Annotated in this window: 50 protein-coding genes; 28 read left to right on the top strand and 22 right to left on the bottom strand. The window is 35.3% G+C overall.

Going from position 1 to position 53,034, the window contains the following annotated elements; translation table 11 throughout:
- Window positions 1–2,129: T9SS type B sorting domain-containing protein (locus ASD98_RS19090; protein WP_199866311.1), on the top strand; the 2,129-nt coding region annotated here is incomplete at its 5' end.
- Window positions 2,130–2,165: 36 nt separating this feature from the next.
- Window positions 2,166–3,143, top strand: coding sequence for a type IX secretion system membrane protein PorP/SprF (locus tag ASD98_RS19085; protein WP_056207411.1), 978 nt, complete (start codon window positions 2,166–2,168; stop codon window positions 3,141–3,143).
- Window positions 3,144–3,213: 70 nt separating this feature from the next.
- Here the strand turns inward: ASD98_RS19085 and ASD98_RS19080 are convergent, their stop codons facing one another.
- The 4 genes from ASD98_RS19080 to ASD98_RS19065 form a co-directional block, all read right to left on the bottom strand.
- Window positions 3,214–3,444, bottom strand: coding sequence for a ferredoxin (locus ASD98_RS19080; protein ID WP_056207409.1), 231 nt, complete (start codon window positions 3,442–3,444; stop codon window positions 3,214–3,216).
- Window positions 3,444–4,682 carry a peptidase U32 family protein gene (locus ASD98_RS19075; protein WP_056207407.1) on the bottom strand — a complete coding sequence of 413 codons (1,239 nt, stop codon included), beginning with the start codon at window positions 4,680–4,682 and terminating at the stop codon, window positions 3,444–3,446. The genes ASD98_RS19080 and ASD98_RS19075 overlap by 1 nt, the downstream gene beginning before the upstream one ends.
- Window positions 4,683–5,688: 1,006 nt before the next feature.
- Complete coding sequence (gene tnpA / locus ASD98_RS19070) at window positions 5,689–6,120, bottom strand: IS200/IS605 family transposase (RefSeq protein ID WP_056207404.1); 432 nt, start codon at window positions 6,118–6,120, stop codon at window positions 5,689–5,691.
- A gap of 24 nt (window positions 6,121–6,144) precedes the next feature.
- Window positions 6,145–7,503 carry a rhodanese-related sulfurtransferase gene (locus ASD98_RS19065; protein ID WP_056207402.1) on the bottom strand — a complete coding sequence of 453 codons (1,359 nt, stop codon included), beginning with the start codon at window positions 7,501–7,503 and terminating at the stop codon, window positions 6,145–6,147.
- A 280-nt stretch (window positions 7,504–7,783) separates the two neighbouring features.
- Here ASD98_RS19065 and ASD98_RS19060 point away from each other — a divergent pair, with 280 nt between their 5' ends.
- From ASD98_RS19060 to ASD98_RS19050, 3 genes are read left to right on the top strand one after another with little or no spacing between them, the layout of a single operon-like run.
- Window positions 7,784–8,938 (top strand): efflux RND transporter periplasmic adaptor subunit, encoded by a 1,155-nt coding sequence (locus tag ASD98_RS19060; RefSeq protein WP_157849160.1) that lies wholly within the window; start codon window positions 7,784–7,786, stop codon window positions 8,936–8,938.
- Between the two features lie 3 nt (window positions 8,939–8,941).
- Complete coding sequence (locus ASD98_RS19055; RefSeq protein ID WP_056207400.1) at window positions 8,942–12,088, top strand: efflux RND transporter permease subunit; 3,147 nt, start codon at window positions 8,942–8,944, stop codon at window positions 12,086–12,088.
- Entirely contained in the window at window positions 12,085–13,452 is a 1,368-nt protein-coding gene (locus ASD98_RS19050) for an efflux transporter outer membrane subunit (protein WP_056207399.1), read from the top strand. The genes ASD98_RS19055 and ASD98_RS19050 overlap by 4 nt, the downstream gene beginning before the upstream one ends.
- A gap of 93 nt (window positions 13,453–13,545) precedes the next feature.
- On the opposite strand, the gene ASD98_RS19045 is transcribed toward ASD98_RS19050, so the two are convergent.
- The 7 genes from ASD98_RS19045 to ASD98_RS19015 all read right to left on the bottom strand — a co-directional run bounded on the left by ASD98_RS19045 (window position 13,546) and on the right by ASD98_RS19015 (window position 20,476).
- Window positions 13,546–13,956: a BrxA/BrxB family bacilliredoxin gene (locus ASD98_RS19045; RefSeq protein ID WP_056207398.1), complete on the bottom strand. Its 411-nt coding sequence runs from the start codon at window positions 13,954–13,956 to the stop codon at window positions 13,546–13,548.
- Window positions 13,957–14,101: 145 nt separating this feature from the next.
- The gene (locus ASD98_RS19040; RefSeq protein WP_056207397.1) at window positions 14,102–14,533 is read right to left on the bottom strand and encodes a helix-turn-helix transcriptional regulator; all 432 of its coding nucleotides are present in this window, start codon (window positions 14,531–14,533) and stop codon (window positions 14,102–14,104) included.
- 257 nt (window positions 14,534–14,790) lie between these two features.
- Complete coding sequence (locus tag ASD98_RS19035; RefSeq protein ID WP_056207394.1) at window positions 14,791–15,960, bottom strand: lycopene cyclase family protein; 1,170 nt, start codon at window positions 15,958–15,960, stop codon at window positions 14,791–14,793.
- A gap of 18 nt (window positions 15,961–15,978) precedes the next feature.
- Entirely contained in the window at window positions 15,979–16,443 is a 465-nt protein-coding gene (locus ASD98_RS19030) for a thioredoxin family protein (protein WP_056207392.1), read from the bottom strand.
- A 222-nt stretch (window positions 16,444–16,665) separates the two neighbouring features.
- Complete coding sequence (locus ASD98_RS19025) at window positions 16,666–18,927, bottom strand: TonB-dependent receptor (RefSeq protein WP_056207389.1); 2,262 nt, start codon at window positions 18,925–18,927, stop codon at window positions 16,666–16,668.
- Window positions 18,928–19,205: 278 nt separating this feature from the next.
- Window positions 19,206–20,111 (bottom strand): NAD(P)/FAD-dependent oxidoreductase, encoded by a 906-nt coding sequence (locus tag ASD98_RS19020; RefSeq protein ID WP_056207387.1) that lies wholly within the window; start codon window positions 20,109–20,111, stop codon window positions 19,206–19,208.
- A gap of 11 nt (window positions 20,112–20,122) precedes the next feature.
- The gene (locus ASD98_RS19015; RefSeq protein ID WP_056207385.1) at window positions 20,123–20,476 is read right to left on the bottom strand and encodes a MerC domain-containing protein; all 354 of its coding nucleotides are present in this window, start codon (window positions 20,474–20,476) and stop codon (window positions 20,123–20,125) included.
- Between the two features lie 95 nt (window positions 20,477–20,571).
- On the opposite strand from ASD98_RS19015, the gene ASD98_RS19010 reads away from it, so the two are divergent.
- The 3 genes from ASD98_RS19010 (at window position 20,572) to ASD98_RS19000 (ending at window position 23,665) form a co-directional block, all read left to right on the top strand.
- Window positions 20,572–20,964: a Fur family transcriptional regulator gene (locus ASD98_RS19010; RefSeq protein ID WP_053473133.1), complete on the top strand. Its 393-nt coding sequence runs from the start codon at window positions 20,572–20,574 to the stop codon at window positions 20,962–20,964.
- Between the two features lie 74 nt (window positions 20,965–21,038).
- Window positions 21,039–22,907, top strand: coding sequence for an Nramp family divalent metal transporter (locus tag ASD98_RS19005; RefSeq protein ID WP_056207383.1), 1,869 nt, complete (start codon window positions 21,039–21,041; stop codon window positions 22,905–22,907).
- Window positions 22,908–23,011: 104 nt separating this feature from the next.
- Complete coding sequence (locus ASD98_RS19000; RefSeq protein ID WP_056207381.1) at window positions 23,012–23,665, top strand: metal-dependent transcriptional regulator; 654 nt, start codon at window positions 23,012–23,014, stop codon at window positions 23,663–23,665.
- 145 nt (window positions 23,666–23,810) lie between these two features.
- On the opposite strand, the gene ASD98_RS18995 is transcribed toward ASD98_RS19000, so the two are convergent.
- From ASD98_RS18995 to ASD98_RS18965, 7 genes are all read right to left on the bottom strand, one after another.
- Window positions 23,811–24,209: a hypothetical protein gene (locus ASD98_RS18995; protein ID WP_056207379.1), complete on the bottom strand. Its 399-nt coding sequence runs from the start codon at window positions 24,207–24,209 to the stop codon at window positions 23,811–23,813.
- Window positions 24,210–24,379: 170 nt separating this feature from the next.
- Complete coding sequence (locus tag ASD98_RS18990; RefSeq protein ID WP_056207377.1) at window positions 24,380–25,162, bottom strand: enoyl-CoA hydratase/isomerase family protein; 783 nt, start codon at window positions 25,160–25,162, stop codon at window positions 24,380–24,382.
- 10 nt (window positions 25,163–25,172) lie between these two features.
- Entirely contained in the window at window positions 25,173–26,588 is a 1,416-nt protein-coding gene (locus ASD98_RS18985; RefSeq protein WP_053473138.1) for a HAMP domain-containing sensor histidine kinase, read from the bottom strand.
- Between the two features lie 141 nt (window positions 26,589–26,729).
- Window positions 26,730–27,278 (bottom strand): CopD family protein, encoded by a 549-nt coding sequence (locus tag ASD98_RS18980; RefSeq protein ID WP_056207375.1) that lies wholly within the window; start codon window positions 27,276–27,278, stop codon window positions 26,730–26,732.
- Window positions 27,279–27,368: 90 nt separating this feature from the next.
- Window positions 27,369–28,382: a ferrochelatase gene (gene hemH / locus ASD98_RS18975; RefSeq protein WP_056207373.1), complete on the bottom strand. Its 1,014-nt coding sequence runs from the start codon at window positions 28,380–28,382 to the stop codon at window positions 27,369–27,371.
- 106 nt (window positions 28,383–28,488) lie between these two features.
- Window positions 28,489–28,893, bottom strand: coding sequence for a hypothetical protein (locus tag ASD98_RS18970; RefSeq protein ID WP_056207370.1), 405 nt, complete (start codon window positions 28,891–28,893; stop codon window positions 28,489–28,491).
- A gap of 3 nt (window positions 28,894–28,896) precedes the next feature.
- Window positions 28,897–29,769, bottom strand: a complete 873-nt coding sequence (locus ASD98_RS18965) for an AraC family transcriptional regulator (protein ID WP_056207368.1) — start codon at window positions 29,767–29,769, stop codon at window positions 28,897–28,899.
- Window positions 29,770–29,995: 226 nt separating this feature from the next.
- On the opposite strand from ASD98_RS18965, the gene hemA reads away from it, so the two are divergent.
- The 11 genes from hemA to ASD98_RS18910 all read left to right on the top strand — a co-directional run bounded on the left by hemA (window position 29,996) and on the right by ASD98_RS18910 (window position 39,362).
- Window positions 29,996–31,246, top strand: coding sequence for a glutamyl-tRNA reductase (gene hemA, locus ASD98_RS18960; RefSeq protein WP_056207366.1), 1,251 nt, complete (start codon window positions 29,996–29,998; stop codon window positions 31,244–31,246).
- Between the two features lie 117 nt (window positions 31,247–31,363).
- Window positions 31,364–32,287, top strand: a complete 924-nt coding sequence (hemC, locus tag ASD98_RS18955) for a hydroxymethylbilane synthase (RefSeq protein ID WP_056207459.1) — start codon at window positions 31,364–31,366, stop codon at window positions 32,285–32,287.
- Window positions 32,287–32,952 (top strand): uroporphyrinogen-III synthase, encoded by a 666-nt coding sequence (locus tag ASD98_RS18950; protein WP_056207364.1) that lies wholly within the window; start codon window positions 32,287–32,289, stop codon window positions 32,950–32,952. Before hemC ends, ASD98_RS18950 begins: the two co-directional genes overlap by 1 nt.
- Before the next feature lie 96 nt (window positions 32,953–33,048).
- Entirely contained in the window at window positions 33,049–34,074 is a 1,026-nt protein-coding gene (gene hemE / locus ASD98_RS18945) for a uroporphyrinogen decarboxylase (RefSeq protein WP_056207362.1), read from the top strand.
- Window positions 34,075–34,197: 123 nt separating this feature from the next.
- Window positions 34,198–34,575 carry a hypothetical protein gene (locus ASD98_RS18940; protein ID WP_056207455.1) on the top strand — a complete coding sequence of 126 codons (378 nt, stop codon included), beginning with the start codon at window positions 34,198–34,200 and terminating at the stop codon, window positions 34,573–34,575.
- Between the two features lie 2 nt (window positions 34,576–34,577).
- Complete coding sequence (locus ASD98_RS18935) at window positions 34,578–35,129, top strand: GNAT family N-acetyltransferase (RefSeq protein ID WP_056207359.1); 552 nt, start codon at window positions 34,578–34,580, stop codon at window positions 35,127–35,129.
- The gene (gene hemF / locus ASD98_RS18930; RefSeq protein ID WP_056207357.1) at window positions 35,119–36,021 is read left to right on the top strand and encodes an oxygen-dependent coproporphyrinogen oxidase; all 903 of its coding nucleotides are present in this window, start codon (window positions 35,119–35,121) and stop codon (window positions 36,019–36,021) included. Before ASD98_RS18935 ends, hemF begins: the two co-directional genes overlap by 11 nt.
- A 2-nt stretch (window positions 36,022–36,023) precedes the next feature.
- Entirely contained in the window at window positions 36,024–36,950 is a 927-nt protein-coding gene (locus tag ASD98_RS18925; protein ID WP_242412141.1) for a DUF4421 family protein, read from the top strand.
- Between the two features lie 32 nt (window positions 36,951–36,982).
- Window positions 36,983–37,870: a fructose bisphosphate aldolase gene (locus ASD98_RS18920; RefSeq protein ID WP_056207453.1), complete on the top strand. Its 888-nt coding sequence runs from the start codon at window positions 36,983–36,985 to the stop codon at window positions 37,868–37,870.
- Between the two features lie 99 nt (window positions 37,871–37,969).
- The gene (gene hemB, locus ASD98_RS18915; protein ID WP_056207354.1) at window positions 37,970–38,962 is read left to right on the top strand and encodes a porphobilinogen synthase; all 993 of its coding nucleotides are present in this window, start codon (window positions 37,970–37,972) and stop codon (window positions 38,960–38,962) included.
- Window position 38,963: 1 nt separating this feature from the next.
- A complete protein-coding gene (locus ASD98_RS18910; RefSeq protein ID WP_056207352.1) occupies window positions 38,964–39,362 on the top strand; it encodes a c-type cytochrome in 399 nt (132 codons plus the stop codon).
- A gap of 59 nt (window positions 39,363–39,421) precedes the next feature.
- Here the strand turns inward: ASD98_RS18910 and ASD98_RS18905 are convergent, their stop codons facing one another.
- Window positions 39,422–41,482, bottom strand: a complete 2,061-nt coding sequence (locus ASD98_RS18905) for a M13 family metallopeptidase (RefSeq protein WP_056207350.1) — start codon at window positions 41,480–41,482, stop codon at window positions 39,422–39,424.
- Between the two features lie 202 nt (window positions 41,483–41,684).
- On the opposite strand from ASD98_RS18905, the gene ASD98_RS18900 reads away from it, so the two are divergent.
- The 5 genes from ASD98_RS18900 (at window position 41,685) to ASD98_RS23765 (ending at window position 46,050) form a co-directional block, all read left to right on the top strand.
- Window positions 41,685–42,608 (top strand): DMT family transporter, encoded by a 924-nt coding sequence (locus tag ASD98_RS18900; RefSeq protein ID WP_056207348.1) that lies wholly within the window; start codon window positions 41,685–41,687, stop codon window positions 42,606–42,608.
- Between the two features lie 205 nt (window positions 42,609–42,813).
- Window positions 42,814–43,479, top strand: coding sequence for an SCO family protein (locus ASD98_RS18895; protein ID WP_056207346.1), 666 nt, complete (start codon window positions 42,814–42,816; stop codon window positions 43,477–43,479).
- Window positions 43,480–43,582: 103 nt separating this feature from the next.
- On the top strand, window positions 43,583–43,822 hold the full coding sequence (locus tag ASD98_RS18890; protein WP_056207345.1) for a FeoA family protein: 240 nt from the start codon (window positions 43,583–43,585) through the stop codon (window positions 43,820–43,822).
- Entirely contained in the window at window positions 43,822–45,921 is a 2,100-nt protein-coding gene (gene feoB, locus ASD98_RS18885) for a ferrous iron transport protein B (RefSeq protein WP_056207343.1), read from the top strand. The genes ASD98_RS18890 and feoB overlap by 1 nt, the downstream gene beginning before the upstream one ends.
- A gap of 6 nt (window positions 45,922–45,927) precedes the next feature.
- Complete coding sequence (locus tag ASD98_RS23765; protein ID WP_073486019.1) at window positions 45,928–46,050, top strand: FeoB-associated Cys-rich membrane protein; 123 nt, start codon at window positions 45,928–45,930, stop codon at window positions 46,048–46,050.
- A 410-nt stretch (window positions 46,051–46,460) separates the two neighbouring features.
- Here the strand turns inward: ASD98_RS23765 and ASD98_RS18880 are convergent, their stop codons facing one another.
- From ASD98_RS18880 to ASD98_RS18870, 3 genes are all read right to left on the bottom strand, one after another.
- The gene (locus ASD98_RS18880) at window positions 46,461–47,114 is read right to left on the bottom strand and encodes an HD domain-containing protein (protein WP_056207340.1); all 654 of its coding nucleotides are present in this window, start codon (window positions 47,112–47,114) and stop codon (window positions 46,461–46,463) included.
- A gap of 185 nt (window positions 47,115–47,299) precedes the next feature.
- Window positions 47,300–48,292, bottom strand: coding sequence for an acyl-ACP desaturase (locus tag ASD98_RS18875; protein ID WP_056207338.1), 993 nt, complete (start codon window positions 48,290–48,292; stop codon window positions 47,300–47,302).
- 45 nt (window positions 48,293–48,337) lie between these two features.
- Window positions 48,338–49,084, bottom strand: a complete 747-nt coding sequence (locus ASD98_RS18870; RefSeq protein WP_056207337.1) for a 1-acyl-sn-glycerol-3-phosphate acyltransferase — start codon at window positions 49,082–49,084, stop codon at window positions 48,338–48,340.
- A 126-nt stretch (window positions 49,085–49,210) separates the two neighbouring features.
- On the opposite strand from ASD98_RS18870, the gene rnpA reads away from it, so the two are divergent.
- From rnpA to ASD98_RS18850, 4 genes are all read left to right on the top strand, one after another.
- Window positions 49,211–49,615 carry a ribonuclease P protein component gene (gene rnpA / locus ASD98_RS18865; protein ID WP_056207335.1) on the top strand — a complete coding sequence of 135 codons (405 nt, stop codon included), beginning with the start codon at window positions 49,211–49,213 and terminating at the stop codon, window positions 49,613–49,615.
- Between the two features lie 80 nt (window positions 49,616–49,695).
- Complete coding sequence (locus ASD98_RS18860) at window positions 49,696–50,520, top strand: DUF4349 domain-containing protein (protein ID WP_056207334.1); 825 nt, start codon at window positions 49,696–49,698, stop codon at window positions 50,518–50,520.
- Window positions 50,521–50,522: 2 nt separating this feature from the next.
- Window positions 50,523–52,160, top strand: coding sequence for a S41 family peptidase (locus tag ASD98_RS18855; protein ID WP_056207332.1), 1,638 nt, complete (start codon window positions 50,523–50,525; stop codon window positions 52,158–52,160).
- A 4-nt stretch (window positions 52,161–52,164) separates the two neighbouring features.
- On the top strand, window positions 52,165–52,968 hold the full coding sequence (locus tag ASD98_RS18850; protein WP_056207330.1) for an OmpA family protein: 804 nt from the start codon (window positions 52,165–52,167) through the stop codon (window positions 52,966–52,968).
- The last annotated feature ends 66 nt before the right edge of the window (window positions 52,969–53,034 follow it).

The following is a 53,034-nucleotide window of genomic DNA, read 5'->3' as shown; positions in this document are numbered from 1 at the left end:
TTGTAGATGGAAATACTTACAGCGCATCAGGAACTTACAAAGTAGAAAATAACGGATGTACGGCGGATCAGGTATTGAATCTGACGGTTACTYCTAAACCTGACGATATGGTAACAACGGAATCAATCTGTTCGGGGCAAACTTTCACGTGGCTTGCAGATGGAAATACTTACAGCGCATCAGGAACTTACAAAGTAACTAATGACGGATGTACGGCGGATCAGGTCTTGAATCTGACGGTTACTCCTAAACCTGACGATATGGTAACAACGGAATCAATCTGTTCGGGGCAAACTTTCACRTGGCTTGTAGATGGAAATACTTACGGAACTTACAAAGTAGAAAATAACGGATGTACGGCGGATCAGGTATTGAATCTGACGGTTACTCCTAAACCTGACGATATGGTAACAACGGAATCAATCTGTTCGGGGCAAACTTTCACATGGCTTGTAGATGGAAATACTTACAGCGCATCWGGAACTTACAAAGTAGAAAATAACGGATGTACGGCGGATCAGGTCTTGAATTTGGCTGTAGGATCTAAACCTGACGATATGGTAACAACGGAATCAATCTGTTCGGGGCAAACTTTCACATGGCTTGTAGATGGAAATACTTACAATGCATCTGGAACTTACAAAGTAACTAATGACGGATGTACGGCGGATCAGATCTTGAATCTGACGGTTACTCCTAAACCTGACGATATGGTAACAACGGAATCAATCTGTTCGGGGCAAACTTTCACGTGGCTTGTAGATGGAAATACTTACAGCGCATCAGGAACTTACAAAGTAGAAAATAACGGATGTACGGCGGATCAGGTCTTGAATCTTACAGTTACTCCTAAACCGACAGCTATTGTAACTAATGAAACCATTTGCTTTGGAGCTGTCTTTAATTGGAATGTTACCGGAATGACTTACAATACATCTGGAACATATATTAAAAACAACAATGGATGTACGGCAGACCAAATTTTAAACCTGACTATTAAAGATAAACCAACAGATATTGTTACCTCTAAAACAATATGTTATGGCGAAACTTATTACTGGCCTGTTAACGGTATTAGCTATACTGATTCAGCAAATATAAAAGTAGAGAATGATGGTTGTACGGCTGACGAGGTTCTTAACCTGATTGTTAGCTCACCTTTAACTTCTGAATTAATACCAAATACATTGTTAGGAGAAACCTGTCATGGTGAACAAGACGGAACATTTGGTATTCAAATTACAGGAGGAATGCCTCCTTATACAATAACTCTGAATAATATAAATGGCGTTTACCAATCGGTAATTGACTCTGATTACATCTTTAGTAATCTTGCAGGCGGAAAATATATTGTTTATATCAAAGACGCATTAGACTGCATTATAGAACAAGAGGTAACTGTAGAAGATGGAGTTTCATTAAAACCTGTTGCACATATAAATTATGCTTGTGAAAATAACAGTCCTGCAAATTCTGTTACAATAACGATTGATCAAAGCAATAATCTTAATGAAATAGATTACGCTTTGGATGGAGGTGCCTTTCAACCTGATCCTATTTTCAAGAATTTATCTGCCGGATCGCACACCATTACAGCCAGACATTTAAATGGCTGTGTTGAGAATACGGAATCTTTTGTTATTGATTTTATTCAGCCACTAAGTCTGTCACTCACTAACGCAGAATTAAACGAAATTACTGCGACTGGTGAAAACGGCAGTGGAAACTATCAATATTCTTTTGAAGGCAGTCCTTTTAGCACAAACAATAAATTTATTATTTACAAATCCGGAACCTATAACGTCACAGTTAGAGATCAAAGCGGATGCACTTTTACTACATCAAAATATTTTGATTATATCGATCTGTGTATTCCAAATTACTTTACTCCAAACGGTGATGGAATTAGTGATTATTGGGGACCAGATTGTGAATCAATTTACAAAAAACTCACCTACACCATTTTTGACCGACACGGCCGTGAATTGGCAAATTATCATTATGGTCAAAAATGGGATGGAAAATATAAAGGGCAAGAACTAACATCTGGAGATTACTGGTATGTTATAAAACTCAATGATCCTAACGATAACAGAGAATTTGTTGGACATTTTACACTATACAGATAAAAAACAAATAGTATTCGTTATCTCAACCTAAACAAAATGAAAAAATTTATCTTCATATATTTTTTAATGGCTGTAACATCAGGTTACAGCCAAGAATTAAATCTGCCAGTATTTACCCAATATTTAGCAGACAACCCATTTTCTATTTCGCCAACATATGCCGGTATTGGAGATAATCTCAGAATAAGAGTCAACGGATTAACACAGTGGGTAGGAATTAAAGATGCGCCGGACAATCAATCACTTTATGCCGATATGAGAATTCTGGATCGTTCGGGAGTCGGAATTTCATTATACAACGATAAAAACGGAAACACCAGACAAACAGGAGCAAAAATCTCATTTGCGCACCATTTAACGCTGGATTATTATTCTAAACAATATCTGTCATTTGGTATTTCCTATAATATCAATACTTTTAAAATTGATATCGATAAATTCAATTCGGGAACCGGAATTCCAGCGGGGTTAGATCCTGCAATAACTGACAATCGCCAACTTTCAAATATGAATTTTGATATAGGAGCTTTGTATAGAAACAAAGATTTTTACTTTAGTTTAAATGCTGGCAACATTTTGGACAAAAATATTGATAAATTCTATCGTGAAGAACCGGCTTTACTACGAAATTACCAGATTTATACAGGTTATATCATTAGAGGAAACGGTAAAGAAAGGTTTGAGTTTGAACCTTCGGTTTACTATCAATTATTTGAAAGTGATAAACGTTCCAGTACTGATATAAACTTAAAGTATAGGCAATTTAATAATTATGATGATTATTTCTGGGTGGGTGCTTCTTATCGTTTTCTGAATGACCAGCTTTTAAAACCGTTAATGATTGGCCCAATGGCTGGATTCAAAAAATCAAATTTCTATTTTGGATATTCTTATCAGGCCTCTTTAACCAAAATTGGAGCTTACAATTCAGGAACACACGTAGTCACTATTGGTCTGGATTTCTTTCAGGGAATTAGTAACTGCCCTTGTACCCAAAGTCCTGTTCATTATTAAAAACATATCACTAAAAAACCCTATTCTGCAACAGACAGAATAGGGTTTTTATTATTTTAGATTGAAAATTTCAAGTTTCCTTAACGGTAATAATCTTTACCGGACAAGCCTTAGCTGCCAATTCACAACTTTCAACAATAGTATGATTGGCAGACTTCAAAGTATAAAAACCTTTTGCATTTACAGAATGAATCAAAACCGATTTTCCGTCTTTTTTAGACATTTGAAAATGAACCGGATCCATTTCGACGCAGTAATTACAGCCAATGCATTTATCTCTTTGTAAAGTTATAATCACCATTACGCCTCAACAACTTTATATAATTTATCAGAATTTCTAATTCGGAAAGGCAATTTAAAAGTACAATCATCACCTTTCGATGCTTTTTCAGCCGAAATATCTCCAACAAACATTTCATCGATAATCATTTCCTGAGCGCCGGTGCTTGGTCCAGTAACCAGAATTTTATCTCCAATTTTAATATCATAAGCTTCAATTTTGAATTGGCCCACTCCTGCTTTCGGAAAGTAATGCGTTCCTTTCCCCACATACACTTTCTTTTGAGTTGCTGCAGAACCCGGAATATCACTCCACTCGCCCAATTCCTGACCTAGATAATAGCCTGACCAAAAGCCACGATTGTAAACGGTATTCAAAGCTTCCATCCAAACTTCAATTTTTTCTTTAGAAAAAGTATCTTCGTAATAAGCATCAATGGCTTCACGATAGATTTTGATAACCGTTGCTACATATTCCGGAGCACGTCCGCGTCCTTCGATTTTTAAAACCTTAATTCCGGAATCAATTACCTGATCCAGAAAATCTAGCGTACATAAATCTTTTGGCGACATCATATATTCGTTATCCAATTCGATTTCAAAACCAGTTTCCTGATCGATAACGGTATATTTTTTTCGGCAGTTTTGTTTGCATGCTCCACGATTTGCAGAAGAATTATGAGAATGCAAACTCAAATAACATTTCCCAGAAACCGCCATACACAAAGCACCATGCCCAAAAATTTCGATTTCGACTAAATTCCCGTTTGGGCCTTTAATCTGTTCTTTCTCAATTTGATCTGTGATTTTCTTTACTTGGCGCAAGCTTAATTCCCTGCTTAAAACCATTGTATCGGCAAATAAACTATAGAATTTTATAGTTTCAATATTGGTCACATTCAATTGAGTTGAAATATGAACTTCCATCGAAATGCTTCTTGCCATTGCAATTACCGCTTGGTCTGAAGCAATAACTGCAGTAATGTTAGCCTCTTTTGCTTTGTTCAAAAGTGTTTTTACGACTGATAAATCGTGGTCGTAAATAATAGTGTTTAAAGTCAGATAACTTCGAACGTTTTTTGCTTCACAGCGATTCGCAATTTCTTTTAAATCTTCAACTGTGAAATTTACCGTTGAACGCGCACGCATGTTGAGTTGTTCTACCCCAAAGTAAATAGAATCTGCACCATTATCCAGGGCAGCCTGAAGTGAATCAAAGCTCCCGGCGGGAGCCATGAGTTCAATTTTGTTAAGTTTCATTTTATGTGTGTGTTTTTGCTAATGGTTGAAACCATCCGCAATGATTATGGCGTGGTATTTTTTATCGTTTTCTAAATAGCCTAAGATTTAACTTTATGGCGTATTATCTTGTGAATTTCCGTTGCGTTCCTGCGGTTGAAGCCGCAGGCTATGTTTTTCTTTCGAAATATTTGAAATATAGCCCGTGGTTTCAACCACGGGGAACGTATCTATGTCAAATCAACATTCCAAGATAGATATCATTGTCGATATCCGTTGCGTCCCTGCGGTTGAAACCGCAGGCTATGTTTTTTTCTGTCGCAATGCTTGAAATATAGCCCGTGGTTTCAATCACGTGGAACGTATCTATGTCAAATCAGCATTTCCAAGATAGATATCATTATCGATATCCGTTGCGTTCCTGCGGTTGAAACCGCAGGCTATGTTTTTCTTTCGAAATATTTGAAATATAGCCCGTGGTTTCAACCACGGGGAACGTATATATGTCAAAGCTTTCCAAGATAGATATCATTGTCGATATCCGTTGCTGCCCTGCGGTTGAAACCGCAGGCTATGTTTTCCTATCCCAATATTTGAAATATAGCCCGTGGTTTCAACCACGGGGAACGTATTTATGTCAAAGCTTTCCAAGATAGATATCATTGTCGATATCCGTTGCATCCCTGCGGTTGAAACCGCAGGCTATGTTTTCCTTTCGAAATATTTGAAATATAGCCCGTGGTTTCAACCACGGGGAACGTATTTATGTCAAAGCTTTCCAAGATAAATATCGTTGTCGATATCCATTGCGTCCCTGCGGTTGAAACCGCAGGCTTTGTTTTCCTTTCGCAATGTTTGAAAATATAGCCCGTGGTTTCAACCACGGGGAACGTATTTATGTAAAATCAGTTTCCAGATATGTTATCGTTGTCGATATCCATTGCCTCCCTGCGGTTGAAACCGCAGGCTATCTTTTCCTATCACAATATTTGAAATATAGCCAGTGCTTTCAACCACGGGAGACGATTTATTTCCCTAACCCATGCAATTTTACAAACTCATCAAATTCATCTTGTCCGTTTTTCTTAAGGTGATGTTGCTTTTGATTTTTAATGTAATTATAGGCAGCATCTAGCTGAGATTCACTGACAGAGAATGCCGCAAAGCCAGTTTGCCAGGCAAATTTTTCAAGGATTAGTTCTTCTCTATTTATAAAATGAGAAGAACTTCCTTTTATTTGCTTGATAATGTCTGAGATTGTTTTTTGTGGATTTTGTAAAAATAAAACATGCACATGATCAGGCATTCCATTTATGATTCTAGTAGGACAACCGAGATGAATTAACTCTTCATGAATGAAATCATACAGTCTTTTCTCAATTGAAAAATCAAATAATTCCTGACGATTTTTGGTTGACCAAATTGCATGAATCCATAATTTAGTAAAGGATTGTGACATAAATAAATTAGCTCAAATTTTCGGCTAATTTACAATTTTATACAATTTATCTGACAATCTAATTCTGAATGGAACCTTAAAAGTAACTTTATCGCCAATTTTAGCAGATTGAGTTTCTGCACCATCAACAACCATTTTGTCTAAAATCATTTCCTGATTACCAGTAGTTGGCCCAGAAATTAAAATTCTATCGCCGATGTTTAATTCTTGGTTTTCAATAGTAAATTGTCCTACTTGAGCTTTCACATAATAATGTTCTGCTTTCCCAAGAAGTACTTTTTTTACTTTTATTTTCTGACGAATATCAGCTGTTTTTTGTGCTGTAGCCAAAGCCGTTTCTGGTAGTTCTCCTGAATGTTTGAATTTTAGATTTTCGGATTTTCCTTTTCTAAAAACTTTATTTCCAACTTGTTTTCCCGTTCTTAAACGAACTTGATCCACTAAAGGCATGTGAATAATCTCTAAACATTCTGTAGAACAGCAATTTTCCATCGCTGCTTTACATTCGTCACATTGAATAAACAGCAAATGGCATCCGTCATTTTCACAGTTGGTGTGATTGTCGCAAGGTTTTCCGCATTGGTGGCATTGCGAAATAATATCTTCTGTAATTCTTTCGCCTAGACGATTATCGAATACAAAGTTTTTTCCGATGAATTTACTTTCTAAACCCTCTTCTTTAAGTTGTTTGGCGTAATTGATAATGCCGCCCTCTAATTGAAAAACATTTTTAAAGCCCTGGTGTTTAAAATAAGCACTCGCTTTTTCACAACGAATTCCACCAGTACAATACATTACCAGGTTTTTATCTTCTTTATGGTTTTGAAGCTGCTCATTGATGATTGGCAAACTCTCTCTGAAAGTTTCAACATCTGGAGTAATAGCGTTTTTAAAATGTCCGACTTCACTTTCGTAGTGATTTCTAAAATCAACTACAATCGTATTTGGATCATCTAAAATCTCGTTAAATTCCTTGGCTTTCAAGTGAACACCAATATCGGTTACATCAAAAGTTTCATCGTTCAAACCGTCGGCAACGATTTTATCACGAACTTTTATTGTCAATTTTAAAAAGGAATGATCGTCATGTTCTACAGCTTCATTCAATCGTATGCCTTTCATGAAATCATAAACTTCAAGTGTTTGTCTAAAAGCTTCCAAATTTTCTTCGGGAATACTCATTTGAGCATTTATTCCTTCAGTGGCAACATAAATTCGGCCTAAAGCATCAAGCTTATTCCAGGCTAAAAATAAATCATCGCGAAATTTTTTGGGATCTTGAATTTTGGCATACGCATAGAAAGACAACGTAAGACGTTGTTTACCTGCATCATCGATCATGATAGCTCTTTCTTCTGCGCTCAAAGTGTTGTACAGTTGCATGCTATAAACAGTTTTAAGTTAAGAATATATAATTGAATTCTATTTTTCTGAATGAATTCGGGCGCAAAGGTAGGTTTTTCTTTTGAATATCAAAACAATTAACGAACCCTGTTTTGAGCCAAAAAAGTGTTATTAGTTCATTTTATTTTTTGTTTCCGTACGTAATCTTAGGGTGTTTTGTTTTGCAACTTTATTGCATTTACAAAAAACATACACTGTTTATCAATGCGTTATGAAATTTTCATTAAATTTATAAGGTACAATTTTAACATTTATGATTATGAATGCTTTAAAACTACCCAAACCACTCTTCCCAATTCTTTTACTTTTAACAATTTTCATCTCTTGTAAAAAAGAAAAACCGAAAGCCCCTCCTCCCATGCAGGCTCCTTTTGTAACCGTCAAGAGTGAAGATGTCCCCATTTATAAAGATTTTGCCGGACAGACTTTTGGAGATTTAGACATTGAGTTAATCGCCAGAGTTGACGGAATTTTGACTGGAATTCATTTTAAAGAAGGTCAACGAGTTAAAAAAGGACAATTACTTTATACAATCGATCCGCTTGAATATGATACCAAAGTAGAACAAGCCCGCGGACAAGTTGCAGTTGCACAGAGTGGTCTGGTCAATGCAGAAGAAGAATTAAAACGAATTCGTCCGCTGGCAAATATGAACGCTGTTAGTAAAAGGGAATTAGATGCGGCTGTCGCCAGAGAAAAAGCAGCACGATCAAATTACACCAGTGTTCAGGCAAGTTTAAAAAATCAGCAAATAGAAAGAAGTTATGCGAATATAAAATCACCCATCGACGGTGTTATTGGTCTTTCGAATGCCCGACTAGGAGATTATATTACCAAAATTGGAAACGACTCTAAATTAAACACCGTTTCAAAACTAGAAAAAGTCAGAGTTCAATTTACTGTCAGCGAATCTAATTATCTGCAATATCAAAAACAAGTCAAAGATGGAGAACGAATTACGGATCTTCAACTTATACTTTCAGACGGAAGCACACATCCATACAAAGGAAGTCTCAATTTCTCCGACACCAAAATAGATCCAACAACCGGAACTGTAACTATAGAAGCACAATTTCCAAATCCAGACGGAACTTTACGATCCGGACAATTTGCTAAAGTTCGCGTTTTACTCCGAACTCAAAAGGATGCCATTGTAGTTCCTCAAAAAGCCGTAACCGAAATTCAGGGATTATTCCAAGTTTCTATTATTGATGATAAAAATACTATTCAAACCCGAATGGTTGAAGTTGGGCAGAAAATTGGTGTCGATTGGATTATTACCAAAGGTTTAAAACCCAACGAAAAAGTCGCCATTATTGGCAATCAATTTATCCAGCCTGGATCAACAGTCGTTCCAGTTCCCTACGTAGCCGAGAAAGATAAAAAGCAAATTGCATCATCCCTAAACAACTAGACTATGGATAATTTCTTTGTAAGACGACCAATCGTTGCAATCGTACTTTCCATTTTCATTGTTCTTATTGGAGGGCTTTCGATCCTGTCAACGCCCATTGCGCAATATCCTGAAATTGCACCGCCTCTTGTTCAGGTTTCTACAAGTTACCGCGGAGCCAACGCCTTAAATGTAGAACAAGCTGTTGCCACACCAATAGAACAAAAAGTAAATGGTGTAGAAAATATGCTTTACATGCAGTCGACTAATACTGGTGACGGAAGTATGACGCTTTCGATCACTTTTGATATGGGAACAGATTTGGACAACGCTACAATGTTAACTCAAAACAGAGTTGCCGAAGCTACCAACAAACTTCCAAACGATGTAAAAACAACCGGAGTTACAACCAAAAAATCATTATCAATGCCGATGTTGATTTTGTCTTTGTATTCTCCAAACAAAACTTTCGACAACAACTTTTTAACCAATTATGCGAGTATCAACATTGTAGATGCACTCGCCCGTATTAAAGGTGTTGGAGAAGTTACCCTTTACGGAGGAAGTAATTATGCCATGCGAATTTGGGTCAAGCCCGATATAATGGCCAAATACAACTTAACAGTTCCAGATATTATACGATCCATTCAGGAACAAAACGCTATTGCCCCAGGAGGAAAATTTGGCGCTCCACCAGCAACAGAAAATAATGAATTCACGTATAATGTAATGCTGAAAGATCGTTTGGTAAATCCAGAGGATTTCGAAAACATCATTTTAAAATCAAACATAAGCAATCAGCAGGTTCGGTTGAAAGATGTTGGAAGAGTAACACTCGGAACAGAAAGTTATGCATCAGTTGCTAAACTCAACGGAAATCCCGCAGGAACTATCGGAATCAAACAAATGCCGGGTTCCAATGCTCTGGAAGTTGCCGAAAATGTAAAAAACACCATTGAACAACTTAGCAAAAGATTTCCTCAGGATTTAAAATATGCGGTTTCTCTGGACACGACTTTAGCCATTTCTGAAGGAATCAACGAAATCATGCACACTTTGGTCGAAGCCATTATCTTGGTAATTCTGGTAGTTTTCATATTTCTTCAAAACTGGCGCGCGACCTTAATCCCGCTTTTAACCGTTCCCGTTTCGTTAATTGGTGTATTTATGCTGTTTCCGTTACTCGGATTTTCGATAAATGTACTTTCACTTTTAGGATTAGTACTCGCTATTGGGATTGTCGTCGACGATGCCATTGTAGTAGTTGAAGCCGTAATGCATCACATAGAACAGGGAATGTCTCCACGAGAAGCTACAAACCAAGCCATGCGTGAAGTTTCGGGACCAGTAATCGCCATTGCCATTGTTTTAACTGCCGTATTTATTCCGGTTGCTTTGACCCCGGGAATTACGGGAAGACTTTATCAGCAATTTGCAATTACAATTGCTATTTCTGTGATTTTCTCCGCTTTAAGTGCTTTAACTTTAAGTCCGGCTTTATGTTCACTTTTACTAAAACCCAATCAGGAAGCAAAAGGCTGGCTCGGAAAATTCTTTAAATGGTTTAATATTAAGTTTGGAGCTTTCACCAATAAATACACTGGCTTTTCAGGATTTCTAATTAAGAAAACAGCGCGAAGTTTAATTTTTATCGGAATTGTAGTTGGAGCCATTATTCTTTTGGGGGGAAAAATTCCAGGTGGATTTGTTCCCGAAGAAGATCAGGGTTATATGTTTGTTAATATTGAACTTCCCGGCGCTTCTTCTTTAGAAAGAACCGGTAAAGTCATTCAAAAAGTAGAACATATTTTATCTAAAAACCAAGGAGTTGAATATTATACTTCTGTTGCCGGCTTCAGTTTGATCAAAAACTCGGTGGCAACCAATAACGGATTTTTCTTTGTGGCCCTAAAAGAATGGAAAGAACGCGAACAGGATGTTTTTCAGATTTTAAAAGAAGTTAACGGAAAAGTTGTTTTCGGAATACCCGAAGCAACAGTTTTTGCTTTTGGCCCCCCACCGATTACCGGAATTGGAAACGCCGCCGGATTCTCGATGATGCTTCAGGATAAAGAAGGAAATACGCCGCAGTATCTTTTCCAAAACGCACAAAGGTTTATGGCTGAAGCTAAAAAAAGGCCTGAAATTGGAACGATTCGAACGACCTTTAATCCAAACGTACCGCAGATTAGTCTTGATATTGATCGGGAAAAAGTATCAGAACTTAATCTTTCGTTATCCGATGTCAATCTTGCCATTGGCGCCAGTTTGGGAGGGCAATACATAAACGAGTTCAATAAATTCGGACGACAGTATATCGTTTTGCTTCAGGCAGATCCAAGTTATACAGTAAATCCCGAAGACATCAATAAAATATTTGTTCGAAGTCGGGATAATAAAATGATTCCCATTACAAGTATTGCAACTATTCGAAAAGAAAGCGGTCCCGAATTTACAACCCGTTTTAACTTGTATCGTGCAGCCGAAATTGGAGGAACACCCGCACCCGGATTTACTTCGGCGGAAGCCATGACTGCATTACAAGAAACCGCTGCAAAAGTTCTTCCGGCAGCAATGGGTTACGAATGGGCAAATATGAGTTATCAGGAAAAACAAGCCGAAGGAAAAGGAAATACGGTTTTTATCATGGCCTTGCTTTTCGTGTTTTTAATTCTGGCCGCACAATATGAAAGCTGGAAATTGCCTTTCAGCGTTTTACTCGGAACACCTTTTGCCGTTTTTGGCGCTTTTCTAGGTTTATATATTTGCCGATTATTAAGTCCCGATTATGTCAATAACGTTTTTGCCCAAATTGGTCTCGTAATGCTGATTGGTCTGGCTGCCAAAAATGCGATTTTGATTGTAGAATTTGCCAAAGAAGAATATGAAAAAGGAAAGCCGGTAAAAGAAGCCGCATTGTACGCTGCCAAATTACGTTTCCGGCCAATTCTAATGACGGCCTTTGCGTTTATCTTGGGAGTTGTTCCGCTATTAACTGCAAGCGGAGCTGGAGCTCAGGCCAGAAAAGTAATGGGAATGACAGTTTTTAGCGGAATGCTTGTCGCCACTATTTTGGGTGTTTGTCTGATTCCGGTGTTATTTGTATTTATTGAAACATTCGGAAAGAAAAAGTCTGAGGAAATCGATGAACCTAAAGAGGAAGAAAAATGAAAAATCTAAAAATACTTTCAGTGTTATTTTTGATGGCTGTTTTTCCTTATGGATGCATGGTTGGACCAAAATATGTCAAACCCGAACAACCTCAGGCAGATACTTTCCGTTTTGGCGATCAATCCAGAGATACAACAAAATCAGTTACAGCCATAAAATGGTCAACGATATTTAACGATGATGTCCTGATTGGTTTGATTGAAAAGGGTATTCAAAACAATTATGATCTCAAAATTGCTTTAGCACGTTTAGAACAGGCAAGAGCCAATCTCGGAATTGCAAAAGCCGATTTATATCCTTCGTTTCAATATTCCGGACAAGTAAATAGTGCCGAAACGATTATGCAGCCTTCGTCAGCATTGGCTAATATGTCTTGGGAATTGGACTTCTGGGGAAAATACCGTCATCAAAATAAAGCATTACAAAATGAACTTTTAGCGACCGATGAAGCCCGAAAAGTGATTCTGTCGAATATTGTAAGCACTATTGCCATTTCTTATTTTGAATTGCGGGATTTTGATAATCAATTAGAAATTACGATTCATACTTTAGAAACCAGACAAAAAGCATATAACATTATTAATGAACGTTTTATAAGCGGTTACGTTGCCGAATTAGATAAAGTACAAATCGAACAGCAGGTTGCTATTGCCGAAGCGAATATTCCATTAATCAAAAGACAGATTACAGCTCTGGAGAATTCAATTTCTATTTTAGTTGGACAAATTCCGCAGCCTATTCAACGCGGAAAAACCAATAGCGAATTATTGATTTTAACGGATTTTCCAACTTCAGTTCCATCAGCTTTATTAGAAAACAGACCCGATGTCAAACGTCAGGAATATTTATACAAAGCGGCTTACGAGAGAATTGGTGTTGCGCAAGCATTGCGTTATCCGTCATTTAATATTGCTGCTGTTGCAGGTTTCACCAGTGTTATGGTAGGTGATTTATTTAATGATGGTTCTTATATGCAGAATGTTGGCGCAGGAGTTACCGGCCCAATTTTTAACTTCGGAAAAAACAAACGCCGTGTTGATGTTAACCGACAAATTGCGGAAGAAATAAAATTCAATTTCCAGAAAACGTATTTAACCGCCATTTCTGAGGTAGAAAATTCTCTTCAAAATGTGGCCATGTTCAAAGAAGAATGGGCCGCCAGAAACAGACAGGTTGTTGCCGCACAAAAAAACTATGATCTTTCAAATGCAAGATATTATAACGGTTATGTTTCGTATCTGGAAGTTCTCGACGCGCAAAGATCCTTGTTTGAAGCACAATTAAGTCTTTCCCAATTAACTCAAAAACAATTAACCTCTATGGTTCAGCTGTATAAAGCGCTGGGCGGAGGATGGAACTTTTGAGGTTCAAAGGTTTCTTCGCATATTTAAATTAAATAAAAAAGCACTATATTTCTATAGTGCTTTTTATTTTAAACCTTTTTTCTTTGAACCTAATTAACAGAATTCATTGAACGCATCTTGCAGGTTCTCAGCGATTAATTCAGCTGGACGACCTTCGATGTGGTGACGCTCTAACATGTGAACCAATTCTCCGTTTTTGAACAAAGCCATAGATGGCGATGATGGAGGAAAAGGAAACATATGTTGTCTTGCAGCATCGACAGCTTCTTTGTCAACACCAGCAAAAACTGTAATAAGGTGATCAGGTTTTTTAGCTCCTTCTAAACTCATTTTTGCTCCCGGACGTGCATTTCTTGCAGCACAACCACAAACAGAGTTTACAACAACTAAAGTGGTACCTTCTGCTTTGATCGCATTTTCAACAGCTTCGGCACTATGTAAATCTTGAAACCCAGCAGCTGTAAGTTCAGCCTGCATTGGTTTTACCATTTCTTCTGGATACATATTTTTATTCTTTTAAATTTTACTTTTGAACTGCAAAGTTACAAAGTTTACTCGCAACTACTTAATTTGAAGTATAAAGTTTTGTTATAGTTCGATATTAAAAATTAAAGTGAACAAAACGTTAGAATTTCAGCCGTAATAAAGATTAAACGGCTATCTGTTTTATTTTTTTATCAGGAAATTGATAATTGTATTGTTTTAAATGTCTATTTCTACCTTTCATTTTATGTTTTGTTGTTAAAACAGTTGTCTTATCTAATTCAGAAATTTCAATAGTCGAAAGATAACTGCTAACATATTTCTTAAGAATTTCTATACTATCAACTTGTATAGAATATATTGTTTTTTTTCCTTCATTTTTTATACTTACCAGATTAGCTTTTTTTAATTCCAGCAAATGTTTTGATATTGTTGATTGTGCCAGCGGAATTAAATCAACAATTTCACCGCAAGTTCTATTGTCTTTTCTCCATAGAAGTGTCATAATTTGAATTCTTGCAGGATGTCCAAGTGCCTTACAGATCTTCCCTATTGCCTCTGTTTCTATATCAAATTTTAAACGTTTCGTAATTCCCATACATCTACTCTCCCTTCTTTTTATATCATAAAACGATTATATCAATGTTGTTTTATTTTCAAAATGCAAAATTAATTGTCGGGCTATCTTTTGAATCGCTTCAAAAGTCATTAAAATAAAAAAATAAGGTATTTTTATGTAATCAAATCGTAATTCATATTACGACTTTCAAAGTATCCGCGATTTTTTACGATAAAAAATTTAATAAGAAATAGCACACTGATTTTACAGATTTAGACAGATCTGCGTCAAACATTTTATCTGAATAAAACTCGAAACAATGCTTTTATAAAAGGTACTTTTGGGCATTTTAAAATCACTTGAAAATCTTCAACTAAATTCGTTTCTTCATCTAAAAATTTGAAAATCAAGCTTGGGGTTCCCTTTTTAAATAATGAAGAAAAAATAGAGCTGCCTAATTCATTATCGCGATAAAGAATATCTAAAAGCAGTAAGTCATAAAACCAAAAACGATTCTTTTTATGAAACATTTTCATACTGAGGGAAGTTGAAATGTTATCACCAAGAAATTTTACTAATTCTGAAGATTTTTTATCCGAATTTTTAAAAGTATAGCCCGTACTCGCTTTTGTCCAGCCGCCGGCAGTTCCAATATTTAAAACTCGTTTGGTGTTTTTCTTCCAAAAAGGATAAGAAGTCATTGGGATGCTTCCCTGCTCCTTTTCTATAATTTCATAGCTTTGAATTCCGAGTTTTTGCAGATAGATTTGGATTTCATTTTCGTATTCTTCTTTCGGAAGCATTTTTTCTGAAAACAAAGTATATTCAACCAATGCTTCGGTTTTAGAAGCTGGCAAAACATACATAAACCTTGTATTCCCTTTTTGTTCTACTGAGAAATCCATGAAAGTAACTTCTTCAGGATTGAACACTTCTTCTTCTGATTTCACAAACCAGCCCACAAAGTGCTGCTGTAAAACGGGATATTTCGTTTGACTCTCGGCGAAAGTCTTAGTATAAATACTGTTAAACAAATAATTACAAGTATATCTGTTTTCTTCTGTACCAACAAAAACATGAGTTTCGAGTTCGTTGATGTCGGTTACTTTTTCATTTAGAAAAGTAATATTCTGCTGATTTGAAATAGTATCAAAAACGAAATTATAAAAATCTAATCCGTTGATTTTATTATATGTGTAGGGTTTTAATTCAAGATCTCGTTTAAAGTTTTCATTGGCAAACAACGCCATATCCCATTTTTTAGAGATAATTGGATTCCAAATTGAATCTTCTTTTTCCCAAAAACACCAGGTTCTGTCATTTGTTTTCTTCGAATCCTGATCTAAGAGCAAAATTGATTTATCAGAGAAATTCTTAGATAAAATCATTTTATAAACTGTCATTAAAGATGCCAGTCCGGTTCCAGTAAAAATGTAATCAAAGTGTTTAATTTGCGAAGAATTCATTCTCAAAAATAAGAAAATTTATTCTTTCAGTTTTTCTAAAAGAAGGTTAAAATCCTTTGGACTCAAATAATTGCTGTACTGGAGTATAATCTCATTTTTCTCATTTAAGACGCATAAAACCGGATATATAATTTGATTACTAATTGTTCCGAGCTGTAAAGCCAGTTCATGAACGCCGACATTATTTCCCAAAGGTTTATATTTAAATATCTGATTATTAAATGTAATATCTCGTTTTTCTTCAGTATTGAAATCAATGAAATAGAAATTGGTGTTTAGTTTTTCGATAGTTTCCTGATTTTTAAAAGTTGTAGTTTTCATCCGCTGGCAGAACTGACACCAATTGGTATGGATGAAAACGATGATTTTTCGCTTCTCAATTTGCTGCAAGCTATCTACTTCCTCAAAAGTTCTGCTTTTTAACTGGCAGAATCCTGTTGAAGTTATTCCGAAGAAGACGATTAAGAGAAATAGCTTTTTCATGTTGATGTTTTTTTATCCCACAGATGACTCGGATTAAAATGATTATATATCTTTTCTTATTATTAAACTGGACTGAAGTCCAGCTCTACAAAATAGTTCGTTCTGATGGAACTTAAAGAGCCATAGGCTCGATTCATATTGTAGAGCTGGACTTCAGTCCAGTTTAATTATGAATTGGCATTATTTCAATTTGTATTGTTATGAAATCTGTAGCCCATAAATTTACCTCAAAGTATATCGCAACCCAAAAAAACCACGAATAGTCTGGTTTTGTCCATAAACATAAGTCGTGTCAAAAGTCAGTCCATATGGATTATCTGGAGTTCTCAGTACTTTTCCTGCCGCATCGTATTGCACATTTTTATCAAAAGGATCATTCGTTCTCGAAATCAAAAACGGATTATTCTGCTTTGGAGTAAAGTTCAGCAAATTTTTGATACCGCCGTAAAGTTCGAAATTCTTCCAGCCCGTATATGTAAACTGAATATTCTGAATACTGTACCAAGGCGAATTTGGATTTCTCGGATCATATTCATTAAGCAAAGGCAGTTTCATCGGACTGTAAACATTTCCGGTATAATCCAGCAATAAATTCCAAGGCTCAATTTTATAAGATACACTCCATGTTCCTGTAAATTTTTCGGTTAGAAAAGGTCTTTCTGAAATTCCATCCTGAACATTTTTATTGTCTAAAACCGTTGCTCCCAGAATAAACTTTAAACCATTGGTGAAATTAACATCAACATTTGTGCTGATTCCCTGACTGATAGCATAACCATCAATGTTATCGTAAATTATTTTGTTGGGATCTGTCTCATAATCTGAAATGATTTTATTACTGAAACGGGTATAAAAAGCCGTCGTTTCAATTCCGATAAAAGTTCCGTTATTAAGGTTTATTTTCTGAATATAGTTCAAATTTACATTTACAGATTGTTCAGGTTTCAAATCATTTTTAATTACAACTTCTCGTGAACCAGTAAGCGCGGCGTGATCTTCGGTAAATAAATTCACAACCCGAAATCCGGTTCCGGCGTTTAATCTAAAAATCGTATTATCATTTGCCTTGAAACGATACGCAAATCTTGGTGTAAAAATAGAACCGTGAATCGAGTTATAATCGTAGCGCGCTCCCAATAAAAACTGGCTTTTTGGTGAAAACGTAATTTCATCCTGAACAAAAATTCCCGGCAGCCAAGTACTTTCTGCATCTTTTGTAGCTGGAGTATTGTCGTCATAATACGAATATCGATTCGCAATTCCGGCAAGTAAATCATTACGGCCAATCTTTTTATCCCAGGTCAATTGCAAAAACCCAATTTTTTGATTGGCGATATACGAAGTCGTTCCATATCGACTGTCCTGATAATGCACATTTCCGGAAAACGAAAGCATCAGTTTTTCTTCAAACGGCAATTGATAACTTCCAATTAATTCGGCTCTTTTGGTATAAATACTTTCGCCGTAGATTTCGTCTCCTCCTCGGTATTTTTTCTCCCAACGAACATCACCGCCCCAGCGATCTTCATACATTCCGCGTGCCGCAATCGTAAAAAGACGGTTATTATTTCGCTGAAAGTTCCATTTATTAAAAACAGAAATACGGTCAGAAAGCGTTACATCAGTAAAATTATCATGGTCTTTATCAATAACCTGATTATAACTGAAATAATTAACGCCTAAAAGAGAAGTCGTTTTTTTTCCGACATTAAACTTCATTCCCAAATCGAGATTGTTTTCAAAATAAGTCGTTGTAAAATAATCCGCAGAAAACATTGGGGCATTTGTTGGGTTTTTGGTAATAATATTGATTAAACCTCCAACAGCCTCACTTCCGTAAAGAGACGAAGCAGGGCCTTTTACTATTTCTATTCGTTCCACCAAAGAATTGGGAATTCCGGATAAACCATAAACTGTCGAAAGGCTGCTTACAATGGGCATTCCATCAATCAAAACCAAAGTATAGGGCCCTTCTAAACCATTTATATGAATATCGCCTGTGTTACAAACTCCGCAATTAAGCTGCGGCCGAACGCCGTTTACGTTTTGCAAAGCATCATAAATACTAGGTGTTGGATTTTTTTTGAAGAAAACCGGAGAATAAACCTCAACTGGAACGGCACTTTCTAAACGTTTCACTGGTTTTAAAGTTCCTGAAACTACCACTTCATTAAGCTGGTTTTCGTTGTCTTCTAAGTCAATATCAAGATTGAGATTTTGTCCTTTTACAATTGAAAATCTTTGGGTCACTGGTTTGAATCCAGTCGAAGTCGCTTGAATTTTTCCATCTTCGATACCAACATTTTCAAAAACATAATAGCCTAAACTATCTGAAACTGTTTTTTGTTTTGTTCCTAATAACTGAACATTCGCGGCTTGTATTTTTTGTCCGTTGCCGGTTATAAAGCCAGAGATTGTTGTGGTTTCCTGGGCAAAAGAAAAGTGTAAGTTAAATAATATCAATATCCAAATTGAATTTTTCATCGTGGTAAAATTAATTTTAGACAAAACTAAAAATTAAATTTGATAAATAATGATTTTAAATTTAGAAATTTATAACTTTAATTATGTCAATATGTTATATTTCTATTTTTTTATGTCATAAACAAAAAAACTGAATAGCGTCCTGCTTTAGCTGGATGAGGATATAAACGAAAATAAAAAGGGCTTTAGCCAAATTTAATAGATTTGGCTAAAGCCCTTTTTCCGATTCAAATTTTATTCCCCTAGCTGAAGCTAGGGGCTATTAAACTTTATAGACTTCAAAAATCCTCATCAATAAGTTCTTTATTGATTACGGCCCCGGCGAAAGATCCTGTAGAAACCGCAATTGCCACAGATCGCATTTGAGTGGTACAATCTCCACTCGCATAAATTCCGGTGATATTTGTTTTCTGCATAAAATCAACCTTTAGCAAACCTTGTTCGTTTATATCACAGCCCAAATCCACCGGCAACGCACAATGCTGCTCAAATGGCGGTCTTGCATAAATGGCTTTTACGGCAACTTTTTCCTGATTTTTGAAGATAATGTTTTTAATGTATCCCTCTTTGTGCTCAAAGGAATCTATTTCCTCTTCGAAAATTTGAACACCGTGTTTCTTAAGCGTTTCTGTTTGTTCCAAAGTCAAAGTTGATTTTCCATTTGTGCATAATCTCAAATCTTTTGTCCAGTTCGAAATTAGTTTGGCAAAATCAAACCCTATTTCGCCGTTAGCAATGATGGCTGTTTTTTCATTTTTAACTTCATAACCGTGACAATACGGGCAATGCAAAACCGAAATTCCCCAGCAGTCTGCAAAACCTTTTATCTCCGGAAGCAGGTCTTTAACCCCCGTTGCAAACAGAATTTTTCTTGAGCTGAAAACGTCGCCAGATTCTGTTGAAACTTCAAACCCTTTTTCTTTCTTGATCGCTTTTACGGCAAGTCCGTTATAAAAATGGACAGTAGTATAAAGATCGACTTGTAATTTGGCTTTCGCCGAAATAACAGCAGGCTTTTCACCGTCCTGTGTAATAAAATTATGAGAATGCGGGGTTTGTCTGTTGCAAGGCAAACCACTATCGATAACCAAAACCTGACGCAGAGAACGTCCTAAACTCATGGCGGCAGATAATCCACTGTAGCTACCGCCAATGATAATCACATCAAAATTCTTTTGTTCCATAACTAATACTTTTAATGATTTTGTTTTCTGTGTAATTTGTAATTAATCAAATGCCCGGTAATCATCCCGATTCCGCCAAAATAAATCAAATCCAAATGAATATCTAAGAAGATTTCAGTCAAAATACTGATCCAGATTAAACTCAATGAAACAATCAGAATTGACGAAACCAAGAGACTTGATTTTTTCGTAATTTTGAGAATTGCAAATAAGCCTATCGAAGCAAATAGTAAATCGATAATTGGATTGTGACTTATGCCCAAAGGAAGGATCGTTAAAAGTGGAAAAATCAAACAATGAACCAGGCAGATCGTTGCGCTTGAAATTCCTAAAATATCGTAAAAGGATGAGGTTGTTTTCTTCATTTCTTGTACATTTACTTAATGCAATTTTGTTGCAAATATACACATTAAAATCAATTGCAACATTGTTGCGTTAAATTTTTTAATTTAAAAATAAAATGAAAGCTACACGTAACACTACAGCAAAGACAGCCGTTTTAGAGGTTTTTGAGAAATCGAAAACAGCGTTGTCTCACACCGAAATTCAAAAACAATTGAACGATGTCTGCGATCGCGTTACTATTTATAGAATTTTAGATCGTTTGGTTAACGACGATATCATTCATAAAATTTCGAATCTTGATGGTACAGTTAAATATGCAAAATGCAATCATTCACATCAACGTGTTCACATTCATAATCATGCTCATTTTAGCTGTGAGAACTGTCATGAAATTACTTGTCTCGAAACTGTAAAGCCAAGTTATATTATGCCTCATAATTATAAAGTAAACGAAATAAACTTTACTCTTTCGGGATTATGTCCAAAATGTTTGAATTCTAACATTTAAGTTTTAGACAAGTCTAAAAATATTGTTGAGCGAATATAATTTTTCTATATATTTGGTAAATCAATATATTAGAAATGACCAAATCATTAGAAGAAGTTAACCAATCGGTTGCTACAGAACATAAAAAAACAGGTTTCAGGAAAATATTAGCCTTTTTAGGCCCAGCATATTTAGTTAGCGTTGGTTATATGGATCCCGGAAACTGGGCCACAGATATTGCCGGCGGAAGCCAGTTTGGCTACACTTTAGTCTGGGTTTTATTAATGAGTAATTTGATGGCTTTGCTTTTGCAGAGCTTAAGTGCAAGACTTGGAATTGTAACGCAGCGCGATTTAGCACAGGCTTCGAGAGAAACCTATTCAAAATACATCAACTACATTTTATACTTTCTCGCCGAAATTGCGATTGCGGCCTGTGATTTAGCAGAAGTTCTTGGAATGGCAATTGGAATTAATCTTTTATTCGGAATTCCACTTTTTGAAGGCGTTTTGATTACCGTTTTAGATACTTTCCTTTTACTATTCTTAATTAATAAAGGAATCCGTAAAATGGAAGCTTTTATTATTGTTTTAGTGGCTATTATTGGATTTTCTTTCATTTTCGAAATGATCTTTGCAGAACCTGAAGTTCCAAAAATCCTTGCGGGACTTATTCCTTCTATTCCAAATTCGGCTGCTTTATATATTGCGATAGGAATTATTGGGGCAACTGTAATGCCTCACAACCTTTACTTACACTCTTCTTTGGTGCAAACCAGAAAATTCGATAGAAGTCCAGCAGGAATCAAACAAGCTTTAAAATACAATTTTATAGATTCGACCATTGCTTTAAATTTGGCTTTCTTCGTAAATGCTGCCATTTTAATTTTGGCCGCTGCAACTTTTCACAAAAACGGAATGTTTGAAGTAGCCGAGATTCAGGACGCGCATAAATTTCTGGAACCTTTGCTAGGAACCAAATGGGCACCCATTTTATTTGCTGTTGCCCTGATCGCTGCGGGACAAAGCTCTACCGTAACAGGAACACTTGCAGGGCAAATTGTTATGGAAGGTTACTTACACTTGCGTATTCAGCCTTGGGTTCGCCGAATCATAACGCGTTTAATCGCTATTGTTCCTGCTTTAATCGTTATTTGGATTTATGGGGAAAGTGTAACCGGAAAACTTTTAATTCTAAGTCAGGTTATTTTGAGTTTACAATTAGGTTTTGCAATTATCCCGCTGATTCATTTTGTGAGTGACAAATCAAAAATGAATGGTTTTCATATTTCCAGAACTACTCAGGTTATTTCCTGGATCATTGCTTTAATTATCGTTTCACTAAATGCAAAGTTGGTTTATGATGAAATTACATCGTGGCTTGCAAGTTCAAATCATCCAATAGTTTTATGGCTCACAGTTGTGCCGCTTGCTTTTGCTTTTTCAGCTTTGCTCCTTTTTATCGTATTTAAACCTTTTATAGCAAAGGCCAAATCGAAGTTTGTGAATCATTCGCCGCATAATTTAAAATTACAGTTTTCTCCAAAAGAACATCAAAGCTTAAAAAATATTGCAATTTCAGTAGACTTTTCACATGCTGATGAAGCAGCGCTGAACCGGGCTTTTGAATTAGGCGGCATAGATACACAATATACTTTAATTCATATTGTCGAAACCGTCGGCGCTTTAATGTACGGCGTTCAAGTTCACGATCATGAAACTACAATCGACGAAAAATTATTATTAGAATATCAGGATATGCTTTCGCAGAAAGGCTTCAAGATCAAAACGGAGCTTGGTTTTGGAAAACCAAACAAAGTAATTCCGAAGATTATAAACGAAGGGAATTTTGATATTCTCGTTATGGGAACCCACGGCCACACTGGATTAAAAGATATTCTTTTTGGCACAACGGTAGATAAATTGAGACATAAAATTTCAATACCTTTGTTGATTGTTAAATAAAGGTTCTGAGATGCTGAGGTTCTAAGATTCTAAGGTTTTTTTAATAAAAGCCTCAAAAGATAACTTAGAACCTCAGCATCTTAGAACCTTAGAACCTCAAAAAAATGACTTTCTCAGAAGAAAATTATCTAAAATCTATATATCACTTAACGGCGGCTTTAGAAACTGAAGTGAGCACGAACGCCATTGCAGAAATAATGGAGACCAAGGCTTCTTCGGTAACGGATATGCTTAAAAAACTGGCTGATAAAGATTTGGTTAATTATAAAAAATACCAAGGTGTTTCTTTAACCGAAAATGGAAAACTGGCTGCCAAAATGATTGTTAGGAAACATCGTTTATGGGAAGTTTTTCTAGTGGAGAAATTAAATTTCAGCTGGGATGAAGTTCACGATATTGCAGAGCAGTTAGAACATATCAAATCAGAACAATTGATTAACCGCCTGGATGATTTTCTTGGAAATCCGACTGAAGATCCGCATGGTGACCCGATTCCGGATGCTAACGGCCGAATTATTAAGATTGAAAAACAATTGCTTTCTGAATTATCAGAAAATCAAACCGGAGTTTGTGTTGGTGTAAAAGATACTTCTTCTGAGTTTCTGAAATACTTGGATAAACAAGGAATTGCTTTGAATTCTAAAATTGAATTTCTTTCTAAGGAATCTTTTGATTTATCGGTAAAAATTAAAGTTGATGGCAGAGAATTATCCATTTCGAATAAAATTGCTTCTAATTTGTTTGTGAAGCTGGTTTAGAGCTTTATTTCGCAGAGATATACTAAAATTATATTCTTTTGTCAGGCTGAGCGAAGTCGAAGCTCCTCTAAGTGATTCAGCAAATGGGGCTTCGACTTCGCTCAGCCTGACAAATCAGATAGATAGGGTTAACTTAAAATAGTATTTAAACAATCCCCTTTTCAATCATTTCCAACATCACCGGAGAAGCATTTTTAAATGTCGGCGGCTGTTCGATAATACTCCCGGCATTCTTTTTATTTACTTTGAAAGTAACATCATTATCTGTTGTAAATAAAAGTGCAGTCAAAAACGGTTTTTTGATATAAGAACCTAAAACCAATAACGCTTCGTCTAAAGTATGAATACTTTCGATTTCTTCTGTTTTGTAGCGTGAAGTCAATGAAATAGAATATGTATTATCTTCATTTAAAACCAAACGGAAATAAATATTCTTAAGCTCGGTATCGCCCATTGTTTTGGCCAAAGTCAATTTTGCGAAAGTTCCGTTTTGGATGCTTTCTTTAACTCGTTCACAAAAAAGGGCAAATATTGGTTCGTACATTTTTTTAAAGTTCTAAGGTTTTGAGATACTAAGGTTCTAAGTTTTTACCTTGCGAATCTCTGTATTGTTATTTAACCGCAAAGTTCGCAAAGTTTTTCGCAAAGGACACAAGGAAATTTAAAACTTTGCGAACCTTGCGTAAATCTTAGCGAACTTTGCGGTTAAGAAAATTATTTCCCTGTAAATTCAGCTTTACGTTTTTCTAAAAACGCTGTAGTTCCTTCTTTAAAATCTTCCGTTCCGAAACATTTTCCAAATGATTTTATTTCGGTGTCGAATCCGTTTTTACCGTCTTCAAAATTAGCATTGATTGCTTTTATCGCTTTAGCAATAGCAAACGGAGCATTTTTAATGATTTTTTGAGCAATTACGTTTGTAAACGACAAAAGTTCTTCTTGCGGCACTACATGATTTACTAAACCGTATCGTTTCGCTTCTTCAGCAGAAATCATCGCTGCAGTCATAATCATTTCCATTGCACGGCCTTTCCCAACTAATTGCGGTAAACGCTGTGTTCCTCCGTAACCCGGAATCAATCCTAAAGTCACTTCCGGTAATCCCATTTTTGCATTGTCTGAGGCTACTCTAAAATGACATGCCATTGCTAACTCTAATCCTCCGCCTAAAGCAAAACCATTAACGGCTGCAATAACTGGCTTTTTAAGATTTTCGATATAATCGAATAATAGTTCCTGACCTTCGGCTGCTAATTGTGCGCCTTCAACAACAGTATAATTAGCAAATTCCGAAATATCTGCCCCGGCTACAAAAGCTTTTTCGCCGCTTCCGGTTAAAATAATAACACGGACATCGTCACTTTTCCCTAATAATTTAATTGCACTGCTTAAATCGCTAATTGTCGCTTTGTTTAAAGCATTCAGTTTCGTAGGTCTGTTAATTGTGATTGTAGCAACTTTTTCCTCAATAGAAATTAAGATATTTTCGTAGTTCATGACGCTGAATTTAAGAGTTTGTAATAGGTAAAGAAACTCTAAAAGTGGTTCCTTTTCCGTAAGTTGATTCAAAGGTAATTGTTCCTTTGTAATTTTCTATAATGTTTTTTATAATTCCGAGTCCAAGCCCCATTCCACTGGTTTTGGTGGTGAATTTTGGTTCGAAGATTCGACCGATATCTTGTTTTTGAATTCCGATTCCGTTGTCTTTTACAGCAATTTCAACATTGTTATTTCGTCTTTTTACGGTAACGACTATTGATTTTTGAAACTGACTTTCAGGAATTGCCTGTGTTGCATTTTTAACTAAATTGGTAATAACACGAATCAATTGTGTACGGTCCATTTTCGAAATGATTTCTTCTTCATCACTTTCAAAAGAAATATATTCTTCGTTGAAAATATCCAAAGCCAATTCTACAACCTCAACCACATTCAGGGTCTCATTTTGCTGTGCCGGCATAGAAGCAAAATTTGAAAATGCCGAAGCCACCGCCGTCATCGTATCAATCTGCTGAATTAAAGTTTCAGAGTAATCATTCATTTTCTGCTTCACATCAGGATCATTCGGATCGAATTTTCGCTGGAAACTCTGTACCGTTAATCGCATCGGCGTAAGCGGATTTTTAATTTCATGCGCAACCTGTTTTGCCATTTCGCGCCAGGCTTCTTCACGTTCACTTTGTGCTAATTTTATGGCACTTGTTTCGAGTTTGTCCACCATTCCGTTATAAGCTTTTATAAGGAAATTGACTTCTTTGCTGTTGGCCTCTAAAACAATTTTCTCGTTTTTCTGATCTAAATTGGTTTCTTCCAATCTGTCAGAAATTGTTTTTAGGGATTTTGTGATATATGTCGAAAGGAAATACGCCAAGGCAAAAGCCACAATCAGCATAAAAGAATATACTTGGCTCAAGCGAATTAAGAAAGTATTCAACTCATTGTCGTAATACCCGTCGTCTTCTAAATAGGGAAGATTTAGAATTCCGAGTGGTTTGAATTTTTCGTCTTTTATTAAACTGTATGATGATCTGTTCTTAACTCCGTCGATGGTTTTAATGTCTACAAAACGCTTTTCGATGGAAGAACGAACCAGCTTTAAAATGTATTCGGGAATTGGCGGTGCAATTTTATCAACGGCAAAAGATTCTTTGGAAGACTTTAAAAGCTTTCCGTCAAGGCTGTAAATGTTGATTTCAATTTTGTGAATCTGCGCTAACTCGTGGATTTTATCTTTAAAAATTAAATCTAAGTTTTGAGTTTTAAGCGGATAAGTTGTTGTAGAAAGAACATAATTGATATGTTCTTTTACAGCATTTTCTTTTCGTTCTAAACGTTCCTGATGATACTCTTTGGCCTCGGTTTTAAACTGAATAATCGAAATCGAAGCCAATAAAAAAGATGCCACAACAATCAATACAATCATCGACAGGAAAATCCTGGTACGAAGTGAAAGCATTGTCATTTTGAAGTTTAGCATATTTTTGTTTTGTTTGTTTCAGGTTTCAGGTTTCAAGTTCCGTTGCGATTGGCAACCTGAAACTTGAAACCTGAAACTAAAAAAACCTTATTTCTTTTCTCGGATTCGTTTGTAGAAACGAAACCCCAACATTATTAAAACAGAGAATAAAATGATTCCGATTACGCCGAAAATCCAGTTGATGGCACTTTTTAAAACTACTAAAAAGACAACGGCGAATAAAATAATTGTCGCGCCTTCATTCCATAAACGCATAAAATTGTTGGTATATTTTACCTCATCGTTTTGAAGTTGTTTGAAAATCTGATGACATTTTCCGTGATATAAATATAAAAGAAAAACGAAACATAATTTTACGTGCATCCATGGCATTTTCATCCATATATGACCTGCGTCTGTAAAGAACAGCATCCAAAAAGCAAAAATACTGGCCAAAACTGCCGATGGCCATGTAATAATATACCACAAACGATAGGTCATTATTTTGTACTGCGCCTGCAGAATTTCCTTTTCAGGAGATGGCTTTTCGTTGGCTTCAATTTGGTACACAAACAAACGCACAATATAAAACAAACCTGCAAACCAAGTTATTACAAATATAAGATGCAGTGATTTTAAGTAGTTATAATATTCCATGCTTTTTGTTTCAAGTTTAAGGTTTCAGGTTTTTTAAAGTTGATTTTCACGCAACGATCTTTGTTCTTTACTCTTTACTCTATTTTCTTTCTATTTAGCCCAATCGTTAATCCAATTTCCAACAGTTTGGCACCATTCATCATCATCATTCAAACACGGAATTGCCAAAAACTCTTTTCCACCATTTGCCTCAAAATCTTCTTTGGCACGCATGGCGATTTCTTCCAGAGTTTCTAAACAATCTGAAACGAAAGCAGGTGTTACAACTGCAAGATTTCTGATTCCTTTTCCTGGCATTTTATCGATTTCAACATCGGTATAAGGTTCTAACCATTTGTCTCCCGCTAAACGCGATTGAAAAGTCAGGCTGTATTTATCTTCAGGAAGTCCTAATAATTTCACGACTTGTTTTGTGGTTTCATAACATTGGTGACGGTAACAGAAATCGTGTGCCGGCGAAGGCGTGTTACAACATGAACCATCGATTTTACAATGTGATTTGGTTACATCTGTCTTGCGAATGTGACGTTCCGGGATTCCGTGGTACGAGAATAATAAATGATCATAATCAAAACCAACTAAATGTTTCTGAATAGAATCGGCTAAATTCTTGATGTAATCCGGTTTGTTGTAAAACGCAGGAACATCAGTAAAAGTCATTTGTGGAAATTTCTTTTTACGAATTTCTTCGGCTTTAACCAAAATAGTCAAAGTTGAAGCCATTGCATATTGCGGATATAAAGGAAAAAGCATTACATCTGTAACTCCTTTATCGTGTAATTCCTGAAGACCTTTTTCGATGGTCATACTTCCGTAACGCATTGCTAATGCAACCGGCACATTTACCAAAGGCTGTACTTTTTTCTGCATTCTTTCAGAAAGAACCACTAACGGAGAACCTTCGTCCCACCAAATTTTTGCGTAAGCGTGCGCTGATTCCTCTGGTCTTTTTCTTAAAATGATTCCACGAACCAATAATGCTCTCAATAAATACGGAACGTCGATCACGTATTTATCCATTAAAAATTCGTCTAAATAGGGTTTTACATCTTTTGTTGTTGGACTTTCTGGAGATCCAAGATTTACTAATAATACGCCTTTCATTATGTTTTTTGCTTTAGGCTTTAAGCTCTAGGCTTTAAGCTTTTTATTTGTTTTTAAAAATTTCGTCAAAAGTATTGTTTGTTACTTTTTAGAAATATGATAAATATTATTTTTTATTTATACTCTGATTTGTAAAATTGATTAGCTCCTGATCTTTTATTTTTTGTGTCTCTTCTGTCAAACATTCAATTTCTCCATTTTCTATATCTACAAAGGCAATACTGTTTTTTCCAAAAGAAACTTTTAATTTTCCATTTCTTATGAAAACTGAATTAATATCAACTTTTCTTTTTCCGCAATTTTTAACAATATCTGCTTTCCATTTAATAGAGTCATTTTGAACCGCAATCAAGATTTCACTCTTCTTTTCAATGTAAAAAGTTATTCCACCTAGATATTCTATTCCTTCTAATTTCGACAACTTATCGTAATCCATTTTCGAAATCTTCTGAGCTTTTATATTTTGAAATCCCAACAGAAGAAAGAATAAAAGTAAAATTGCTTTTTTCATTAATTAAACATTCGCATTAATCGACATTAAATATTTTTTTGGAGTTGTCGCAAATTTTTTCTTGAATGCTGCTATAAAGTGACTTCCGGTGCTGTAGCCAATTTTAAGTCCAACTTCATTTACATTATAAGAACCGCTGTCCAAAAGTTTTCGGGCGAAATCCATTTTGTAATCAAAAAGGAAACCGTAAACGGTGTCACCGTAAATTTGTTTGAAACCCATTTTTAATTTCTTCAAATTCAAACCAATTTCATCTGCCAACTCTTGTAATCCTGGCGGTTCGGCCATATTAGCGATGATAATTTCTTTGGCTCTACGAATTTTTAGAACGTTATCTTCATCAATCAAAAACGGACATTGTTCTGCGTTTGGATCTTCGGTTCTGTTGAAATACAAACTCAATAATTCGTATCCTTTTCCTTTATAATAAAGGTTTTTTATGGATGGATGAAGGTTGTAATGAAACAATTGACTTAAGACAATCGCCATCGACGGACTTATATTTCCTTCGTTATAATACTTTTTATCCTTATTATCAGGACTTAAAAAAGTAATATAATCGGCTTCGGCAGAAAACAACGCGTGAAATTTCTTGATGGAAACAATTACCGAGATCACCCACGAATTTGGAGCGAGTTCTAAATTCAATGGCAATTCTTTCTGCGGATTGTACAAAAGCAGCGATTTTTCTTCTTTCAATTCTAAAGCATAATTGCCCTGATTGAACAAAAATTTAGCGTTGCCTTTTATACCGAAGTGAAACTGTATCAGGCCTGTACCTATTTCGTGCTGTGCATAAAAAGGCTCAGGACCATCGTTTTGAAAACGGATCAGCGTAAAGTCGTCTTCAATTTTTATAACTTCTTGAGAACTCATAGCGATATTTTTTTGAAACAAAAATCAAAAGGAAAGCAAAATGTTATTTAGAATGACTCTAAACAAATCGTTTCTAACAAGTTGATTTTGCTACAAAAGTACTTCTTTTTGTATAAAACCAGACGTTTAGAATCAAAAAATCATGTAGCGATACAAAAAGCACTTTTAGCGTTACTTTTATAAACAGTATAGTAATAATTTTGTTGCACTTTATGAAAGTGAATTTATGGAAAACAATAATGTACCGAAACACCTTTATTTTTATTCAGTAGGTCTGAGTTATAAAAAAGCTGATGCAGAGGTCAGAGGTCAATTTAGTTTGGATGCAGTTGCGAAAACTCGCCTATTGGAACAAGCTAAAAACGATGGAATAGAAAGTTTACTAGTTACTTCAACTTGCAACAGAACCGAAATTTACGGTTTTGCAGAACATCCATTTCAATTAATCAAACTTATCTGCGACAACAGCAATGGTTCTGTTGATGCATTTCAAAGAGTAGGTTTCGTTTACAAAAATCAAGAAGCAATTAATCATTTGTTTCGTGTAGGAACTGGTTTAGATAGTCAGATCCTGGGCGATTTTGAAATTATATCTCAAATTAAAACCAGTTTTGCTCATTCAAAATCAATGGGATTAGCCAATACTTTTATGGAAAGATTGGTGAATGCAGTAATTCAGGCAAGCAAAAGAATTAAAAATGAAACTGAAATCAGCTCTGGTGCTACTTCGGTTTCTTTTGCATCGGTACAATACATTCTTAAAAATGTTGAAGATATCAGTAACAAAAACATTTTACTTTTTGGTACTGGAAAAATCGGTAGAAATACTTGTGAAAATTTAGTAAAACATACTAAAAACGAACACATTACTTTAATTAACAGAACGAAAGACAAAGCCGAGAAATTGGCTGGAAAATTAAATCTGATTGTTAAAGATTATTCTGAATTACACTTAGAACTTCAAAAAGCCGATGTTGTGGTTGTAGCAACCGGCGCACAAAACCCAACGGTTGACAAAGCGATTTTAAATCTTAAAAAGCCTTTGTTGATTTTGGATTTGTCCATTCCGAAAAACGTTCATGAAAATGTTGAGGAATTAGAAGGTGTAACTTTAATTCACATGGATTATTTGTCTCAATTGACAGATGAAACATTGGAAAACAGAAAATTACACATTCCGGCGGCTGAAGCAATTATCGAAGAAATTAAAGAGGAATTTGTAGTTTGGATGAAAGGCAGAAAATTTGCTCCAACTATCAATGCTTTAAAAGAAAAACTGAACGCGATTAAAGATTCAGAATTGAACTTCCAAAGCAAAAAAATCACTGATTTTAATGAAGCTCAGGCTGAAATCATCAGCAACAGAATCATTCAAAAAATCACTACACATTTCGCAAACCACTTAAAAGACGACGACACCATGGTTGATGAAAGTATCGAATGGATCGAAAAAGTCTTCAAAATAAAAGCATCTTAAATAAATTTTAAACCATATAAGTTATATAAGTTCATTTAATAGCAAACGTTAATTGTTGTTTTTAAATTCAAGCTGCTTAGATTATCTTATATAACTTATATGGTGAAATTCAACAAAATGGCTGAAAAAACAATCAGAATTGGAACTCGCGATAGCGAATTGGCACTTTGGCAAGCACATACTGTCGAGAAAAAACTAAATGATTTAGGTTATAAAACCTCAATCGTGGCGGTTAAATCTCAAGGTGATATTATTCTGGACAAACCGCTTTACGAACTCGGAATTACCGGAATTTTTACAAAAACGCTGGATGTTGCCATGATTAATGGCGATTGTGATATTGCGGTTCATTCAATGAAAGATGTTCCAACGGCATTACCAAAAGGAATTGTTCAGGCGGCAGTTTTGGAAAGAGCGAATGTTCTGGATATTTTAGTTCATAAAGGGAATCCTGATTTTGACAAACCAAGTACCATTGCAACCGGAAGTTTGCGTCGTCAGGCATTATGGTTTAACAAATACCCAAATCATACTGTAGTCGATTTACGCGGAAATGTGAATACACGTATGCAAAAACTAAAAGACAATAACTGGGATGGAGCCGTTTTTGCTGCTGCAGGTTTGGAGCGCATCAACCTTAAACCAGAAAATTATATCAATTTAGATTGGATGATTCCCGCGCCGGCACAAGGAGCAATGCTTGTTGTGGCGATGGAAAATGACAATTATACTTTAGACGCACTTTCGCAGTTAAATCATATTGAAACGGAGATTTGTACGTATATCGAACGTCAGTTTTTAAGAACGCTGGAAGGCGGTTGTACTGCCCCAATCGGAGCTTTGGTAACCTATAATGAAGACGAAGATACTTTGCATTTTCAAGGCGTTTTGCTTTCTGTTGATGGAAAACAAAAATTGGAAATCAATAAAACGGTCGATATTTCAGAATGGAAAAAGTTAGGTTTTCACTCTGCGCAGGAAATTTTGAACAACGGCGGAACCGAATTGATGCAATCTATTAAAGAATCTCTTAAAAAATAATGGCAAAATCAATTCAGATATTATCCACAAAAAAGCTATCGGGCGAACAAAAACAAGCATTAACTGATGCTAATCTAGAAGTTATTGACACCGATTTCATCCAAACTCAAAATAAATCTTTCGAATTAAAAGACCTCAACGAAAATCTGATTTTTACCAGTCAAAATGCCGTTCATAGTGTTTTGTCACATCCAAAAGCGGAAGAATTAAAAAGCAAAAACGTTTTTTGCGTTGGCTTAAAAACGAAGATTCTTTTATCTGAAAGTGGATTTAATGTCGTGGCTTATACCGGTTACGCTTCAGATTTAGCCGAAATTATCACTTTGATTTATAGCAATGAAAGTTATACTTTTTTTAGTGGAAACCTTAGAAGAGATACCTTGCCAAATGCTTTAAAAGAAGCGGGAATAAAACTCAATGAAATTCAGGTTTACGACACCTCATTAACACCTCAAAAAATAAAAACTGCTGTTGATGCGATTTTGTTTTTCAGTCCGTCTGGCGTTGAAAGTTATTTGAAAGACAATACCATCAAAAAAGAAACCTGCTTTTGCATTGGAGAAACCACTGCAGACGCTTTACATAAAATCACCAAAAACATCATTATCGCAGACCAGCCAACGGTTGAAGATGTAATTGAGGATGTAATTCACGAATATAAATAGCAATAAGCTATACGCTTTAAGCTTTAGGCTTTAAGCAAAAATTATAGACAAACACCGCTTAAAGCCTAAAGCTTAAAGCCTAAAGCAAAGAAAAAAATGTTAAAAAACGACCTATTTTTAAAAGCATTAAAAGGAGAAACTGTTCAGCGTCCGCCGGTATGGATGATGCGTCAAGCCGGAAGATATTTACCGGAATTTATCGCTTTGCGTGATAAATATGATTTCTTCACACGTTGTCAGACTCCGGAATTAGCTGCCGAAATCACAGTTCAGCCCATTCGCAGAATTGCTCCGGATGCTGCTATTTTATTCTCGGATATTTTAGTTGTGCCACAGGCAATGGGAATCGAAGTTTTAATGAAAGAAAATATTGGTCCGTTTGTTCCAAATCCGATTCGTTCTATGGCCGATGTTCATAGAGTTTATGTTCCGGATATTCAGGAAAGTCTTGGTTATGTAATGGATGCCATTAAATTGACTAAAGAAATGCTGAATGACGAAGTGCCTTTAATTGGTTTCGCTGGTTCACCTTGGACAATTTTATGCTACGCTGTTGAAGGAAGAGGTTCTAAAAGTTTTGATATGGCAAAAGGATTCTGTTTTTCAAATCCGGCTGCAGCACATACTTTATTACAAAAAATTACTGATACCACTATTTTATACTTAAAAGAAAAAGTAAAAGCAGGAGTTGATGCCGTTCAGATTTTTGATTCTTGGGGAGGAATGCTTTCTCCAGTTGATTATCAGGAATTTTCATGGAAATATATTAATCAAATTGTTGAGGCTTTAGCGGATGTTGCACCCGTTATTGTTTTCGGAAAAGGATGCTGGTTTGCTCTTGGCGAAATGGGTAAAAGCCGTGCTTCTGCTCTTGGTGTAGACTGGACTTGTTCGGCTAGAAATGCACGTTATTTGTCTGGCGGAAATATCACTTTACAAGGAAATTTTGATCCGTCAAGATTACTTTCTCCAATTCCAACCATCAAAAAAATGGTTCACGAAATGATCGATGAGTTCGGAAAAGATAAATATATTGTAAATTTAGGTCACGGAATTTTACCAAATATACCTGTAGATCACGCAAAAGCGTTTATTGACGCAGTTAAAGAATACGGTATTTAGTAATCAGTTTTAATATTAAATAAACTATATAAAGTTCCGAAGGAACGATTGATTTTGTAGCCCCGGATTTTAATCCGGGGTTTGCAGATAACCCCAAAACCTGCAAGTTTAAAACGTGCGAATATGCTCAACAAAGGCCTAAGAGACGACGAAGCAATTAGAATTGACAATGTCCTGAAAACATTGCGCTCTCTTTATTTTGTACCTCAGCCTTTAACCGATGAGGAAAAATTTGATATTGAAAATCACTTAAAAGAATTTGGGTTAAATATTGAAACTTTAGTTGATTATCAAGATGAAGAATTAATAACTTTATTAGTTCGCCGGCATTTAGATTTTAATCAATTAGAGCAATTTGCTGATTTTTTAATGGATTTTTCAAAAGTTCAAAACTATGATTTTGAGGATAACGCTTTAGCTATTTACCAATATATTCAGCGAGAAAGCAACGTTTTTTCCTTTGGAATCAATACTAAAATTGCTTCTCTAAAAAACAGATAAAGATGAGTTTTACAGATTGGAAAATAGACCGAATTGAACATATTCTTCCCAATGAGTTTTATAAACTCATCGATAAGAATAAAAATCACATTGGAAAAACTTTCCCCGTAACGCTTGCTAATTCTGACTCACCAGAAAAAGCAGAAAATTTTATTTCAGTTAATAAAGACAAGGAAAAAAATAGCGAAGGATATTATTTCTTCGCCCGAGATATTAAAACAAATAATCTAATTGGTTATTTATGCGTAAAAACTATAGATTATCGCATTTCGAAATGTGAATTAGGTTATTTTACAGATGAAGATTTTCAGGGAAAAGGGATTACATCAAAAATGGTTTCGGATGCACTTGAATTTTGTTTCAATGAATTGAAGATGAACAAGGTTTTTATCTGTACATCAGAAATTAATTTTGCAAGTCAGCGAATTGCATTGAAACACAATTTTATACAAGAAGGAATTTTACGGGACGAATTTAGAAATGGCGATGGCGAATTGCAAAACACTGTTTATTTCGGCTTGCTTAAATCAGAATACAAATACAATGAAAGATAAATTTTACGCATACATACAACAATTACAAGACCAAATCTGTGCCGGATTAGAGGCTGTTGACGGAACTGCAAAATTCCGTGAAGATCTTTGGAAACGTCCGGAAGGCGGCGGCGGAAGAACGCGCGTTATTGAAAACGGTGCTGTTTTTGAAAAAGGCGGCGTAAACATTTCTGCTGTTCACGGAAAACTTCCTGAAACGATGCAAAAGATGTTTGGCGTTGGCGAGGCAGATTTTTTTGCCTGCGGATTAAGTCTGGTTATTCATCCACAAAACCCGATGACACCAACTGTACATGCTAATTGGCGTTATTTTGAAATGTATGATGAGTCTGGAAATGTAATTGAACAATGGTTTGGCGGCGGACAGGATTTAACGCCCTATTATTTGTTTGAAGAAGATGCAAAACACTTTCATCAAACTTGTAAAACGGCTTGCGACAAACATAATCCGGAGTTTTATCCAAAATATAAAAAACAATGCGATTCGTATTTCTGGAACGCACACCGAAATGAAGCGCGTGGAATTGGCGGTTTATTTTTTGATTATTGCAAAGCAAATGAACAAATGTCGATGGAAAACTGGTACAATTTTGTAACAGAAGTCGGAAATAGTTTCCTTGAGGCTTATGTACCGATTGTCGAAAGAAGAAAAAATTTAGAATACACTCCAGAAAACAAAACCTGGCAGGAAATTCGCCGAGGCCGTTATGTCGAGTTCAATTTGGTTCATGATAAAGGAACTTTATTCGGCTTAAAAACAAACGGAAGAATTGAAAGTATCCTGATGAGTCTTCCTCCACATGTGCAATGGGTATACGATCATCATGCAGAAGCTGGAAGTGAAGAAGAAAAGTTGGTAAATGTCTTAGAAAATCAGCGAGAATGGATCTAAAAATGATTTATATAGCGTTTTTTGTCAGCGTTTTTGGGTGTTTTGCCCAAAAAGATTCGTTGCAAAATCCGTATTTTAAATCATATAATGATAAAATTACCGCCAGTATTTATTATTTAGACACTTCAAATAGTTTTCAAATTGCTTCGGATGCTCAGGAGCCCAAAACATATCTTAATCTTATTCCGAATCGAAGAGAACAGATTGGTTTTAATCTGAATTATAAAATCATTGATATTTCGGTCGGTTTCGCACCTAAATTTCTTTCTGGTAATAAAGGCGATTCTGATTCTAAGCATTTTAATTTTAATACCCGTTTTTACTATAAAAAATGGATGCAGTCGTTCACTTTCATCAATCAAAAGGGATTTTATATCAGTGATGATAATATAACTGCAGAACTGCCGAAAATGCGAACTACAAAAATTGGCGGATCGACATCTTATATTTTTAATGATAAATTCTCTTTTAAAACATTGGTAAGCCAAAACGAATGGCAGACCAAAAGCTCCGGAAGTTTTATTCCGACTTTCTCATTTTATTATACCAATTTAGACTTGAATACTCCCGATACATCTCCCGGAGATATGTATGTATTTACTTTAGCACCATCTTATTTCTATAATTTTGTAATTAGTGACAGGGTTTTAATTGGAGCAGGAATTGCTTTGGGTGCCGGAATTAATGATATTGACGGAGATACATCTGCTTTATATCAGGCAGACTTAAATTTAAAACTGGCTTATAATAATGACCGTTTCTTTGGTTTTGCAAGCCTTAATTCGGTAAGTTTTTCTCAGGATGATAAAGTCGATCCGCGACTGAACGATAATATTGCCACTTTAAAACTTTCTGTAGGTTATCGATTTGATCCTCCAAAAGAAGTGAAAAAGGTTTATGATAAAGTAAATGATAAAATAGGTTTGTAATGTTTAATCTAAAATAAGAAATTATGGAAAAGGTGAACGTAGAACAATTAAACCGCATGAATTCCGGAAAAGGATTTATTGCAGCATTAGATCAAAGCGGCGGCAGCACGCCAAAGGCATTATCGCAATATGGCGTTGAGGAAAGCAGTTACACAAATGATGAAGAAATGTACACTCTTGTACATGAAATGAGGACCAGAATTATTAAAAGTCCGGCTTTTGACAGCCAATATATTTTGGGTGCTATTTTGTTTGAAAACACTATGGACCGCAAAATTGACGGAGAATGGACTGCCGATTATTTGTGGGAGAAAAAGAAAATAGTTCCGTTTTTAAAAGTTGATAAAGGTCTTGCCGATTTATCAAACGGAGTTCAGTTAATGAAGCCAATTTCAAATCTTGATGAATTGCTGACACGTGCTGTAGATCGAAATGTTTTTGGTACTAAAATGCGTTCTGTTATTAAAGAAGCCAATGCCGTTGGAATTCGTGAAATCGTGGAACAGCAATTTAAAGTAGGTAAACAAATCTTTGCAAAAGGACTTATACCTATTATCGAACCCGAAGTCGATATTTACAGCGCAGACAAGAAAAAGTCAGAAGAAATTCTAAAAGAAGAAATACAAAAACAGCTTAATGCATTAGACAAAGATGTAAAAGTAATGCTGAAATTATCTATTCCAACTGTGAATGATTTTTACAGCGAACTAATATCTGATCCGCATGTTGTGCGAGTTGTCGCTTTGTCCGGCGGATATGGTCAGGAAGAAGCCAATGAAAAGCTTTCGCAAAACCACGGATTGATTGCTAGTTTTTCAAGAGCTTTATCTGAAGGACTTTTTGCTAATCAATCAGATGCTGTATTTAATACCAAATTAGAGAAGACCATTAAAGAAATTTATGAAGCTTCAATAACATAAGTAAGTCGAAAGTTTGAAAGTCAAAAAAATAAAAAACAATTATAATAACAATATTCAATTTCAAATTAACCTGAAACTTGAAACTTTAAACAAAAAAACATGTTCCCATTACAAAGAAACCGTCGTTTAAGAACCAACGAATCAATTCGTTCTTTAGTTCGTGAAACAAGCTTAAGTCCACAAGATTTTATGCTTCCAATGTTTGTTGCAGAAGGAAAAGATATCAAATCTGCTATTCCATCAATGCCTGGAATTTATCGCCATTCATTAGACAATACAATCAAAGAAGTAAAAGAAGCTTGGGATTTAGGAATTAAAGCCGTAAACATTTATGTAAAAGTAAGCGAAAACTTAAAAGACAATAAAGGAACAGAAGCGTGGAATAAAGATGGCTTAATGCAGCAAACCATTCGAGCGATAAAAGATGCTGTTCCGGAAATGATTGTAATGCCGGATGTGGCTTTAGACCCATATTCCATTTATGGCCATGACGGAATCATCGAAAACGGTCAATTAATCAACGATGCAACTGTTGATGCTTTAACCAGAATGAGTTTAAGCCATGCAGAAGCCGGTGCAGATTTCGTAGCGCCAAGCGACATGATGGACGGAAGAGTTTTGGCAATCAGAAAAGCGTTAGAAGAAAATGGTCACCATAACGTGGGAATTATGAGTTACAGTGCAAAATATGCTTCGGCATTTTACGGACCATTTCGTGATGCATTAGATTCTGCTCCGGTAGATTCGCAAAATATTCCAAAAGATAAAAAGACGTATCAAATGGATTATGCTAACCGAATTGAAGGAATTCGTGAAGCTTTATTAGATATTGAAGAAGGTGCAGATATCGTTATGGTAAAACCGGGAATTGCGTATTTAGACATTGTTCGTGAGGTAAAAAATGCCGTTCATGTTCCAGTTGCAGTTTACCAAGTATCTGGTGAGTACGCAATGGTAAAGGCCGCAGCTGAAAGAGGATGGTTAGATCACGATAAAATTATGATAGAGCAACTTTATTGCATTAAGCGTGCAGGTGCGAGTATTATCTCCACTTATTTTGCAAAAGAAGCTTCAATACTTTTAAATAAATAAAATGAAAAAAGTATTATTCTTATCTGCCGTTTTAGCATTTGCATCGTGTAAAAAAGAAGTTTCAGAAAGTACAGATCAAACCACAGAAGCATATTCTGAAGGAGAATCGGCGAAAACCAAAACACCTGAAGTTTTAGGAAAAGAAATTTTTGAAGGAAGAGGAAATTGCACTTCATGTCATCAGCCGGATCAAAAAATCATCGGGCCGAGCATTAAGGAAATTGCCAAAATCTACAAAGACAAAAAAGGAGATATTTCGACATTCTTAAAAGGAAACGCAGATCCAATTGTTGATCCGAGCCAGTTTTCGGTAATGCAGACTAATTTTCCTGTGACAAAAGCAATGTCTGACGAAGAATTAAAAGCAATTGAAACTTACATATACAGTCATTTACAATAATTGACTTTGTATTAAAACAAAAAACGGCGCTGAATCAGCGCCGTTTCTATTTATTGATGTTACCAGATTTTTACTCGTTTTTCTGGACTTACAAACATTTTGTCTCCGTTTTTAATACTGAAAGCTTCATAAAAAGCATCAACATTTTGAATTGGAACATAAGCTCTGTACATTCCCGGTGAATGCGGATCTGTTTTTACTTGGTTTTTAATAGCTTCGTCTCTGGATTTAGTTCTCCAAACGGTTGCCCATGAAATAAAGAAACGCTGCTCCGGAGTAAATCCGTCGATTAATCCCGGATTTCCATGTGCTTTCAAATACAATTGTAAACCATCATAAGCCGCATTGATTCCGCCTAAGTCTCCAATATTTTCACCTAAAGTAAATTTACCATCCACATGAATTCCCGGTAATGGCTCTAAAGCGCTGTATTGATCTGCCAATTCAGAACCTAATTTTGTAAATTGTTCTAAATCCTGAGGCGTCCACCAGTCAACAAGATTTCCTTCTGCATTATAACGTGCTCCGGAATCATCAAAACCATGTGAAATTTCGTGGCCAATAACCGCTCCAATTCCTCCATAATTTACAGCTTCATCAGCTTGGTAATTATAAAATGGCGGCTGTAAGATGGCAGCTGGAAATACAATTTCATTATACGATGGATTGTAATAAGCGTTTACCGTTTGCGGAGACATTCCCCACTCTGTTTTATCAACCGGTTTGCTCAATTTTGCGATACCTTTCTTAAAATTCCATATGGCTAAGCTTTTTGAATTCTCAAAATAACTTCCGCCATCGGTAACGTTTTTAATTTGAAGTGCCGAATAATCTTTCCATTTATCAGGATAACCAACCTTTATAGTTATTTTGTTTAGTTTTTCGATAGCTTTTGCCTTTGTGTCTTTAGACATCCAGCTTAAATTGTTAATACGGTTTTGGTAAGCCGTTATAACATTATGAATCATATCAAGTGCTTTGGTTTTTGCTTCAGCAGGAAATACTTTTTCTACATACAATTTACCAAGTGCTTCACCAATACCACGGTTTACAACTTGCAAAGCTTTCTCTTCGCGTGGTAATTGTTTTACTGCTCCCCTTAAAGTTTTACTGTAAAAATCAAAATTAGCAGTTTCAATATCCGTTGATAATTTTGTAGATGAAGAATTTAATAAATCCCACTTTAGATACTCTTTCCACTGCGCTACTTTATTTTCAGTAAATACAGTTTGCAAAGCTTTCATGTATTTAGGTTCTATAACCACTACAGTATCTAATTTTGCCAGACCAATTCCCGCAAAATAAGCATCCCATTTTATAGCCGGAGTTAATTTTTGAAGTTCCGCAACCGTCATTGGGTTATACTGCAAACGGCTGTCTCTGCTTTCAACGCGGTCTAATCTTGGTTTTGATAATTCGGTTTCAAAAGCCAGAATTTCCGCAGCGCTTTGTTTTGCTTTTTCTGGAGATTCTCCAATAAACTGCAGCATTCTCGCTACGTGAAGTTCGTATTTAGCACGTTTTTCTTTAGAATCTTTATCTTCTGAAGTATAATAATCTTTATCAGGAAGTCCTAGTTGACTTACGGCAAGACTTACTGAATTTTTAGAACTGTTTTTTTCATCGGCTCCAATATAAATCCCGAAGAATCCAGAACCTCCTTCAGGTTCCATTTCAACCAAAAACTTTTGAAGATCTGCAACATTTTTAATGGCATCAATCTTTTTCAAATACGTTTTCAAAGGAGTAATTCCTGCTTTGTTGCGGCCAACAGTATCCAAAACGGTCAGGAATAAGTTAACAGCTTTTCCCTGATCAGTATCTGATTTATACTTTGGATTTTTTGATGCATCTTTTAAAATAGACATTACATCTTTGTCTGTCTTTTTAATCAATTCATTAAAACTTCCCCAAGTTGTACGATCACTTGGAATTTCTGTCTGGTTCAGCCATGTTCCGTTTACATATTGGAAAAAATCCTGGCTCGGACTAATTTTGGTATTCATGTAAGATACATTGATACCAGGTTCTTTTGCCGCAGTGGTTTGCGCTTCGATTGCTGTAAAAGAAAGCATTGCAGAAAAAGCACAAAACAAAGGTTTAGTAAGTTGTTTTTTCATTTATAAATGTGTTTCGAGTGTATACACAAACATATCGTTAAAATTTGTAACTCTATGTTAAAATTTATGCAATAATAATGTGTAAGTATTCTTCTATAACATTTTAATAGAAACCATCGATTATTTTCATGAATTAAAAGCTTGCTTTTCAATGATTATTGAAATTGTTTTTGGAATATTTGTTTAAAGATTTAAAGTTAAAATGAGAGAAAAAATTCAGAATGCCGTTTCAGGAAAAATTGAAGCTATTGGTTTACCTATTATGGCTTTATGCTGGGTAAGTTTTTTTTGGGGAACAACGTGGCTGGCTTCAAAAGAAGGTGTTAAGCATATGCCGGCATTGCAGCTGGCAACAATTCGCCAATTTTTGGGCGGACTAATTTATGTGGGCTATTTTTTGCTGAAGAAACAGCCTTGGCCAAAAGGAAAACAATGGCGTACCATTATTGTTTTGAGTATTTTGAATTTTGTTTGCAGCAACGGTTTGAGTACTTGGGGCGTAAAATATATGACAAGCGGATTGGGCGCCATCATCAGTGCTCTTTTTCCAATTTGGATTATTATTATTAATTTTTTTAATGGGGAACGAATTGCAAAAATGGCCTTGTTTGGAATTCTAATCAGTTTTGGGGGAATTTGTATTATTTTCATCGATTATATTGCCGACTTCTTAAGACCGGATTTTCAATTCGGAATTCTTTTAATGACGGCATCAACGATTACATGGGCTTTTGGAATTTTGCAAACCAAGAAAAAAGCAGCGAGTTTTAATCCGTATTTTAGTTTGGGGCTGCAAATGCTGATTTCAAGTATATTTCTTTTTGGAATTACAGAAGCAGCCGGAGTTAATATTCCGCTAAGCGAAATCCCTTCAGAATCCTGGTGGGCAATTGGGTATTTGGTAATTATTGGTTCTGTTTTAACCTTCATTGCTTTTATCTACACGCTGCAGCATCTTCCAACAGAAATCAGCAGTATTTACGTTTACATCAATCCAATTGTTGCGATGATTTTGGGTTCGATCATTTTTGGCGAAACGCTTACTCAGGCTATTGCCATTGGTTCGGCTGTAACTTTAACCGGATTGTATATGGTGAATAAATCTATTCGAAAGCCTAAAATTTAATCTCGCAAAGTCGCAGAAACGCAAAGTTTTTATTTAAGTTTAAAGATCGTTGATCTTTAATACGCTTAGCAAACTTAAAACGCAAAGCTTAAAAAATTTAACTCTGCGCCTCTGCGACTTTGCGAGATTAAAAAAACCTGTTAAAAAGCGTCATAATTATCCCTTTTAAAATGCTCTTTTCGTATTTTTGCGCCAAATTATTTTTATGAAATCGCTTCTTTATAAATACCGCAAATTCTTCATTGTATTAATTGTATTTTCTGTAGTCACTATATCTTTATTTTATTCAGCTTTAAAACCACAAAAAACACTTCCGATTTATAATCCTGCCGATGTAAATCCGGAATTGGTTGACAGCACCATTCAATACAAAAGTAAATACCACACGATTGCTGATTTTTCGTTTATAAACCAAAACGGAGATACCATTACCCAGAAAAATTACGAAGGAAAAATTTATGTTGCCGATTTCTTCTTTACAACCTGCGGATCTATCTGTCCAAAAATGTCAACCAATCTGGCCGATGTTCAAAAAGCAGTTCTCAACAATCCAAAAGTAATGCTGCTTTCACATACTGTTTTTCCTGAAGTTGACAGCGTTTCGGTTTTAAAGGCTTATGCGGTAAAATATGGAGTTGTAGACAGCAAATGGAATTTGGTTACCGGAGATAAAAAAGAGATTTACACGATGGCCAGAAAATCTTACCTGGCTGTAAAATTGGGACGCCCAGATCAGTTGTATGATATGGTTCACACAGAGAATTTTGTTTTAGTTGATCAAAAAAGACGCGTTCGCGGATTTTATGACGGAACAAAAAAAGAAGATATTACACGTCTGCTTGAAGACATAGATTTCTTATCAAAAGAGTAAAATCCCTTATTTTTAGAAAGATTTAGCATTTTCAAACCTGATTATTATCTTGGGATAAAGATTTATTACCTACTTTTGTAATCTAAATTCAATCTAAATAAGCTTGCAAAATACTATTCACACCCTGAAAAAAGGCGATAAAGCCATTATCAAAGATTTTGATATCGATTTGATTCCTTTAAAATTATTAGAGATGGGTTGTTTACCAGGCAGCTTAGTCGAACTTTTACAAATTGCTCCTTTTGGAGATCCTTTATATTTAGACATTAACGGTTCGCATGTTGCTATTCGTATTGAAACCGCTCGTGAAATTGAAGTTGAACTTATCCAAAACAATTCATAATGAGCGTTCAGAATATCAATGTTGCCCTTATCGGAAATCCTAACGTAGGGAAAACTTCTGTTTTTAATCAGCTTACGGGTTTAAATCAGCAGGTTGGAAATTATCCAGGAATCACGGTTGAGAAAAAAATCGGGTTTTGTAAATTGCCTCACAACGTAAAAGCTAACATTCTGGATTTACCAGGGACATACAGTTTGAACGCTAGTTCGATGGATGAGAGCGTGGTAATTGAGCTTTTACTAAACAAAAACGACAAATTATATCCTGATGTTGCTATTGTAGTAACCGATGTTGAAAATCTGAAAAGAAACTTACTGATTTTCACGCAGATAAAAGATCTTGAAATCCCGACGATCTTGGTTATCAATATGTCTGACCGTATGGCAAGCAAGGGAATTTCTTTGGATATTCCGCTTTTAGAAGAAAAACTAAAAACTAAAATTGCTTTAGTAAGTTCACGTAAAGGTTTAGGAATTGAGGAATTAAAAGAATTAATTGTTTCTTATAAAACTGTTCCACACGAACCTTGCTTAAATGCATCAGTAATTGATCCTGAATATTTTGAAAAACTGCAGCATGCATTTCCAAATCAATTAATGTATAAATTGTGGCTGGTAATTACGCAGGATGTCAATTTTTCAAATTTAGACCGAAATGAAATTCGAAACACTTTTACCAAATCACATTCAGAGTTAAAGCGTTTGCAGCAAAAAGAAACCATAAAAAGGTATCAGTTTATAAATGATGTTTTAAAAGAAGGTTTAAAAATTGACACTGAAGCTGCGACAGATTTTAGAGCCAGACTGGATCGTGTTTTAACACACAAGTTTTGGGGTTATGCTATTTTCCTTGGAATATTATTTATTATTTTCCAATCTATTTTCAGCTGGTCAACAATTCCGATGGATTTTATTGACGCTACTTTTGCTTCGTTAAGCAGCTGGGTTGCAAAAGAATTACCAAGCGGTATTTTGACCGATTTGCTTTCGCAGGGAATTATTCCGGGAATTGGCGGTGTTATTATTTTTATTCCGCAGATTGCTTTCTTGTTTTTGTTTATTTCTATTTTGGAAGAAAGCGGCTACATGAGCCGTGTGGTATTTTTAATGGATAAAATCATGCGCAAATTTGGACTTTCGGGAAAAAGTGTTGTGCCTTTAATTTCAGGAACTGCTTGTGCGATTCCGGCCATTATGGCGACACGAAATATTGAGAACTGGAAAGAACGCCTTATTACGATCTTAGTAACGCCATTCACTACTTGTTCTGCAAGATTACCGGTTTATGCGATTATGATTTCATTAGTGATTCCGAATAAACGTGTTCTGGGATTTTTAAATCTGCAAGGATTGTCGTTGATGTTATTGTACCTACTAGGATTTGTAACGGCAATAATCTCTGCTTATATTTTAAATAAAATTCTGAAACTGGATTCGAAAACGTATTTCGTTGTAGAAATGCCAAGTTATAAATTGCCGCTTTTCAAAAATGTCGGAATCAATGTTGTCGAGAAAACCAAAGCTTTTGTTTTGGGCGCAGGTAAAATCATCTTGGCAATATCTGTTATTTTGTGGTTTTTAGCTTCTTTTGGACCCGGAAAAGAATTTAACGATGCAGAAACTATCGTAAAAGAAAGATTTGCCAATACAACTTTAAACGAAGTTCAGTTTGAAAATGAAGTTGCTTCTCAAAAAATAGAGAACTCCTATATCGGAATTATGGGGAAAGCTATTGAACCTGTAATTTCTCCGCTTGGTTACGACTGGAAAATTGGGATTGCGATTATTAGTTCTTTTGCTGCCCGTGAAGTTTTAGTTGGAACATTAGCCACTATTTACAGTGTTGGAGACAGCGACAACGAATCAACAATTAAGAGCAAAATGCAGAAAGAGGTAAATCCGGAAACGGGAGAAAAAATCTTTAATTTTGCTTCTGGAATTTCATTGTTATTGTTTTATGCCTTTGCGATGCAGTGCGCCAGTACTTTAGCCATTACAAAGAAAGAAACAAATTCATGGAAATGGCCCGTAATGCAGCTTTTCTTTATGACCGGACTTGCTTATGTTACAGCGCTTTTAGCGTATCAATTTTTAAAATAAAATATCATGATACAAGAAATTATAGCTTTTGTCATATTATTTATCGCCGTTGGCTTTTTAATTAGAAAATTCTTTTGGAAATCTAAAAAGAAAAAAGACTGTGGTGATGGCAATTGCGGATGTTCTTAGTTTTTTTAAGGTACTAAGCTGCTGAGATTCTGAGTTGCTAAGGTTTCCTCATTTCTCAGAGTTTCACTAAAATAAACACAAAGCTTCACAGAGATTTTAAAATTCTTTGTGAAGCTTTTTTTATGCTCTACAAATCCCTCATAAAGAAAATGCCTTATTTTAATGTTTAAAAAACTTTTACGGCTTAGTTCCTGATACAGCGCAAATTAATTTTGCAAAAAAATCAAAAAAATGACAAAGTTCGAAAAAAATGAAATTGCAAGAGACAATAGAGTTACCAGATTATTATGGTTTTCTTTTGGGTTTTTGTGTGCTTTCGGAATAATGTGCCTTTTAAAATCTAAATTCTAAACAGCATAAAAGGTTTTCAGGCTCAGTCATAGTTTTCAGTTTATATGATGACTGAAAACTTACTTAAGCCCCTCCCACTCTGCATAAAACTGTGCCAGGAAAAATTCCATAAAACGATGTCTCTCGGCAGCAATTTGTTTTCCTTTTTCGGTATTCATTTTATCTTTTAAGAGTAAAAGCTTTTCGTAAAAGTGATTTATCGTTGGCGCATTGTTCTTTTTATATTCCTCTTTTGTCATATTGGTTATCGGAGCAATTTCAGGATCATATAAGGCTCTGTTTTTAAACCCTCCATAATTGAATGCTCTGGCTACTCCAATTGCACCAATAGCATCTAAACGATCCGCATCCTGCACAATATCTAATTCTATTGAAGAAAATTTCTTTTCGAAATTTCCGCCTTTATAAGAGATGTTTTCAATGATATTTACCACATGCTGTATAATATCCTCCGTAACATTTTGCGATTCTAAAAACAAACGGGCAGTTTTGGGTCCAATTGTTTCATCTCCGTCGTGAAATTTACTGTCGGCAATATCATGAAGCAGCGCTCCTAATTCTACAACTGTTTTATCGCAATCCGTATCTTTTGCAATTAAAAGTGCATTTTTATAAACTCTTTCGATATGAAACCAGTCGTGGCCTCCCTCTGCATCGTTAAGTTTTTCTTTTACAAAAGTGATGGTTTTGTTTATAAGTTCGGAATTATTCATAAGTGTATTATGGTTTGTGTGAAATGGAGCACAGATTTGACTGATTAAACGGATTTACGCTGGGCTTTTTAGTATTTTAAAAAAAATGTTGATTGCTAAAGTTCTAAAACCTCAACAATCAACAATGTTTTCAATATCAATATCAATTGCAAAAAATCTAAAATCAGAAATCTGCAATCTAAAATCTATAATCTCGCTGGTTCAACCCATTTAAAGATATGTGATTCTTGTGGAATTACAATTCTTTCTGAGATTCTAGCCATACGAGCTGGTAATTTCATTAAGTAATCACGTGCTTTTTCTGCCTCGTCAGTTAAATTAGTAATTTTATCAATTTCCCATTTGTTGATTAACTTCTGCATAATATCAACATAATCATTTGCTGTGTAAACCCCGATACGTTGTGCAGAATCAGAAAACTGTTCGAAAGCAGTGCTTATTTTTTGACCAGATTCTCTTAGAAAATGAGCCGGCATAACGATTTTTTGTTTCATCATGTATTGAAAAGCCAACATCATTTCACTTGGATCAACTGCAAAAATACGTGTAACAAATTCGCTGTATGCATGGTGATGACGCATTTCGTCACCTGCAATCATTTTACACATTTTAGACAATTTATTATCACCAAATTTTTTCGCAATCTGCGCTACTCTATTGTGTGAAACATAAGTTGCTAATTCCTGAAAACTAGTGTATACAAAGTTTTTGTACGGATCAGTTCCAGTTCCAATATCAAAACCGTCGTTGATTAAATGCTGTGTTGTCATTTCAATTTCACGCATATTAACACGACCAGACAAATACAAGTATTTATTTAAAAGATCTCCGTGACGGTTTTCTTCACCAGTCCATTGTCTGATCCATTTCGACCAGCCATTACCGCCATTTTCAATCTGATCTATTCCTTCTACATCCATCAACCAGGACTCATATGTTGGAAGCGCTTCTTCGGTAATTGTATCACCTACAAGCGTTACCCAAAAATCGTATGGCAATTCTTTAGCAATTTCACGCAGTTCCTTTACCTCCTCAAAGAAGTTTTCTCCTTCAGAATTAGGCAGGAAATCTGACGGCTGCCAAATTTTTTCCACCGGAATTAAATACTGTTCAACGAAGCTGTCAACGTTTTTTTCCAAAAACTGCATCACTTCTAATCTAATGTTTTTTATAGACATTACTTATTTTAAATTTGGGATTTATATTTTAGCTCGGACTAAAACTTAAACCTGTTTATACTCGTTTACTCCTTCTACAACCGCCTTTTCTGTTAATGCCATTAATTCGGCAAAATCATAATCTTTTACTGCCATTGCTTTGTGCGCCGTAAAAGTTAGACGGTTTCCTAAACCAACCGGAAACATACCGTAACGAACCATTTTCCATGAATTATTAATACTTACCGGCACAACGTATGCAGATGGTGCATATTTACATAGAATTTTTAAACCGCTTTGAGCAAATTCTTTAGGTTTTCCCGTTTTACTGCGGGTTCCTTCCGGGAAGATTACAGCTGATCTGGTGTTTTTTTCTATATATTCAGATAAGCCTTTGATTACTGGAATCGCTTGTTTAGGGTCTTTACGGTCAATTAAAACAGAACCTCCGTGGCGTAAATTATATGATACGCTCGGAATTCCGCTTCCTAACTCCTTCTTACTTACAAATTTACAATGAAAACGTCTAAAGTACCAAATCATTGTCACGATATCGTACATACTTTGGTGATTGGCCACAAAAATGATGGGAACTCCGGTAGGAATAGTATCAACACCTGTAACTTTATAAGTTGTACCAACCAAATGCGTACATCTTAAAAGACAGAGATTTAAATAATCAACACTTTTTTTGTGAGCCTGATAACCAAAAAGATTAAGGCAAATCCATTGTATTGGGTGAAAAACAGCCAAACACAATCCAAAACATAAATAAAAAATTACGGAGATTGGATATGAGATTATCTTTTGCATGCTTGAAAAAATTTGAGGTCAAAAGTAGTAAATATATTTTTAGCGGTAGAAAAATTGAAAACAATAACCGTTTTTATGGTTTAATTGTACCTTTGCCCTTAAAATTGCAAATTTTTTCTGAATTAAATGAACTTCACATACCCTAAAAATGAACGCTTAAAGAGCAAAACCACAATTGGATTACTTTTTTCTGAAGGGAAATCGGTTTCAAAATATCCGCTTCGTTTGGTTTACCGTCAGGCGGAAGAAGCATATCAGGGTAATACAAAAGTGGGTGTTTCTGTTTCTAAGAAATACTTTAAAAAAGCAGTCGACAGAAATTATTTCAAAAGAGTACTAAGAGAAACGTATAGACTTAATAAACATTTACTTCTGGATCATTTAAATCAGCCATATTCTTTCATGCTTTTTTACCAGACAAAAGACCGATTATCGTACGAAGAAATCAATACCAAAACGATTCAGTTGTTTGAGAAATTTTTACAGCAGCTAAACAAAACTCCGGAATCTGAAATCAAAAAAGATTTATAAGACTTCAAAGTCAACTTTGTACTCTAAATCAGATAAAAAATTATAAAAAAATTGTAGTTTTAGCACTAAATTGAAATTTTATGCGATACATTTTCTTTTTATCTGTAATTTTTTGTGTTCTTTCGGGATGTAGTAAAAGTGAAGTTGTTAATGAAGAACAAGTAGCTTCAATTAGTGCTATAAAATTAGCTCCAAAAAAATATGAATCAGGCGGTGCAGATAAAAATCTAGATGATTCTTCAACTCAAATTGAACAAAAAATAATCAAACAAGCATCGCTTCGATTTGAAACCAATGATTTAGAAGAAACATACAAACAGATTCAAACGGCGGTTAAACAAAGCCAGGGAAAAATTCAAAGTGATTCTGAAGGAAAAGACTATGGCACTCTTTATCGAAATATTACGATTAGAGTCCCGAGTCAGAATTTTGATAATTTTATCAATACAATTTCAAAAGGTGTTTCTTATTTTGAGAGAAAAGAAATTACAGCAGAAGATGTTACCGAACAATATATTGACTTAACGACAAGATTAAAAAACAAAAGAAAACTTGAAGAACGTTATTTTCAAATATTACAGAAAGCCACTAAAATTAGTGAAATCTTAGAAATCGAAAAACAGATTTCGATTATCCGCGAAGAAATAGAAGCCAAAGAAGGCCAGTTAAAATATTTAGAAAGCAGAGTTTCTGAAAGTACGGTTACGATTGAGTTTTATAAAAACCTGCCGGAACAGGAATCAGTGCAATTATCGTACGGATCGAAAGTCTGGACCGCTATTAAATCAGGATTTTTTAGTTTGTCAAGTTTCTTTATATCAATTATCAGCATTTGGCCGTTTATAATTATATTTTGTGTATTAGCCTATTTTATTAGAAAGAGAATTAAAAGAAAAAAACCATAATCATGTATCCTTATTTCAAAAAGAAATTTATCATACCAACTGTTGCGGCAGGATTTTTATTTATTGGAACCAGTTTCAAAGAAGACTTTTTTGAGATTGCAAAACAAATCGAAATCTTCACCACATTGTTTAAAGCCGTAAACACGAATTATGTAGATGAAACAAATCCGGGTGATTTAATGGATAAGGCCATTAAAAGCATGTTGGGAAGTTTAGATCCTTACACCGTTTACTTTAACGAACAGGATGTCGTAAATTTTAAAATCAATAATACGGGAGAATATACCGGAATTGGCGCAATGATTGCTCGTAAAAAAGACCGTTTGATTGTTCGTGAACCGTACAAAAATTATCCTGCAGATAAAGCCGGACTAAAAGCGGGCGATGAAATTATTCAAATTGGTGATGTTTTGATTGCAGATTTTAAAGACGATGCTTCGCAATTGCTTAAAGGAACTAAAAACACTAAAATTGCTATAAAATATCTTCGTCAGGGAAAAACTTTTACAACTGAATTGGTTTTGGATGAAGTGGATATTAAATCGGTTCCATTTTATGGAAAGATCGACGAGAAAACAGGTTATATTGTTTTGGCGCATTTTAGCAGAAAAGCTTCGGCTGAAGTTAAAGATGCTTTGGAAAAACTGAAAGCTGACGGTGCAAAACAGATTGTTTTAGATTTAAGAGGAAATCCGGGCGGACTTTTGAATGAGGCAATTGATATCTGTAATTTATTTGTTCCAAAGAATGAAGTTATAGTAACGACTAAATCAAGAATCGAAAAACATAATAATACGTATAAAACAACCAAAGAACCAATCGATACAGAGATTCCGCTCGCTATTTTAGTTAACGGAAGAAGTGCATCGGCATCTGAAATTGTTTCTGGAGCTTTACAGGATTTAGATCGTGCTGTGATTTTAGGAAGCCGTAGTTTTGGAAAAGGTTTGGTGCAGCGTTCTGTTGACCTGACTTACGGGACGCAGTTGAAAGTTACCATTTCACGTTACTACACACCATCCGGACGCTGTATACAAGCGCTTGATTATGCACATAAAGATAAAAACGGCGTTGCCCAAAAAACAGATTCTAAAAACTTTAATGCTTTTAAAACCAGAAAAGGAAGAACAGTTTATGACGGCGGCGGTGTTTTACCGGATATTGAATTAGATGAAGCTAAAATGAGCCCTATTACGAGCGCTCTTTTGAAAAATGACGGAATATTTGATTACGCTACTACTTACTATTATAAAAATCAAAATTTAGGCGATAAAATCCCAGTAGTTACAGATACTGATTATGCTGGTTTCAAACAATATTTAAAAACAAACAAAATTAGTTTTGATACTGAAACAGAAGTTGCCTTGAAAAATACTTTGGCTGCTGCCAAAAATGAAAAAATTGACGAAACGATTGCTCCGGAATATCAACAATTATTAGCCGCATTAGAAAGAAGTGAAAACACTTTGCTGGACAAAAACCAAAAAGAAATCAGAGGTTTAATTCAGGAAGAACTTATCAAGAGATACCAATACCAAGAAGGTTTGTATCAGTTTTATATTAAGAACAATTCAGAGATTAAAAGAGCAGTAAACGTATTAAATAATCAGACTGAATATAAAACGATTTTAAAAATGTAGAAAAATGAAACTTTCCCGGGTCCTGTTTTTGTTTATTATTTACAATATATCGGCGCAGCAAAAACCAATCGAAACAGTTTATTTTGATTTCGACAAGTATGATCTTACTGAACCGCAAAGCAGAGTTGTAAATAATTTTATCAAATCAATAGATACCGCGAAAGTCGAATCGATACAAATCTACGGTTACTGCGACGACCGCGGCACTGACGATTATAATTTTAAATTGTCTCACGACAGGGTTAACACTATTCAAAACTTATTGCTTTCCTTTGGTTTTAAAGAAAGTAAAATTGTTATTCTTGAAGGAAAAGGCCGAGTTGTAGTCCGGCCTGATACTGTTGAAAATTTATATGAAACACGTTTACGCAATCGGCGGGTTGATTTGATTGTGGTAAAACGAAACAGTTTTGATAAAAAAGGTTATTCCTCTTTTAAAGACAAATTAAAGGTTGGCGATAAAATATATCTTGAAAACATATTGTTTGATATGGGAAGTGCCAGACTAACTAATAATTCTAAAAAGGAATTGGATAAGATTTCTGTTATACTTCAAAAACAAAAAAATATACAGTTCGAAATTAGAGGCCACGTTTGCTGTACACCACAAATTTACAGCGACGCAATTGACAAAGACACTAAAGAAAGGAAACTTTCCTGGAACAGGGCCAAAACAGTTTTTTACTATTTAAGTTCAAAGAAAGTTTCTAAAAACAGAATGCGTTATCAAGGCTGCGGAAACAAATTTCCTTTAAAAAGAGGTGATACTTATGATCGACGCGTTGAGTTTTTGATTACTAAAATTTAAGTTTTTTTGCCACGAAGGCGCTAAGGCACAAAGCTTTTTTACTTAAAGTTTTACTCTAAACAATGT

This window comes from Flavobacterium sp. Root186 (assembly GCF_001428525.1).
In the GTDB taxonomy this organism is placed as follows: domain Bacteria; phylum Bacteroidota; class Bacteroidia; order Flavobacteriales; family Flavobacteriaceae; genus Flavobacterium.
Note: the sequence above shows the minus strand (reverse complement) of the source record. Positions and strands in the feature narration are given on the sequence as shown.

Excerpts from the sequence above, each read along its gene's own strand:
- ASD98_RS19030 (WP_056207392.1), bottom strand. The coding sequence starts at position 16,443 with ATGAAAAAGCTATTTCTCTTAATCGTCTTCTTCGGAATAACTTCAACA.
- hemH (WP_056207373.1), bottom strand. The coding sequence starts at position 28,382 with ATGAAAGGCGTATTATTAGTAAATCTTGGATCTCCAGAAAGTCCAACA.
- ASD98_RS18985 (WP_053473138.1), bottom strand. The coding sequence starts at position 26,588 with ATGATTGTATTGATTGTTGTGGCATCTTTTTTATTGGCTTCGATTTCG.
- ASD98_RS18950 (WP_056207364.1), top strand. The coding sequence starts at position 32,287 with ATGGCAAAATCAATTCAGATATTATCCACAAAAAAGCTATCGGGCGAA.
- ASD98_RS18860 (WP_056207334.1), top strand. The coding sequence starts at position 49,696 with ATGCGATACATTTTCTTTTTATCTGTAATTTTTTGTGTTCTTTCGGGA.
- ASD98_RS19025 (WP_056207389.1), bottom strand. The coding sequence starts at position 18,927 with ATGAAAAATTCAATTTGGATATTGATATTATTTAACTTACACTTTTCT.
- ASD98_RS18965 (WP_056207368.1), bottom strand. The coding sequence starts at position 29,769 with ATGAGTTCTCAAGAAGTTATAAAAATTGAAGACGACTTTACGCTGATC.
- ASD98_RS18875 (WP_056207338.1), bottom strand. The coding sequence starts at position 48,292 with ATGTCTATAAAAAACATTAGATTAGAAGTGATGCAGTTTTTGGAAAAA.
- ASD98_RS18905 (WP_056207350.1), bottom strand. The coding sequence starts at position 41,482 with ATGAAAAAACAACTTACTAAACCTTTGTTTTGTGCTTTTTCTGCAATG.
- rnpA (WP_056207335.1), top strand. The coding sequence starts at position 49,211 with ATGAACTTCACATACCCTAAAAATGAACGCTTAAAGAGCAAAACCACA.
- ASD98_RS19020 (WP_056207387.1), bottom strand. The coding sequence starts at position 20,111 with ATGGAACAAAAGAATTTTGATGTGATTATCATTGGCGGTAGCTACAGT.
- ASD98_RS19050 (WP_056207399.1), top strand. The coding sequence starts at position 12,085 with ATGAAAAATCTAAAAATACTTTCAGTGTTATTTTTGATGGCTGTTTTT.
- hemF (WP_056207357.1), top strand. The coding sequence starts at position 35,119 with ATGAAAGATAAATTTTACGCATACATACAACAATTACAAGACCAAATC.
- ASD98_RS18980 (WP_056207375.1), bottom strand. The coding sequence starts at position 27,278 with ATGGAATATTATAACTACTTAAAATCACTGCATCTTATATTTGTAATA.
- ASD98_RS18900 (WP_056207348.1), top strand. The coding sequence starts at position 41,685 with ATGAGAGAAAAAATTCAGAATGCCGTTTCAGGAAAAATTGAAGCTATT.
- ASD98_RS18895 (WP_056207346.1), top strand. The coding sequence starts at position 42,814 with ATGAAATCGCTTCTTTATAAATACCGCAAATTCTTCATTGTATTAATT.
- ASD98_RS18940 (WP_056207455.1), top strand. The coding sequence starts at position 34,198 with ATGCTCAACAAAGGCCTAAGAGACGACGAAGCAATTAGAATTGACAAT.
- ASD98_RS18925 (WP_242412141.1), top strand. The coding sequence starts at position 36,024 with ATGATTTATATAGCGTTTTTTGTCAGCGTTTTTGGGTGTTTTGCCCAA.
- ASD98_RS19005 (WP_056207383.1), top strand. The coding sequence starts at position 21,039 with ATGACCAAATCATTAGAAGAAGTTAACCAATCGGTTGCTACAGAACAT.
- ASD98_RS18990 (WP_056207377.1), bottom strand. The coding sequence starts at position 25,162 with ATGAACTACGAAAATATCTTAATTTCTATTGAGGAAAAAGTTGCTACA.
- hemE (WP_056207362.1), top strand. The coding sequence starts at position 33,049 with ATGTTAAAAAACGACCTATTTTTAAAAGCATTAAAAGGAGAAACTGTT.
- ASD98_RS18855 (WP_056207332.1), top strand. The coding sequence starts at position 50,523 with ATGTATCCTTATTTCAAAAAGAAATTTATCATACCAACTGTTGCGGCA.
- ASD98_RS18970 (WP_056207370.1), bottom strand. The coding sequence starts at position 28,893 with ATGAAAAAAGCAATTTTACTTTTATTCTTTCTTCTGTTGGGATTTCAA.
- ASD98_RS18850 (WP_056207330.1), top strand. The coding sequence starts at position 52,165 with ATGAAACTTTCCCGGGTCCTGTTTTTGTTTATTATTTACAATATATCG.
- ASD98_RS18880 (WP_056207340.1), bottom strand. The coding sequence starts at position 47,114 with ATGAATAATTCCGAACTTATAAACAAAACCATCACTTTTGTAAAAGAA.
- hemA (WP_056207366.1), top strand. The coding sequence starts at position 29,996 with ATGGAAAACAATAATGTACCGAAACACCTTTATTTTTATTCAGTAGGT.
- hemC (WP_056207459.1), top strand. The coding sequence starts at position 31,364 with ATGGCTGAAAAAACAATCAGAATTGGAACTCGCGATAGCGAATTGGCA.
- ASD98_RS19085 (WP_056207411.1), top strand. The coding sequence starts at position 2,166 with ATGAAAAAATTTATCTTCATATATTTTTTAATGGCTGTAACATCAGGT.
- ASD98_RS19075 (WP_056207407.1), bottom strand. The coding sequence starts at position 4,682 with ATGAAACTTAACAAAATTGAACTCATGGCTCCCGCCGGGAGCTTTGAT.
- ASD98_RS19080 (WP_056207409.1), bottom strand. The coding sequence starts at position 3,444 with ATGGTGATTATAACTTTACAAAGAGATAAATGCATTGGCTGTAATTAC.
- ASD98_RS23765 (WP_073486019.1), top strand. The coding sequence starts at position 45,928 with ATGATACAAGAAATTATAGCTTTTGTCATATTATTTATCGCCGTTGGC.
- hemB (WP_056207354.1), top strand. The coding sequence starts at position 37,970 with ATGTTCCCATTACAAAGAAACCGTCGTTTAAGAACCAACGAATCAATT.
- ASD98_RS19000 (WP_056207381.1), top strand. The coding sequence starts at position 23,012 with ATGACTTTCTCAGAAGAAAATTATCTAAAATCTATATATCACTTAACG.
- ASD98_RS18935 (WP_056207359.1), top strand. The coding sequence starts at position 34,578 with ATGAGTTTTACAGATTGGAAAATAGACCGAATTGAACATATTCTTCCC.
- ASD98_RS18870 (WP_056207337.1), bottom strand. The coding sequence starts at position 49,084 with ATGCAAAAGATAATCTCATATCCAATCTCCGTAATTTTTTATTTATGT.
- feoB (WP_056207343.1), top strand. The coding sequence starts at position 43,822 with ATGAGCGTTCAGAATATCAATGTTGCCCTTATCGGAAATCCTAACGTA.
- ASD98_RS19040 (WP_056207397.1), bottom strand. The coding sequence starts at position 14,533 with ATGGGAATTACGAAACGTTTAAAATTTGATATAGAAACAGAGGCAATA.
- ASD98_RS19045 (WP_056207398.1), bottom strand. The coding sequence starts at position 13,956 with ATGTATCCAGAAGAAATGGTAAAACCAATGCAGGCTGAACTTACAGCT.
- ASD98_RS18995 (WP_056207379.1), bottom strand. The coding sequence starts at position 24,209 with ATGTACGAACCAATATTTGCCCTTTTTTGTGAACGAGTTAAAGAAAGC.
- ASD98_RS19010 (WP_053473133.1), top strand. The coding sequence starts at position 20,572 with ATGAAAGCTACACGTAACACTACAGCAAAGACAGCCGTTTTAGAGGTT.
- tnpA (WP_056207404.1), bottom strand. The coding sequence starts at position 6,120 with ATGTCACAATCCTTTACTAAATTATGGATTCATGCAATTTGGTCAACC.
- ASD98_RS19065 (WP_056207402.1), bottom strand. The coding sequence starts at position 7,503 with ATGCAACTGTACAACACTTTGAGCGCAGAAGAAAGAGCTATCATGATC.
- ASD98_RS19055 (WP_056207400.1), top strand. The coding sequence starts at position 8,942 with ATGGATAATTTCTTTGTAAGACGACCAATCGTTGCAATCGTACTTTCC.
- ASD98_RS19035 (WP_056207394.1), bottom strand. The coding sequence starts at position 15,960 with ATGAATTCTTCGCAAATTAAACACTTTGATTACATTTTTACTGGAACC.
- ASD98_RS18910 (WP_056207352.1), top strand. The coding sequence starts at position 38,964 with ATGAAAAAAGTATTATTCTTATCTGCCGTTTTAGCATTTGCATCGTGT.
- ASD98_RS19060 (WP_157849160.1), top strand. The coding sequence starts at position 7,784 with ATGAATGCTTTAAAACTACCCAAACCACTCTTCCCAATTCTTTTACTT.
- ASD98_RS19015 (WP_056207385.1), bottom strand. The coding sequence starts at position 20,476 with ATGAAGAAAACAACCTCATCCTTTTACGATATTTTAGGAATTTCAAGC.